48 protein-coding genes, 3 tRNA genes and 1 pseudogene (2 of these 52 running past the window's edge) are annotated in these 57,671 nt (G+C 70.6%); 28 read left to right on the forward strand and 24 right to left on the reverse strand.

Features of this window, described 5'->3' with window-relative positions:
• Window positions 1–317, forward strand: partial view of a divalent-cation tolerance protein CutA gene (gene cutA / locus OG972_RS27755; protein WP_266985924.1) — the 3' portion only. It extends 22 nt beyond the left edge of the window; 317 of the gene's 339 nt are visible here — the last part of the coding sequence; its start codon lies off the left edge, out of view; it ends in the stop codon at window positions 315–317.
• A 2-nt stretch (window positions 318–319) separates the two neighbouring features.
• On the forward strand, window positions 320–787 hold the full coding sequence (locus tag OG972_RS27760) for a gamma-glutamylcyclotransferase family protein (RefSeq protein ID WP_266990745.1): 468 nt from the start codon (window positions 320–322) through the stop codon (window positions 785–787).
• On the opposite strand, the gene OG972_RS27765 is transcribed toward OG972_RS27760, so the two are convergent.
• A complete protein-coding gene (locus OG972_RS27765) occupies window positions 747–2,837 on the reverse strand; it encodes a molybdopterin oxidoreductase family protein (RefSeq protein WP_266985926.1) in 2,091 nt (696 codons plus the stop codon). The genes OG972_RS27760 and OG972_RS27765 overlap by 41 nt on opposite strands.
• Before the next feature lie 107 nt (window positions 2,838–2,944).
• The gene (locus tag OG972_RS27770) at window positions 2,945–3,649 is read right to left on the reverse strand and encodes a vancomycin high temperature exclusion protein (RefSeq protein WP_266985927.1); all 705 of its coding nucleotides are present in this window, start codon (window positions 3,647–3,649) and stop codon (window positions 2,945–2,947) included.
• Window positions 3,650–4,183: 534 nt separating this feature from the next.
• On the opposite strand from OG972_RS27770, the gene OG972_RS27780 reads away from it, so the two are divergent.
• From OG972_RS27780 to OG972_RS27805, 6 genes are all read left to right on the forward strand, one after another.
• Entirely contained in the window at window positions 4,184–4,996 is an 813-nt protein-coding gene (locus tag OG972_RS27780) for an HAD family hydrolase (RefSeq protein WP_266990746.1), read from the forward strand.
• Between the two features lie 66 nt (window positions 4,997–5,062).
• Window positions 5,063–6,004 (forward strand): sirohydrochlorin chelatase, encoded by a 942-nt coding sequence (locus OG972_RS27785; RefSeq protein ID WP_266985930.1) that lies wholly within the window; start codon window positions 5,063–5,065, stop codon window positions 6,002–6,004.
• Window positions 6,005–6,040: 36 nt separating this feature from the next.
• Window positions 6,041–7,366 (forward strand): deoxyguanosinetriphosphate triphosphohydrolase, encoded by a 1,326-nt coding sequence (locus OG972_RS27790; protein WP_266985932.1) that lies wholly within the window; start codon window positions 6,041–6,043, stop codon window positions 7,364–7,366.
• A 799-nt stretch (window positions 7,367–8,165) separates the two neighbouring features.
• Window positions 8,166–9,425 (forward strand): NAD(P)/FAD-dependent oxidoreductase, encoded by a 1,260-nt coding sequence (locus OG972_RS27795; RefSeq protein ID WP_266985934.1) that lies wholly within the window; start codon window positions 8,166–8,168, stop codon window positions 9,423–9,425.
• Between the two features lie 114 nt (window positions 9,426–9,539).
• Entirely contained in the window at window positions 9,540–11,444 is a 1,905-nt protein-coding gene (dnaG, locus tag OG972_RS27800) for a DNA primase (protein ID WP_266985936.1), read from the forward strand.
• A 198-nt stretch (window positions 11,445–11,642) separates the two neighbouring features.
• Window positions 11,643–12,758 carry an RNA polymerase sigma factor gene (locus OG972_RS27805; RefSeq protein WP_266985938.1) on the forward strand — a complete coding sequence of 372 codons (1,116 nt, stop codon included), beginning with the start codon at window positions 11,643–11,645 and terminating at the stop codon, window positions 12,756–12,758.
• 194 nt (window positions 12,759–12,952) lie between these two features.
• On the opposite strand, the gene OG972_RS27810 is transcribed toward OG972_RS27805, so the two are convergent.
• The 4 genes from OG972_RS27810 to OG972_RS27825 all read right to left on the reverse strand — a co-directional run bounded on the left by OG972_RS27810 (window position 12,953) and on the right by OG972_RS27825 (window position 18,591).
• Window positions 12,953–14,878, reverse strand: a complete 1,926-nt coding sequence (locus OG972_RS27810) for an ABC transporter ATP-binding protein (RefSeq protein ID WP_266985940.1) — start codon at window positions 14,876–14,878, stop codon at window positions 12,953–12,955.
• A complete protein-coding gene (locus OG972_RS27815) occupies window positions 14,878–16,611 on the reverse strand; it encodes an ABC transporter ATP-binding protein (protein WP_266985942.1) in 1,734 nt (577 codons plus the stop codon). The genes OG972_RS27810 and OG972_RS27815 overlap by 1 nt, the downstream gene beginning before the upstream one ends.
• A gap of 168 nt (window positions 16,612–16,779) precedes the next feature.
• Window positions 16,780–18,225 (reverse strand): FGGY family carbohydrate kinase, encoded by a 1,446-nt coding sequence (locus OG972_RS27820; protein WP_266985944.1) that lies wholly within the window; start codon window positions 18,223–18,225, stop codon window positions 16,780–16,782.
• Between the two features lie 60 nt (window positions 18,226–18,285).
• Complete coding sequence (locus tag OG972_RS27825) at window positions 18,286–18,591, reverse strand: YtxH domain-containing protein (protein ID WP_266990748.1); 306 nt, start codon at window positions 18,589–18,591, stop codon at window positions 18,286–18,288.
• A 193-nt stretch (window positions 18,592–18,784) separates the two neighbouring features.
• On the opposite strand from OG972_RS27825, the gene OG972_RS27830 reads away from it, so the two are divergent.
• From OG972_RS27830 to OG972_RS27840, 3 genes are all read left to right on the forward strand, one after another.
• Window positions 18,785–18,857 (forward strand) — tRNA-Asn (locus OG972_RS27830).
• Between the two features lie 5 nt (window positions 18,858–18,862).
• A tRNA-Asn gene (locus OG972_RS27835) sits at window positions 18,863–18,935 on the forward strand.
• Window positions 18,936–19,157: 222 nt separating this feature from the next.
• A tRNA-Ile gene (locus tag OG972_RS27840) sits at window positions 19,158–19,231 on the forward strand.
• 188 nt (window positions 19,232–19,419) lie between these two features.
• Here the strand turns inward: OG972_RS27840 and OG972_RS27845 are convergent.
• Window positions 19,420–20,298, reverse strand: coding sequence for a hypothetical protein (locus OG972_RS27845; RefSeq protein WP_266985946.1), 879 nt, complete (start codon window positions 20,296–20,298; stop codon window positions 19,420–19,422).
• Between the two features lie 343 nt (window positions 20,299–20,641).
• Here OG972_RS27845 and OG972_RS27850 point away from each other — a divergent pair, with 343 nt between their 5' ends.
• From OG972_RS27850 to OG972_RS27865, 4 genes are all read left to right on the forward strand, one after another.
• Entirely contained in the window at window positions 20,642–20,995 is a 354-nt protein-coding gene (locus OG972_RS27850; protein WP_266985948.1) for a VOC family protein, read from the forward strand.
• Between the two features lie 718 nt (window positions 20,996–21,713).
• Window positions 21,714–21,914 (forward strand): hypothetical protein, encoded by a 201-nt coding sequence (locus OG972_RS27855; RefSeq protein ID WP_266985950.1) that lies wholly within the window; start codon window positions 21,714–21,716, stop codon window positions 21,912–21,914.
• 128 nt (window positions 21,915–22,042) lie between these two features.
• Window positions 22,043–23,926: an ABC transporter ATP-binding protein gene (locus OG972_RS27860; RefSeq protein WP_266985952.1), complete on the forward strand. Its 1,884-nt coding sequence runs from the start codon at window positions 22,043–22,045 to the stop codon at window positions 23,924–23,926.
• Between the two features lie 107 nt (window positions 23,927–24,033).
• Entirely contained in the window at window positions 24,034–25,311 is a 1,278-nt protein-coding gene (locus OG972_RS27865; protein ID WP_266985954.1) for an MFS transporter, read from the forward strand.
• Between the two features lie 353 nt (window positions 25,312–25,664).
• Here OG972_RS27865 and OG972_RS27870 read toward each other — a convergent pair whose 3' ends face one another.
• The 4 genes from OG972_RS27870 to OG972_RS27885 form a co-directional block, all read right to left on the reverse strand.
• Window positions 25,665–26,465 carry a VOC family protein gene (locus OG972_RS27870; RefSeq protein WP_266985956.1) on the reverse strand — a complete coding sequence of 267 codons (801 nt, stop codon included), beginning with the start codon at window positions 26,463–26,465 and terminating at the stop codon, window positions 25,665–25,667.
• 81 nt (window positions 26,466–26,546) lie between these two features.
• Window positions 26,547–27,905 carry a carboxyl transferase domain-containing protein gene (locus OG972_RS27875; protein WP_266985958.1) on the reverse strand — a complete coding sequence of 453 codons (1,359 nt, stop codon included), beginning with the start codon at window positions 27,903–27,905 and terminating at the stop codon, window positions 26,547–26,549.
• Window positions 27,898–29,379 carry an acyl-CoA synthetase gene (locus OG972_RS27880; RefSeq protein WP_266985960.1) on the reverse strand — a complete coding sequence of 494 codons (1,482 nt, stop codon included), beginning with the start codon at window positions 29,377–29,379 and terminating at the stop codon, window positions 27,898–27,900. Before OG972_RS27880 ends, OG972_RS27875 begins: the two co-directional genes overlap by 8 nt.
• 55 nt (window positions 29,380–29,434) lie before the next feature.
• Window positions 29,435–30,688: a NarK/NasA family nitrate transporter gene (locus OG972_RS27885; RefSeq protein ID WP_266990750.1), complete on the reverse strand. Its 1,254-nt coding sequence runs from the start codon at window positions 30,686–30,688 to the stop codon at window positions 29,435–29,437.
• Window positions 30,689–30,806: 118 nt separating this feature from the next.
• On the opposite strand from OG972_RS27885, the gene OG972_RS27890 reads away from it, so the two are divergent.
• Complete coding sequence (locus tag OG972_RS27890; RefSeq protein ID WP_030925866.1) at window positions 30,807–31,238, forward strand: Lrp/AsnC family transcriptional regulator; 432 nt, start codon at window positions 30,807–30,809, stop codon at window positions 31,236–31,238.
• On the opposite strand, the gene OG972_RS27895 is transcribed toward OG972_RS27890, so the two are convergent.
• From OG972_RS27895 to OG972_RS27905, 3 genes are all read right to left on the reverse strand, one after another.
• On the reverse strand, window positions 31,216–32,811 hold the full coding sequence (locus tag OG972_RS27895; RefSeq protein ID WP_266985965.1) for a GAF domain-containing protein: 1,596 nt from the start codon (window positions 32,809–32,811) through the stop codon (window positions 31,216–31,218). The two genes, OG972_RS27890 and OG972_RS27895, sit on opposite strands and share 23 nt — an antisense overlap.
• 17 nt (window positions 32,812–32,828) lie before the next feature.
• The gene (locus OG972_RS27900; protein ID WP_266985967.1) at window positions 32,829–33,866 is read right to left on the reverse strand and encodes a rod shape-determining protein; all 1,038 of its coding nucleotides are present in this window, start codon (window positions 33,864–33,866) and stop codon (window positions 32,829–32,831) included.
• Window positions 33,867–34,014: 148 nt separating this feature from the next.
• Window positions 34,015–34,578: a hypothetical protein gene (locus OG972_RS27905; protein ID WP_266985969.1), complete on the reverse strand. Its 564-nt coding sequence runs from the start codon at window positions 34,576–34,578 to the stop codon at window positions 34,015–34,017.
• Window positions 34,579–34,656: 78 nt separating this feature from the next.
• Between OG972_RS27905 and OG972_RS27910 the strand changes: the two genes are divergently transcribed.
• Window positions 34,657–35,541 (forward strand): hypothetical protein, encoded by an 885-nt coding sequence (locus tag OG972_RS27910; protein ID WP_266985971.1) that lies wholly within the window; start codon window positions 34,657–34,659, stop codon window positions 35,539–35,541.
• A gap of 31 nt (window positions 35,542–35,572) precedes the next feature.
• Here the strand turns inward: OG972_RS27910 and OG972_RS27915 are convergent, their stop codons facing one another.
• Entirely contained in the window at window positions 35,573–36,010 is a 438-nt protein-coding gene (locus OG972_RS27915; protein ID WP_266985973.1) for a MarR family winged helix-turn-helix transcriptional regulator, read from the reverse strand.
• A 129-nt stretch (window positions 36,011–36,139) separates the two neighbouring features.
• Here OG972_RS27915 and OG972_RS27920 point away from each other — a divergent pair, with 129 nt between their 5' ends.
• The 9 genes and pseudogenes from OG972_RS27920 to OG972_RS27960 all read left to right on the forward strand — a co-directional run bounded on the left by OG972_RS27920 (window position 36,140) and on the right by OG972_RS27960 (window position 44,501).
• Window positions 36,140–37,159, forward strand: coding sequence for an NADP-dependent oxidoreductase (locus OG972_RS27920; RefSeq protein ID WP_266985975.1), 1,020 nt, complete (start codon window positions 36,140–36,142; stop codon window positions 37,157–37,159).
• Between the two features lie 88 nt (window positions 37,160–37,247).
• On the forward strand, window positions 37,248–37,676 hold the full coding sequence (locus OG972_RS27925) for an organic hydroperoxide resistance protein (protein WP_266985976.1): 429 nt from the start codon (window positions 37,248–37,250) through the stop codon (window positions 37,674–37,676).
• 186 nt (window positions 37,677–37,862) lie between these two features.
• Window positions 37,863–39,209, forward strand: coding sequence for an extracellular solute-binding protein (locus OG972_RS27930; RefSeq protein ID WP_266985977.1), 1,347 nt, complete (start codon window positions 37,863–37,865; stop codon window positions 39,207–39,209).
• Entirely contained in the window at window positions 39,206–40,165 is a 960-nt protein-coding gene (locus OG972_RS27935; RefSeq protein ID WP_266985979.1) for a carbohydrate ABC transporter permease, read from the forward strand. Before OG972_RS27930 ends, OG972_RS27935 begins: the two co-directional genes overlap by 4 nt.
• Window positions 40,162–41,043, forward strand: coding sequence for a carbohydrate ABC transporter permease (locus tag OG972_RS27940; RefSeq protein WP_266985981.1), 882 nt, complete (start codon window positions 40,162–40,164; stop codon window positions 41,041–41,043). The genes OG972_RS27935 and OG972_RS27940 overlap by 4 nt, the downstream gene beginning before the upstream one ends.
• Before the next feature lie 24 nt (window positions 41,044–41,067).
• Window positions 41,068–41,385: pseudogene (locus OG972_RS27945) on the forward strand (family 43 glycosylhydrolase); the annotation flags it as partial.
• A gap of 69 nt (window positions 41,386–41,454) precedes the next feature.
• On the forward strand, window positions 41,455–42,972 hold the full coding sequence (locus OG972_RS27950) for an alpha-N-arabinofuranosidase (RefSeq protein ID WP_266985983.1): 1,518 nt from the start codon (window positions 41,455–41,457) through the stop codon (window positions 42,970–42,972).
• Window positions 42,973–43,083: 111 nt separating this feature from the next.
• Complete coding sequence (locus OG972_RS27955; protein ID WP_266985985.1) at window positions 43,084–43,878, forward strand: EI24 domain-containing protein; 795 nt, start codon at window positions 43,084–43,086, stop codon at window positions 43,876–43,878.
• Window positions 43,879–43,892: 14 nt separating this feature from the next.
• Window positions 43,893–44,501: a LysE family translocator gene (locus OG972_RS27960; protein WP_266985987.1), complete on the forward strand. Its 609-nt coding sequence runs from the start codon at window positions 43,893–43,895 to the stop codon at window positions 44,499–44,501.
• Between the two features lie 15 nt (window positions 44,502–44,516).
• Here the strand turns inward: OG972_RS27960 and OG972_RS27965 are convergent, their stop codons facing one another.
• Together OG972_RS27965 and OG972_RS27970 are read right to left on the reverse strand one after the other, a co-directional pair.
• Complete coding sequence (locus OG972_RS27965; protein WP_266985989.1) at window positions 44,517–46,451, reverse strand: NAD(P)/FAD-dependent oxidoreductase; 1,935 nt, start codon at window positions 46,449–46,451, stop codon at window positions 44,517–44,519.
• Window positions 46,452–46,553: 102 nt separating this feature from the next.
• Window positions 46,554–47,177, reverse strand: a complete 624-nt coding sequence (locus OG972_RS27970) for a TetR/AcrR family transcriptional regulator (protein ID WP_266985991.1) — start codon at window positions 47,175–47,177, stop codon at window positions 46,554–46,556.
• A gap of 160 nt (window positions 47,178–47,337) precedes the next feature.
• Between OG972_RS27970 and OG972_RS27975 the strand changes: the two genes are divergently transcribed.
• Window positions 47,338–49,809 (forward strand): beta-glucosidase, encoded by a 2,472-nt coding sequence (locus OG972_RS27975; RefSeq protein ID WP_266985993.1) that lies wholly within the window; start codon window positions 47,338–47,340, stop codon window positions 49,807–49,809.
• Window positions 49,810–49,877: 68 nt separating this feature from the next.
• On the opposite strand, the gene OG972_RS27980 is transcribed toward OG972_RS27975, so the two are convergent.
• Window positions 49,878–50,879 carry an aldose epimerase family protein gene (locus tag OG972_RS27980; RefSeq protein WP_266985995.1) on the reverse strand — a complete coding sequence of 334 codons (1,002 nt, stop codon included), beginning with the start codon at window positions 50,877–50,879 and terminating at the stop codon, window positions 49,878–49,880.
• A gap of 30 nt (window positions 50,880–50,909) precedes the next feature.
• The gene (locus OG972_RS27985; RefSeq protein WP_266985997.1) at window positions 50,910–51,827 is read right to left on the reverse strand and encodes an SGNH/GDSL hydrolase family protein; all 918 of its coding nucleotides are present in this window, start codon (window positions 51,825–51,827) and stop codon (window positions 50,910–50,912) included.
• Window positions 51,828–52,177: 350 nt separating this feature from the next.
• Here OG972_RS27985 and OG972_RS27990 point away from each other — a divergent pair, with 350 nt between their 5' ends.
• Window positions 52,178–52,672, forward strand: a complete 495-nt coding sequence (locus tag OG972_RS27990) for a DUF3145 domain-containing protein (protein WP_266985999.1) — start codon at window positions 52,178–52,180, stop codon at window positions 52,670–52,672.
• 203 nt (window positions 52,673–52,875) lie between these two features.
• Here the strand turns inward: OG972_RS27990 and fabF are convergent, their stop codons facing one another.
• The 5 genes from fabF to OG972_RS28015 all read right to left on the reverse strand — a co-directional run.
• Window positions 52,876–54,138 carry a beta-ketoacyl-ACP synthase II gene (fabF, locus tag OG972_RS27995; protein ID WP_266986001.1) on the reverse strand — a complete coding sequence of 421 codons (1,263 nt, stop codon included), beginning with the start codon at window positions 54,136–54,138 and terminating at the stop codon, window positions 52,876–52,878.
• 77 nt (window positions 54,139–54,215) lie between these two features.
• Complete coding sequence (locus tag OG972_RS28000; protein WP_266986003.1) at window positions 54,216–54,464, reverse strand: acyl carrier protein; 249 nt, start codon at window positions 54,462–54,464, stop codon at window positions 54,216–54,218.
• 63 nt (window positions 54,465–54,527) lie between these two features.
• On the reverse strand, window positions 54,528–55,529 hold the full coding sequence (locus tag OG972_RS28005; RefSeq protein WP_266986005.1) for a ketoacyl-ACP synthase III: 1,002 nt from the start codon (window positions 55,527–55,529) through the stop codon (window positions 54,528–54,530).
• 13 nt (window positions 55,530–55,542) lie between these two features.
• Window positions 55,543–56,457, reverse strand: coding sequence for an ACP S-malonyltransferase (locus OG972_RS28010; protein WP_266986007.1), 915 nt, complete (start codon window positions 56,455–56,457; stop codon window positions 55,543–55,545).
• Between the two features lie 89 nt (window positions 56,458–56,546).
• On the reverse strand, window positions 56,547–57,671 hold the 3' portion of the coding sequence (locus tag OG972_RS28015; protein ID WP_266986009.1) for a CdaR family transcriptional regulator. 75 nt of this gene lie beyond the right edge of the window; only the last 1,125 of its 1,200 coding nucleotides appear in the window; its start codon lies off the right edge, out of view; the stop codon is at window positions 56,547–56,549.

The raw sequence follows: 57,671 nt of genomic DNA on the forward strand, positions 1-57,671 counted from the left end.
CCGTACTGACCACCACGGACAGTGAGGAGAAGGCCCACGCCCTCGCCCAGGGCGCGGTGGAGGCGCGGCTCGCCGCGTGCGCGCAGATCTCCGCGCCTGTCACCTCCGTCTACCGGTGGCAGAACGCCATCGAGACCACCGAGGAGTGGCAGGTGCTGTTCAAGACGACGGCCGAGCGCTACGACGAACTGGAGGAGCACCTCCGCGCGGCCCACGACTACGAGACCCCGGAGATCATCGCCGTGCCGGTGGTACGCGGAAGTGCCGGCTACCTCGCCTGGCTGTCGTCGGAGACAGCTCCGATCACGGCCCTGTGACCATGCCGCAGGCCGCCCCCGAACTATCTTTCTTCGTCTATGGAACGCTGCTCCCCGGCGAACCCAACCACGATCTGTTTTTCCGCGGCCGGGCGATCGCGGAACAGCCCGCGCTGCTGCCGGGCGCCCTTCTCTACGACGGCCCCGGCTACCCGTACGCGATCGAGGGCCACGGCACCGTTCGCGGCACACTGGTGACCGCCGCGCCCGCGAGCTATGCCGAGCTGCTCGTACAGCTCGACCGGCTGGAGGAGTACGTCGGTCCCGGACACCTGGGCAATCTGTACGAGAGGGTCGCCCGAGAAGTCCGCCTCCCGGCCGGGAAGCCGCCCGGCACCGGAACCGCCCGCGCCTGGGTCTACTTCGCCGCCGCTCCCGTCGCCCGCTCCCTCCGCTCCAACGGCACCCTCATCCCCGGAGGCAGCTGGCTCACCCGCCGGCAGCCTCCACCCGCACCGCGCACACCTTGAACTCCGGCATTCGCGACACCGGGTCCAGCGCCGGGTTCGTCAGCGTGTTGGCCCGGCCCTCACCCGCCCAGTGGAACGGCATGAAGACGGTGTCCTGCCGGATGGCCCGGGTGATCCGCGCGGGTGCCACCGCCCGCCCGCGCCGTGAGGTGACCGCCACCGGATCGCCCTCGGCCACCCCGATCCGCTCGGCGAGCCGCGGATGCAGCTCCACGAACGGACCGGGTGCGGCGGCGTTGAGCTCATCGACCCGCCGGGTCTGCGCGCCCGACTGGTACTGGGCCACCACCCGCCCGGTCGTCAGCACCACCGGATACTCCCGGTCCGTCTCCTCGGCGGCCGGACGGTGCGTCACGGGAACGAACCGGGCCCGCCCGTCGTCCGTGGCGAACCGGTCCAGGAAGAGCCGCGGCGTACCGGCGTGCTCCTCGTCCGGGCAGGGCCAGAACACCCCGTCCTCCGCCGCGATCCTGGCGTACGTGATCCCCGCGTAGTCGGCGGGCCCGCCCGCAGAGGCGCGCCGCAGCTCGTCGAAGACCTCCTCGGGATCGGCGGGGAACCCCTTGCCGTGCCCGAGGAGCGCGGCCAGCCCGTTCAGCACCTCCAGATCGGTGCGTACGCCCTCCGGCGCGGTGACCGCCCGCTGCCGCAGCAGCACCCGTCCCTCCAGATTGGTCGTCGTCCCCGTCTCCTCCGCCCACTGCGTCACCGGCAGCACCACATCGGCCATGGCCGCCGTCTCCGACAGCACCACATCCGCGACCGCGAGGAAGTCCAGCGAGCGCAGCCGCCCCTCCACATGCGCGGCGTGCGGCGCGGACACCACCGGGTTGGACCCCATCACCAGCAGCGCCCGCACGTCCGTCCCCAGCGCGTCGAGGAGCTCGTACGCGCTGCGTCCCGGCCCCGGCAGCGAATCGGGATCCACCCCCCACACCTGCGCGACATGGCGGCGCGCCGCCGGGTCGGTGAGCTTGCGGTAGCCGGGCAACTGGTCGGCCTTCTGGCCGTGTTCGCGCCCGCCCTGACCGTTGCCCTGCCCGGTCAGGCAGCCGTATCCGGACAGCGGCCGGCCCGCCCGGCCGGTGGCCAGGCAGAGATTGATCCAGGCGCCGACCGTGTCCGTGCCCTTGGACTGCTGCTCGGGACCGCGCGCGGTCAGCACCATCGCGTTCTCCGCGGCGCAGAACATCTCCACCGCCTCCCGCAGCTGCGGAACCGGCACCCCGGTCAGCCGCTCCACCAGCTCCGGCCAGTGGGCCATCGAACCTGCCCTGGCCTCGTCCCAGCCGCTGGTGCGCTCCCGTACGAACTCCTCGTCCACCCGCCCCTGCGCCACGATCAGATGCAGCATCCCGAGCGCGAGCGCCAGATCCGTGCCGGGCCGGGGCGCCAGGTGCAGGTCCGCCTGCTCGGCGGTCCTGGTCCGGCGCGGATCGATGACGATCAACCGGCCACCGTTCTCCTTCAGTTCGGTCAGATAGCGCAGCGCGGGCGGCATCGTTTCGGCGAGGTTCGAGCCGACGAGGATCACGCATCCCGTGCGCGCGATGTCCTCGAGGGGGAACGGCAGTCCACGGTCGAGGCCGAAGGCCCGCTGGTGCGCGGCGGCCGCCGACGACATGCAGAACCGCCCGTTGTAGTCGATCTGAGAGGTCGACAGGACGACCCGGGCGAACTTCCCGAGCGCGTACGCCTTCTCGTTGGTGAGACCGCCGCCGCCGAAGACCCCCACGGCATCGGGCCCGTGCGCCGTGCGGGCGCGGACGAGCTGGTCGGCGATCCGGGCCAGCGCCTCGTCCCACCCGGCGGGTTCCAGTTCGCCACTGGCCGGATTGCGTACGAGCGGTCCGGTCAGCCGGACCCGTGAGGAGAGCACGGCGGGCGCTGTGCGGCCCTTGCCGCACAGCGCACCGCGGTTGACGGGGAAGTCGGGACGCTCCAGGACCTCGGCCACCGCACCGCCGACGGCCGGCCGCAGATTCATCCCGCACTGCAGCGAGCAGTACGGGCAATGGGTGGCGGTGGGAGCAGTCTCGGTGCGGGCCATGGGCCCAGCGTGCGAGCCGGGTGTTACGGAGGCGCCCGCCACCGGTTACGCCGACGGAACGTGCACCTCAGCCCGCCTCCACCGGGACCGTGAGGTCGGCCGGTGTCTCATCTCTCAGGGGGTGTCCGGGCCGTCAGCGCCTCCCCGACCCCGGGCTCCTCCGGCCCCAGGAAGTGCGGGTCCGGCTTGAACATCGCGTCCAGCGCCGCCTTCCCCGCCGCGAACACCTCCCGCGTCCCGCCGTAGTACCAGGTCACATCGTGCTTGGCGTCGACCCCGACGCCGTACGCATCGATCCCCGCGGCCCGGCACAGCGCGATCGCCCGCCGGATATGGAACCCCTGGCTCACCAGTACGGCCCGGTCGACACCGAAGATCTTCTTGGCCCGCACGCAGGAGTCCCAGGTGTCGAACCCGGCGAAGTCGCTGACGATCCGCTTGTCCGGCACCCCGAGCGCGACGAGAAACGTCCGCATGGCATCCGGCTCGTCGTACTCCTTCCGGCTGTTGTCCCCGGTGACGAGCACGACCTTCACCTTGCCGTCCCGGTACAGCTCGGCGGCGGCCCGCAGCCGGTTCGCGAGATAAGGCGACGGCTTCCCGTCCCACAGTCCCGCCCCGAACACCACGGCAACCTGCCGCGCGGGGGCGTCCGCGGTCGTCCGGACACGGGCGTCGGCCACGGAGTACATCCACGTGACGGGTGCCAGCCCCAGCACACAGGCGATCATGACCCCTTGCAGGGCCCGGCGCTGCCCACGCCGCGTGCGCGGCCACAGCCGCCCCAGCCATTGCGGCCGCTTCCCTCGCATCGGAGCCCCCTGTCGGTGTCGGTGCGTCACCTGGTCGGACGAGTATCAGGGCGCAGGGGTTCTCCACCCTGTGGACTTCTTCGCCGACGAGCCGTCGACGCGCTCCTGGTGAACCACTGACGACCCGTCGACGCGTCGGGCATCATGACAGCCATGAACCTCCCGAGCGTCCGCAGACCCTCCGACGACTGGGTGACCATCGCCGCGTACGAGAACGTGAAGGGCCGCCCGCACCCGGCGGCCGCCGTCCGCGCCTGACTGCGTGACCGGGGCATCGACTGGATGCCGTTCCCGCTCGACGACATGCGGTGGAGCCTGGCCTGCGGCCCCGGACCTGACGGGCACTGGCACGGCTGGATCACTGTCCGCATCCGCGCAACAGCTCTCCTCCCGCTCGGCCTTCATCCGGATCAGCCCTGGTCGCAGCCCAACTCGCCCTCGCCGCCGCGCTGGTGGCATGCGGCGGCGGAGCGTGCCGTACGCCCGCCACGCCCGGATCCAGCCCAGTAGCATCGTCCGATGCTGCTTCCCCGGATGATCGCCTCCGACCTCGACGGCACTCTCCTGCGGGGCGACGGGACCCTCTCACCCCGCACCCTCCGCGCCCTGCGCGCGGCCGAGAGCGCCGGTGCGGAGGTCGTCCTCGTCACCGCCAGACCGCCCAGGTTCGTCGACCGGCTCGCCGCCGCGACCGGGCTGGCGGGGACGGCGGTATGCAGCAACGGCGCGCTCGTCTACGACATCGGGACGCGTACGGTCATCTCCTCCCGCGCCCTGTCCGTCGCCGTCGCCCGGCGCGTGGCGACGGCGGTCGCCGCCGCGGTGCCGGAGGTGGGATTCGCCCTGGAGACCGGCAACCAGGTGCTGTACGAACCGGCGTACCGGCTGCGGCTTTCCGAGGACATCGACGCCGAACTGCCCGTACCGTCCCTCGCCGACCTGTGGCTCACCGACGTGCCCGTCACCAAACTCCTCGCCTGGTCCGCCCGGCTCGACGCGGACACCCTGCTGGCCGCCGCCCGCGAAGGGGCGGGCGCGGCGGGCCGTGAGGTGCAGTTCACCCACTCCGGCGGACGCGGACTCCTGGAGATCAGCGCGTCCGGAGTCACCAAGGCGGGCACCCTCGCCGAGCTCTGCGCCGGGCGGGGGATCGACGCCACGGAGGTCATCGCCTTCGGTGACATGCCCAACGACCTGACCGTCCTCGACTGGGCGGGCATCGGCTACGCCATGGGCAACGCCCACCCGGCCGTGCTCGCCGCCGTACCCGCGCACACGGTGTCCAACGAGGAGGACGGGGTCGCGCACGTCCTGGAGGGCCTCTTCGGGCCGTCGGCCGCTCCGTGAGCCCGCGGCAAAGACCCGTCACCCCTGCGCAACGACCCGGCAACCTCCGTCCTGCACCATCGGTCCATGACGGAGTCGGCATCGGCACAACCCCGTGAGTCCCTGCCTCTCGACAGCACAGCGCAACTGTTGACCCGCATCACCGCCCAGCTCGGCACCCAGCTCAGCCATGTCTCCCTGAACGGAACGCGCAGGCCACCCATGCACCGCACCATCCGGCCCGCACCGGGCACCGCCACCGCCCCCGCCCTTGTCGCCGTCGCCCACGGCAGCCGGGACCCGCAGGCGTTGCGCACGGTCGTGAAGCTGCTGGACCGGGTGCGGGAACTGCGTCCCGGCCTGGACGTCCGGCTCGGGCACATCGAGCTGAACGAACCGCTCCTGCCGTCGACCCTCACCGGCCTGGGGTCCGGCGACGCCGTACTCGTACCGCTGCTGCTCGGCCGCGGCCACCACGTCAAGCACGACATACCGGCAGCGGCCGCCGCCGCACCCGCCCTGCGGACCACGATCGCCGCGCCGCTCGGCCCGCACCCCCTGCTCGTCGAGGCCCTCTACGGAAGGCTCCTGGAAGCGGGCCGGCCGACCGAGGAAACCGCGAGCGGCAGCTCCGCCGTGATCCTCGCCGCCGCCGGTTCGCGCGACCCCGACTCGGCCGCCGACACCCGCCGCACCGCCAGGATGCTCAGCGAGCGGCTCGGCGGCGTGCCCGTCGTCCCCGCGTACGCCTCCGCCGCCGACCCCACGGTCTCCGCCGCGGCGCGCGCCCTCGCCGCCCGTGGCCGGCACCGGATAGCCGTCGCCTCGTACTTCACCGCGCCCGGACGTTTCGCGACAGCGGCCGCCGCTGCTGCCCCCGGGATCGCTGCGGCTCCGCTCGGCGCGCACCCCGCGATGGCGCGGCTGATCCTGCACCGGTACGACCGGGCGCTGGCCGACCAGGCACGTTCCGGCGCACGTGAGGCGCATGAATCCGCGGTGAACGGCGCTCTCCTGGCGTCCGCCTGAGCCGTCTTGCCGGTCCGGCCGATTACTGTCGGAACCATGGACGGTACGCAGGGCACACAGGACCACGGCACCGCGCCCTACGGTGCTGCCGACGCCGAGCGCTGGGACACCGAGCCCGACAAACGGCCCGGTCGCACCGCCTTCCAGCGGGACCGCGCCCGCGTGCTGCACTCCGCCGCGCTGCGCAGACTCGCCGGGAAGACCCAGGTCGTCACGCCCGGCACCCGCAGCCTCGCCTGGGACGCCAGCCCCCGGACCAGACTCACCCACTCCCTGGAGTGTGCCCAGGTCGGCCGGGAGCTCGGAGCCGCACTCGGCTGTGACCCCGACCTGGTCGAGACGGCGTGCCTGGCGCACGACATGGGGCACCCGCCGTTCGGGCACAACGGCGAGCAGGCGCTCAACGACTTCGCCTCGGACTGCGGGGGCTTCGAGGGCAACGCACAGTCGCTGCGGCTGCTGACCCGCCTCGAACCGAAGCGGTTCGTGCGCGATGTACGGACCGGTGGGCTGGTCAGTGTCGGGCTCAACCTGACCCGGGCCGCGCTCGACGCGGCCACCAAGTACCCGTGGCCGCGCGGCGCCCACCCCACCGACCCCGGCTCGCCGAAATTCGGGGTCTACGAGGACGACCTGCCGGTCTTCCGCTGGGCCCGCCAGGGCGCCCCGGGGCACCGCAAGTGCTTCGAGGCCCAGGTGATGGACTGGTCCGACGACGTCGCGTACTCGGTGCACGACTTCGAGGACGGGCTGCACGCCGGTCACATCGACCCCAACTGCCTCTTCGCCGAGCCGGAGCGCCGCGAGATCTGGGACGTCGCGATCGGACGGTACGTCCCGGCCGACACCGACCCGCAGGAGCTGGCCGACGCCCTCGACCGGCTCATGGCCCAGGAGTGGTGGCCGCACAGCTACGACGGATCGGCCGTCGCCCAGGCCCGCCTGAAGGATGCGACGAGTCAGCTGATCGGCAGGTTCTGCCTCGCGGCCGAGACCGCCACCCGGCAGGCGTACGGCCACGGCCGGCTCGGACGGTACGCCGCCGAACTCGTCGTCCCCCGCGAGGCGCGCAGCGAATGCGCGGTCCTGAAGGCGGTGGCCGACCGCTATGTGATGCAGCGCGCCGAACAGGAGGCGATCCGCGCCGACCAGCGGATCATCATCGCCGAACTGGCGGCGGCGCTGACCGCGCTCGCCCCGGAGGGCCTGGAACCGCAGTTCCGCGCGCTGTACGAGCACGCGCCCGACGACCGCGCGCGCAAGCGGGTCCTGGTCGACCAGATCGCCGCCCTCACCGATGCGTCGGCCCGCTCCCTGAATACCTCGCTCACCTCGCGGGGGCGGTGGTCGCGGGAGGGGTGAGAGCCCGCCCTGCCTTCCCTGTGCCGGGAGCACGCCCGCCCCGCTGCCGTGCGTACGCCCCGGGCACCACCCCGTTCATCAGCGCGTCGCCCAGGAGCGTCCGGCGGTGGACGACGGTCGGGCCGCGCCGCTCCGAGGTGATCAGCCCCGCCTCCCGCAGCACCGTCGCGTGGCGGCTCGCCGTCGACAGGGCCGGCCTGGCGCAGCACCGAGCCGGGTCGTGATCAGCGGACGCTCCAGTACCTCCGGCGCGGCCGCCCGGGGGTGGCCGATCAGCCGCGACACCGCGGGCGGGCCCGTTCCGGGCACCTTTGCCTTGCGGCCGAAGGGCCCGCCAGCAGGCCGGCGTCCGCGGGAGTCCGTGGCGGGCGGCGGTCCACGCGTGTCCCACGGGGGCAGGCGGAGCCATCCGCGGGGGGCGTCCCCACCGGCACGCACCCGGGGCGCCGCGCATGCGGCTCCCCCGGGCATGTCCTGCGGGAGTGGGGCGCGGCGATGACGCACAGCAATGCCGCAGGTGATGTGCTGGGAGCACATACCGCACTGCGCAGGGGAGCCGGGCCGCCGTGAAACCAGCTGTCTCACAGCACACCCCACGCCACCGGCCCACTCCGGCGCCGTATCCAGGTGTCGCCGGCTCCGTCCGGGGGGCCCCGCTCTGCGTGGTGCCGGCCCCGGTCGGCAGACTGGCCTGTGGCCACTGGGTGTGACCTGATCGGGGTACACCCTCTTTCGCCATCACGCTGCGTGCGGGACGCTCGCAGTTGGCGCCGCGCAGCAAGCACCGAGGAGGCATCAAGTGGTCGACGCACATCGCACGTTCGTCATCGTCGGCGGAGGACTGGCAGGAGCGAAGGCGGCAGAGACACTCCGGGCGGAGGGGTTCAGCGGCCGGGTGATCCTGGTCGGCGATGAGCGCGACCATCCGTACGAACGGCCTCCCCTCTCCAAGGGCTATCTGGCCGGCAAGGAGGCACGCGAGAGCGTATTCGTCCACGAGACGGCCTGGTACGCGGGCGCCGATGTGGAGCTGCACCTCGGCACGCCCGTCACCGCCCTCGACCGCGACGCCCGCTCCGTGGAGCTGGGAGACGGCACGGTCATCCACTACGACAAGCTGCTGCTCGCCACAGGCGCCGAACCGCGCCGCCTCGACATTCCCGGTACGGACCTGGCGGGCGTCCACCATCTGCGCCGCCTCGCGCACGCCGACCGGCTGAAGAACGTGCTGTCCGCGCTCGGCCGCGACAACGGCCATCTGGTGATCGCCGGAGCAGGCTGGATCGGCCTGGAGGTCGCGGCGGCGGCCCGCGGGTACGGCGCGGAGGTCACCATCGTCGAACCCGAGGCGACCCCGCTGCTCCGGGTCATCGGCCCGGAACTCGGCCAGATCTTCACCGAGCTCCACAGCGACCACGGCGTCCGCTTCCACTTCGGCCGCAAGCTCACCGAGATCATCGGCCAGGACGGGATGGTCCTCGCCGCCCGTACCGACGACGGCGAGGAACACCCCGCCCACGATGTGCTCGCCGCGATCGGCGCCGCCCCGCGCGCCGCCCTCGCCGAGGCCGCCGGTCTCGACATCGCGGACCGCAGCGACGGCGGCGGCATCGCCGTCGACGCCTCGCTGCGCACCTCCGACCCGCACATCTACGCGGCCGGGGACGTCGCCAATGCGCAGCACCCGCTGCTCGGCACCCGGCTGCGCGTGGAGCACTGGGCGAACGCGCTGAACAGCGGCCCGGCCGCGGCCCGCGCCATGCTCGGCCAGGACGTCAGCTACGACCGGGTGCCGTATTTCTTCTCCGACCAGTACGACCTGGGGCTCGAATACTCGGGCTGGGCGCCGCCGGGCTCGTACGACCAGGTCGTGATCCGCGGGGACGCGGGCAAGCGGGAGTTCATCGCGTTCTGGCTGAAGGACCGCAGGGTGCTGGCCGGGATGAACGTCAATGTGTGGGACGTCACCGAGACCGTGCAGGAGTTGATCAAGGCCGGCCGGCCGGTCGACACGGACGCGCTCGCGGACCCGTCGGTACCGCTGGAGTCCCTGGTCTGAGCCCTTTGCGGAAGCTTCTGTTCCGCGCCGGGCGGGTGTGATCACGATCCCGCCCGGCGCCCGCGACACCGACCACGGACCCGTCCTGTCCGAGCTCACCCGTAGACTTCACCCGTGGCAGGCAGGATCAATGACGACGATGTGAAGGCGGTCCGGGACGCGGTCCCGATCGACGCCGTCGTTTCCGAGTACCTGCAGCTGAGGAACGCGGGCGGAGGCAACCTCAAGGGGCTCTGCCCGTTCCACGACGAGAAGTCCCCCTCCTTCCAGGTCAGCCCGAGCAAGGGTCTCTTCCACTGCTTCGGCTGCCAGGAGGGCGGCGACACGATCGCCTTCGTGATGAAGATCGACCATCTCTCCTTCTCCGAGACGGTCGAGCGCCTCGCCGCCAAGGCGGGCATCACCCTGCGGTACGAGGAGGGCGGTTACAACCCCTCCCACCAGCGTGGCGAGCGCATCCGGCTGGTCGAGGCGCACAAGATCGCCGCCCAGTTCTACGTCGAGCAGCTGGACAGTCCCGAGGCGGAGATCGGCCGGAAGTTCCTCGCCGAGCGCGGCTTCGACCAGGCGGCCGCCGCCCACTTCGGCGTCGGCTACAGCCCGGCCGGCTGGGACCACCTCACCCGCTACCTCCGCGGCAAGGGGTTCAGCGACCGGGAGCTGATCACCTCCGGCCTCTCCCAGGACGGCCGCCGCGGTCCCATCGACCGCTTCCGCGGCCGGTTGATGTGGCCGATCAGTGACACGTCGGGCGAGGTCGTCGGCTTCGGCGCCCGCAAGCTCCGCGACGACGACAACGGCCCCAAGTACCTCAACACCCCCGAGACCGCGATCTACAAGAAGTCGCAGGTGCTGTACGGGATCGACCTCGCGAAGAAGGACATCGCGAAGTCCAGCCGGGCCGTCGTCGTCGAGGGCTACACCGACGTCATGGCCTGCCACCTCGCAGGGATCACCACCGCCATCGCCACCTGTGGCACGGCGTTCGGCGGCGACCACATCAAGATCCTCCGCCGGCTCCTGATGGACAACGGCAGCGCCCGCGTGATCTTCACGTTCGACGGTGACGCGGCTGGTCAGAAGGCCGCTCTGCGCGCCTTCGAGGACGACCAGAAGTTCGCCGCGGAGACGTACATCGCGATCGCCCCGGACAACATGGACCCGTGCGATCTGCGCCTCGTCAAGGGCGACGAGGCCGTCCGCGACCTGGTCGAACCCCGCACCCCGCTCTTCGAGTTCGCGCTCCGCCAGATCGTCGGGCGGTACGACCTGGAGACCCCGGCGGGCCGCGGCGCCGCGCTCGACGAGGCCGCGCCCGTCGTCGCCCGGATCAAGAACAGCTCCTCCCAGCATGAGGTCGCCGTCCAGCTGGCCGGGATGCTCGGCATTCTCGACACCCAGTTCGTCGTCAAGCGCGTCGCCCAGCTCGCCCGCTGGGCCCGCGACCGCGGCGACCGGGGTCCCGCACCCGCACCCTCCCGAGGCGGCCCCCCGCACCAGCAGGTCCAGGCCCCCGCCGGCCCCTCGGGCCCCGCGCTCAACCTCCGCAGCCCCGCCCACCGCACCGAGCGGGAGCTCCTCAAGCTCGCCCTGCAGAAGCCCGCCCTGGTCTCCCCGGCCTTCGACGCCTACGGGATCGACGAGTTCACCGCCCCGCCGTACGCCGCGGTGCGCCAGTGCATCGCGGAGGCGGGCGGCGCCGAACAGGGCCTCGACGACAACCGCGAGTATCTGGTCGGCGTCCTCGACTCCGCCCCCAACGACACCGTGCGCAAGCTGGTCACCGAGCTCGCCGTCGAGGTCTTCCACGGCAAGTCCATCGACGAGGCCTACGCGGGCGAGCATCTGGTCAAGGTCCGGCTGCGCGCCGTGGACCGCCGGATCAACGACGTCCAGGGCAGCCTCACCCGCCTGGGCAGCAACGTCGCCCCGGATCACCTGGCGGCCGCGCAGAACGAGGTCTGGGTGCTGCAGCAGTACGCCCAGTCCCTGCGCAATCACGGCGCCGACGCACTCTGACCGACCCCCCGAGGGTTCCCTCCGGTAACCGACCGGTTACGGACCGGACTCAGAAAGTCCGCGCACGCCCCTCGTGGCGGCGATGTGTCTTCCCTCACACTGGATGGCGGTGCCTGAGTCATCGGAGCGCGGTCTGCCCACTGCACGGTGGGCCCCCATCCCCCGCGATCCGGCAGCGATCACCTGGAGGTCGCCCCCGTGCAGACCCGGACCGTGACCACAACCGAGCGTGTCTCGGCCGTCCCCGCGCAGAACCGGGCCATGCATCATCCGGAGGCCGCGGTGGACCCGCCGACGCCCGAACCACCCGAGCCGTCAGACATACCCGAGGCAGCCGACGTCATGGAGGAGCAGGCGGAGCTGCCCGAACCGCCGGAGCCGCGCGGGCGCCCCGACACCGGCGGCCCGTCCTCCGACCTCTTCCGCCAGTATCTGCGGGAGATCGGACGCATCCCGCTGCTCACCGCCGCCGACGAGGTGGAACTCGCCCGCCGCGTCGAAGCCGGTCTGTTCGCCGAGGAGCGGCTGGCGAGCACCCCGGACCCGGACTCCCGACTCGCCGTCGATCTGGACCGGTTGGTGGTCATGGGGCGGATGGCGAAGCGCCGTCTGATCGAGGCGAACCTGCGGCTCGTCGTCTCCGTCGCCAAACGCTACGTCGGCCGCGGGCTGACGATGCTCGATCTGGTCCAGGAGGGGAACCTCGGACTGATCAGGGCGGTCGAGAAGTTCGACTACGCCCGGGGCTACAAGTTCTCGACGTACGCGACCTGGTGGATCCGGCAGGCCATGTCCCGCGCCCTCGCCGACCAGGCGCGGACCATAAGGGTTCCGGTCCATGTCGTGGAGCTGATCAACCGCGTCGTCCGGGTCCAGCGCCGGATGCTCCAGGAGCGCGGCTACGAGCCGACGCCCGAAGAGGTCGCCGCCCAGCTCGACCTGACGCCGGAACGGGTCGGTGAAGTGCTGCGGCTCGCCCAGGAACCCGTCTCGCTGCACGCACCGGTCGGCGAGGAGGACGACGTCGCGCTCGGCGACCTGATCGAGGACGGCGACGCGGCGTCTCCCGTGGAGTCCGCCGCGTTCCTCCTGCTGCGCGAGCACCTCGAAGCGGTGCTCTCCACCCTGAACGAGCGGGAGCGCAAGGTCGTCCAGCTGCGCTACGGGCTGGACGACGGCCGGCCCCGCACGCTTGAGGAGATAGGCCGGATCTTCGGCGTGACGCGCGAGCGCATCCGCCAGATCGAATCAAAGACCCTCAACAAGCTGCGGGACCACGCCTTCGCCGACCAGCTCCGCGGCTACCTCGACTAGGCCCTGTCCAGCCGCTCCGCGGCGGGCCGCTCCCTGATCCGGCCTGATCCACCCGGAGGACCCCAGGTTCTGTCGTCACACCGCCGCACGCCGCACGCCGCACGCCGCACGACGCCCGGCGCGCACGCACCGGACGCCGCGCGGCCGCCCTTCGGGCGACGACGGCAGTGTGACGACAGGACTTCCGCGAGGGATCAGTCGACCTCGGCGACCGCCTGCGCGAACTGCGCCGCGTACAGCCGGGCGTAGGCCCCCTGCGCCTCCAACAGCTCCTCGTGCGTGCCCTGTTCGACGATCGACCCGTTCTCCATCACCAGGATGACGTCCGCGTCCCGGATGGTGGAGAGCCGGTGCGCGATCACAAAGCTCGTACGGCCGTGCGCCAGCCGGGCCATCGCCTTCTGGATCAGCACCTCGGTACGGGTGTCGACGGAGCTCGTCGCCTCGTCGAGCACCAGGATCACCGGGTCGGACAGGAACGCCCGCGCGATGGTGATCAGCTGCTTCTCACCCGCGCTGACCCCGGAGCCCTCGTCGTCGATCACCGTGTCGTAACCGTCCGGCAGGGTACGGATGAAGCGGTCGGCGTGGGCCGCCCTCGCCGCCTCCTCGATCTCCTCCCGGGTGACCTCGCGCGAAGCGCCGTACGCGATGTTGTCCGCGATCGAACCGCCGAACAGCCAGGTGTCCTGCAGGACCATGCCGATCCCCGACCGCAGCTCGTCGCGCGACATCTTCGCCACGTCGACCCCGTCGAGAGCGATCCGGCCGCCCGTCACCTCGTAGAAGCGCATGAGCAGGTTGACCAGCGTCGTCTTGCCGGCGCCGGTCGGGCCGACGATCGCGACGGTGTGGCCCGGCTCGACATTCAGCGACAGGTCCTCGATGAGCGGCTTGTCGGGGTCGTAGCGGAACGACACCTTCTCCAGCGAGACGCTGCCGAGCAGTTCCGCCGGACGCTCACCCGTCCTGGGGTCGGCGTCCTGCTCCTCGGCGTCCAGCAGTTCGAAGATCCGCTCGGCGGACGCGACGCCCGACTGCACCAGGTTCGCCATCGACGCGACCTGCGTCAGCGGCATCGAGAACTGTCGCGAGTACTGGATGAACGCCTGGACGTCACCGATCGACAGCGAACCCGACGCCACCCGCAGACCACCGACGACGGCGATCAGCACGTAGTTCAGGTTCGACACGAACATCATCAGCGGCTGCATGATCCCGCTGTTGAACTGCGCCTTGAAGCTCGCCTCGTACAGCGCGTCGTTCTGCTCGGCGAAGTCCCTCGCGGACTCCTCCTGTCGTCCGAAGACCTTCACCAGGGTGTGCCCGGTGTACATCTCCTCGATATGGGCGTTGAGCTTGCCCGTCACCTTCCACTGCTGCACGAACTGCGGCTGCGACCGCTTGCCGACGCGGGTCGCCACGACCACCGACAGCGGGACCGTCACCAGCGCGACCAGCGCCAGCAGCGGCGAGATCCAGAACATCATGACCAGCACGCCGATGATGGTCAGCAGGGAGTTGATGAGCTGGCCCATCGTCTGCTGCATCGTCTGCGAGATGTTGTCGATGTCGTTGGTCGCCCGGCTGAGCACCTCGCCGCGCTTGGCCCGGTCGAAGTAGGACAGCGGCAGTCGGGACAGCTTCGTCTGGATGTCCTCGCGGATCTGGAACACGACCCGGTTGATCACCCGGATCGACAGCCGCGTCGACACCAGCATCAGCAGACCGGCACCGACGTAGATCGCCAGCGCTGTCAGCAGTACGTTCCCCACCGCACTGAAGTCGATGCCCTGCCCGGGGGTGAAGTCGACCCCGGAGAGCATGTCGGCGAGACCGTTGTTGCTCTTGCGCAGGCCCTCGACGGCCTGCTCCTTGGTCGTTCCCTCGGGCATCCGCCGGCCGATGACGCCGGCGAACACCAGGTCGGTCGCCTTGCCGAGGATCTTCGGCCCGACGACCGAGAGCCCGACGCTCAGCGCACCGGCCGCGAGCATCACGTACAGCGTGGCCTTCTCCGTCGCGAAGCGCTTCAGCAGCCGCTTCGAGGACCCCTTGAAGTCCATGGACCGGTCGGTCGGCGCCCCGCCCGCCATCATGCGTCCGCCAGGACCGGCCATTACGCGGCCTCCGCTTCCGTCAGCTGGGAGAGCACGATCTCCCGGTAGGTCTCATTGCCGTCCATCAGCTCGTGATGGGTACCGGACCCGACGACCCGGCCCTCGTCGAGCACCAGGATTCGGTCCGCGTCACGGATGGTGGACACCCGCTGCGCCACTATCACCACGGTCGCCTCGGCCGTCTCCCGTGACAGCGCCCCGCGCAGCGCGGCATCCGTCGCGTAGTCGAGCGCGGAGAACGAGTCGTCGAAGAGGTAGATCTCCGGCCGCTGCACCAGCGTTCTCGCGATCGCGAGCCGCTGTCGCTGCCCGCCGGAGACATTGGTGCCGCCCTGCGCGATCGGCGCGTGCAGCCCGTGCTCCAGCTTCTCGACGAACTCCTTGGCCTGCGCGACCTCCAGCGCGTGCCACAGCTCCTCGTCGGTCGCGTCCGGGTTTCCGTACCGCAGATTCGTCGCGACCGTCCCGGAGAACAGATACGGCTTCTGCGGAACCAGACTCACCGTCTTCGCCAGCAGTGTCGGCTCCAGCGTCCGTACGTCCGTGCCGTCGACCAGCACCTGGCCGTCCGTCACGTCGAGCAGCCGCGGTACGAGACCGAGCAGCGTCGACTTCCCACTGCCCGTCGACCCGATGATCGCGGTCGTCTCGCCGGGCCGTGCCACCAGATCCACCGACCGCAGCACCGGCTCCTCGGCGCCCGGGTAGCGGAAGTCCACACCCCGCACCTCCAGATGACCGTGGGCGCGCAGCTCCCGCACCGGCTTGACCGGCGGCACGACGCTCGAATCGGTCTCCAGGACCTCCTGGATGCGCTCGGCACACACCTCGGCGCGCGGCACCATCATGAACATGAAGGTGGCCATCATCACCGACATGACGATCTGCATCAGGTAGGAGAGGAACGCGGTCAGCGCGCCGATCTGCATCCCGCCGCTGTCGATCCGGTGCGCACCGAACCAGACCACGGCGATCGACGACACGTTCACGACCGTCATCACGGTCGGGAACATCAGCGCCATCAGACGCCCGGTGGAGAGCGCCACATCGGTCAGCTCGGTGTTGGCGCCCCGGAACCGCTTCTCCTCGTACGGGTCCCGCACGAAGGCGCGGATGACCCGGTTGCCGGTGATCTGCTCGCGCAGCACCCGGTTCACCGTGTCGAGCCGCTCCTGCATCGTGCGGAACAGCGGCCGCATCCGCCGCACGATGAGACCCACCGCGATGCCGAGGACCGGCACCACCGCGAGCAGCACCGCCGACAGCGGAACGTCCTGGCCGAGGGCCAGGATGATGCCGCCGACACACATGATCGGCGCCGAGACCATCATGGTGAACGTCATCAGGACCAGCATCTGGACCTGCTGGACGTCATTGGTCGTACGGGTGATCAGCGAGGGTGCCCCGAAGCGGCCGACCTCACGTGCCGAGAACGACTGAACCCGGTCGAAGACCGACGCCCGGACGTCCCGGCCGAGTGCGGCCGCGGTGCGCGCACCGTAGAAGACCGCCCCCATGTTGCAGACGACCTGGGCGATGGAGACGGCGATCATGATGCCGCCGTACTCCAGGATGTAGCCCGTGTCCCCCTCGACGACACCGTTGTCAATGATGTCGGCGTTGAGTGAGGGGAGATAGAGGGTGGCGCAGGTCTGCAGCAGCTGGAGCGCCACCAGCAGCACGATCGGTTTCTTGTACGGGCCGAGGTAGCCCCGCAGGAGTTTTATGAGCACGCGTGTCTCTCGGAGTCGGCAGAGGTCGGGAGTCGACTCATTTTCCGGCAAGGCCCGGTGCGACCGCGAACGTTTTTCCTCAAGCCCAGGTCAAGAACGAGACCCGGTCCACCCGCCGGAGACCGAACCTCCGACCGGGGACCGGCCTGGTGACCGAGAGCGCCCGGCTCAGAGCGCGGAGTCGAACGCCCCGGGGTGCAGCTGGTCCCGCGTGGCCATGTACTGCTGCCGCACCGCCTGGCCGACCGGCAGTTCCTCGCCCGGCTCCAGCACCTGCGCCGCCGCACCCTGCCAGGCCGGGGGCGTCCGCGGATCGAGCGTCCCCCGAGAGACCCCGAGCGCCCAGGCCGCCTGCCGGGCGGCGCCCAGCGCCGCGTACTCGGCCGGCTGCGGCACGACGACCTGTGTACCGAACAGCGCGGGGGCAAGACCCTGTACGGCCGGCAGTTCGGCCGCCGCCCCCAGCAGGAACACCCGACGCACCTCGACCCCACGGCCGCGCAGCACATCGAGCGCGTCGGCCAGCGAGCACAGCATCCCTTCGAACGCCGCCCGCGCCAGATGCTCCGGCTTCATCGACTCGCGCCGCAGCCCGCTCAGCGTGCCCGCCGTGTGCGGCAGATGCGGGGTGCGCTCGCCCTCCAGATAGGGCAGGAGCACGAGCCCGGAGGCGCCCGGCGTCGACTTCAGCGCCAGCGCGGACAGCTCCTCCAGGCTCTCCAGTCCCAGCATCTCGGCGGAGCCCCGCAGAGCACGCACCGCATTGAGTGTGTGCACGACCGGCAGATGCATCCCGGTGGCATCCGCGAACGACGTGATGATCCCGGTCGGATCGGCCAGCGCCTCGTGGTGCACCGCCATCACCGAGCCGGAGGCTCCGAGCGACACGACCGCGTCGCCGGCCCCCACCCCGAGCCCGAACGCCGCCGCCATCGTCTCGCCGGTCCCGGCCGAGATCAGCAGCCCCTCGGGCGTCGTCCCGGCCGTATCGGAGGGACCGAGCACCTCCGGCAGCGCCGCCTGCTGTCCGAGTGCGAGCTCCACCAGATCGGGCCGGTACGAACCGGTCCCGGCCGACCAGTACCCCGTCCCGGACGCGGCACCGCGGTCGGTGGTCCGCCGGCTCGGCCGGCCCAGCAGCTGCCACACCAGCCAGTCGTGCGGCTGAAGCACCGCGGCGACCCGCTGCGCCGCTTCCGGCTCGCTCCGCGCCAGCCACCGCAGCTTCGACACCGGCTGCGCGGCCTGCGGGACAGCCCCGACCGCCTCGGCCCAGGCCTGCCGCCCGCCGAGCCCGTCGACCAGATCGGCCGCGGCGACCTGCGCCCGCTTGTCATTGCCGAGCAGCGCCGGACGGACGAGATTGCCCTGCTGGTCCAGCGGCACCAGACCGTGCTGCTGCGCGGAGACCCCGATGGCCTGCACACCTTCGAGCAGCCCGCCGGTGGCGGCCTCACCGAGTGAGAGCAGCCACGCCTGCGGGTCCACCTCGGTGGCCTTCGCCTCGACGGGATGTGCGGCGTACCCCTGCCGGAGTACGGCACCCGTGTCCGCGTCGCAGACGACGATGTGTGTGAAGGCCGAAGAACTGTCCAAGCCGGCGACTATGCCCATGGGGAGATTCTGCCGCACCGCCGGACCGTTCCCGTACGGGAGGAGGGCCTCCCGGCCCGGTTACGTGTTGCTGGTGCCCCAGTCGTCCTCGATGCCCTGCCCCTGGCCCCGCTCCCGCAGTGACCGCACCCGCTCGGCCACCGAGGCGGGCACCTTCTCCCCTACTTTGTCGCTCACCGCGTGGTACGCCTTGCCGGCGAACTCGCGGCCGCTCTGCGCCGCGGACTCGGCACTGTTGCGCACGGCCGGATTCTGGGCGAACTGGCGTGCGGACTTCTTCAGCTGCTCGTAGCGCTCGCGTCCGGCCCGTGTGCCGAGTACGTAACCGAGGGCCAGTCCGGCGATGAACGTGAGCCGGTACCGCATGGTTGCCACCCTTCTCCTGCTCCGTGCCTGCTCCGTGCGACGTGTGCTGCCCGCCTACCCGTCGGCACCCGAGATCACCCCGGGCGATACCGATTGGCGGAGCACCCCCCTGCTTGCGCTAATGTATGTGTCGCAGCGAACGCGCGCCGCCCGGCAGCAGCCAGGCAGGTAAGGTTCGGTGCAAACGCAGCAATCCCCTGTAGCTCAATTGGCAGAGCAGCCGGCTGTTAACCGGCAGGTTACTGGTTCGAGTCCAGTCGGGGGAGCGCGATCCCCTGTAGCTCAATTGGCAGAGCATTCGGCTGTTAACCGGAGGGTTACTGGTTCGAGTCCAGTCGGGGGAGCGGAACGGAAGAGGGCCCTTCGGGGTCCTTTTTCGCGTGCCGGATCGGAGCCGGCACCGGCCCGGCACGGACTCTTTCGCGTCTGATTTCCGCTGTTCGGAACCGGGCAGCGGCCGACTCTGTCTTCATGGTCATGCGAAGCCGACCATCCGGAGCGAGAGATCGTATGACCGGCTATGCTGCGGCAGACGGCGCGCACACATGTACGCGCCACGCCGAAAAGGGGCGGTAGCTCAGCCGGTTAGAGCAGCGGACTCATAATCCGTCGGCCGTGGGTTCGAGTCCCACCCGCCCCACGCCCACTGTTCCTGGCGCAAACGTTTGACCTGGAACAACGCACAGGCCCCCGTGTCAGCGGGGGCCTTTTCGTGTCCCTCGTGATCGCTCGCTCGCCCCATGCTTGCCCGAAGTGGTGACGGAGTGAGTGAGGCGCGCCGGTGGTTTCCCTCGAACAGCGGGTCGCACTGCGCGCTTTGCCTCTGCTCTACGGAAGGCAGACGTCCGGAAGCAGTGGGAGGTGGAGGTCGATGAGACCGTCACACTCGTCCGGCTTCTGAGGCGCTGTCGGCTCCGTCGTCGGATTCGGTGTGGGAGGTGGCGGCGTCGTGGTGGGGGACGTGCTCGGGTCGGGCGCGGTGGTCCCGGCCGGGCCGGGTGCAGCCGTGTTGCTCGGGGCAGGGGTGCCTTCGGTGGGCTCGGCCTGGTCCTCGTCGCCGGAGGTGGGTGTACCGCTGGTCCCAGGGGAGGGCTCCCCCTCGGTGGAGACCACCGACTGACCCTCGGTGGAGACCACCGACTGACCCTCGCCGGAGGCCGCCGACCGGGGGCCGGAGAAGGGGCGCGCGTCGCTGTCGTCATGGGTGACGGCTGTGCCGTTCCCCTCTTCGGCGGGGCTGCGCTCCGCGTCTTGGCTGTCCCCCTTCTCGTCCTGGCCGGCGCCCGGGACGGGACCCGGGGCAGTGGCGGGCGGTGCGGCGTTGGCCGTTTGGGGTGTGCCCCCGCCCGACGTCAGGACGAGCGCGCCGGCGACGGCGACAGAGGCGGCGGTCACCGTCATGGTGGCCGCGGGATGTCCCCTCCAGACAGACCGGGCCCGGTCACCGAAGGAGGCGGGAAAGGCGGGCGCGCCGCCGCTGATGCGGAGCGCAAGGCGCCGCTTGCGGCGGGCCGGCTCCGGCTGCTCCGCGGCGTCATCGGCAGGCAGGACGGCCGTTCGGCCAAGCGTGATTGCTGCAATCCTCTGCGCGGCCACCTCTGCGCGCAGCAGGGTGACGATCTCTCGATTTCTCCGGTGCGCCGCGTGGAGGAGGAATGCCGCCAGGACGACGGCCCCCAGGATCCCGGCCAGCAAAACCTCTGCCACAACTGCCCTCTCAAGACACTGGATTGTGACCTTGGGCGCATACTCGTGTGCCCACGGTAACTCTTTCCGGGGATATTTGAATCCGTGACCTTTCCGTGACCGGGGTCGCCCGGTCCCGGTTCCGTCCTTCCGGACGGGGCCGGGCCGTGTGCTGCGGAACTGTCGGCGCGCGGTGGCGCCGTCCGGGCCGCCGGTCGTTGGTCCAGCCCGGCCTGCGCCCGGCGGGGCCGGTTCTGCCGGGCGATCCCAGTCCCCGCTCATGCGATGGGGCGCGTCAGCCCCAGGGGGCGGAGCCGCCGGCTCCGATAATGCTGCGAGCGACGATCGACCCACGGAGAGCGACATGATCAATGGTGCGCACGTCATCATCTACAGCCAGGATGCGGAGGCCGATCGAGCCTTCATCCGTGACACGCTCGGTTTCCCGAGTGTGGACGCGGGTGGCGGTTGGCTGATCTTCGAACTGCCTCCCGCTGAGGTCGCCGTCCATCCGGCCGGTGGTGAGCCGAAGCACGAGCTCTACCTGATGTGTGACGACATCGAGTCCCAGCTCGGTGAGCTCGCTGCCAAGGGCGTGGAGGTCACGCGGCCGCCAAGCGATCAGAGATGGGGGATCCTCGCCGGAATCCGGCTGCCCGGCGGAGCGGAACTCATGCTCTACGAGCCCCGTCATCCGGTTGCCCACGGCCTCCATTGACGCCGGGCACGCGACGTCACGCGTCCAATCTCGGTAACCCTGAACGAGCGACTGCCCCGGCGGCCAGGTGGCTGGTTGCCGGGGCAGTGTCGTCCGTGCGCTCGGTTCGCGGCCGGTGCTGCGCGCTGGGCGGTGGAGGACCTTGAAGTCGTCCCGACTCCTCTATGCGGGTTTCCGGCGCTCGATGCGCTCCCGCGCCGGCTGCGCTGTGGTGAAGTCCGGTCGAATGGTGACGCATTGCCCGCGCGAACCGGATCGTGATGCCGATGCGGCGATACGGTCCGGGAGCCCAGGATCTGCGCCGACGGGGATGCGGTCGGAGTCCCGTTGCTTTTTGGCTCGTCAGGAATCCTGTGTGCAGGCCCGGTTGGCGTGGATCGCGGTGTGTGCCCCAAGGGGTCTAGTGAATATGCCAAATGAATATGCAATTGGCATATTCATCCTTCAGTCAAGTGTGCAGATGCTCCGTCGGGTGTCGGTCGCCGCGGCGAGGCCGCGTCAGGGCGGTTGGGCGTGGGCCCTGTACTGCTCACCGGTGGGTCGTACAGGAGGGGCGCCGGAGTGCCGCGCCCCGCAATCCCTTGGGAATTCTGGGCATTCCGTAAGTTTCGCCCATGTCCGCCCTTGCCCGACTTGTTAGCAGTTGGGGGTCGTCGTAATGTCGGAAGTGCCGCAGCTAGAGCAAGGGGCGGCACATCAACCTCGTAAGGAGCCGGAGATGAACGCACGTAGCATCTTCCGTGGCGGATGCGGTGGCTGGGGATACGGCGGATACGGCCGTGGCGGATACGGGCGCGGCGGTTTCGGCCGTGGCGGATACGGCCGTGGCGGATACGGCGGATTCGGAGGCGGCGGATACGGCCGCGGCGGATTCGGCCGTGGCGGATTCGGCGGCGGATTCGGACGCGGCGGGTACTGACCGTACATTCCCCCCAGCCCAACTGCTTCGAGGCTGGCCCGCGCTCCCGCGCGGGTCCGCCTCGAAGTGTTGGGGCCTGCGTCTATGGCGACGGACCATAGCCCGAGCACCCCTGTGACGTGACGCCCATGAGCCTCCGCAGCTCACCCCGGCATGCAGCCCGCCCTGACGAGCCGACCCAGTACTCGGCGACTGATGTGCCGATCCGCACCGATCCCATCAGTATCGCCGTCTCGTTCCGGCGCTTCTGGCCACTGACGCGAGGCGACCGGCGCTGGATCGTCCTGATCTGTCTGTTCGCCGTCATGGCCGCGATCGCCGAGACCGTGACGATCCTGCTCTTTGCCCAACTCACCGACAAGGCCCTGCAGACAGGCTCCGTCAGCGCCTTCTGGAAGCCTGCCGGTCAATGGTTCGCCGTCGCCGCCCTCGGTGCGGTGGTGGGGTATCTGGGCAGTTCGCTCGCGGCCTGGACCGCCGAACGCTTTGTACTGCGGCTACGGGCGCGGGTCTTCTCGCATCTCCAGACGCTGCCCCCGCACTTCTTCCAGCGCAACCGCCGCGGTGACCTGGTGGAACGACTGACCGGCGACGTGGAAGCCATCGAGCAGCTCGTGGTCTCCGGCATCGTCGGGGTGGCCTCGGCCCTCTTCAGCACGATCTTCTTCTCCGCCGCCGCCCTGTGGCTGCGGTGGGATCTGGCCCTCGCCACCTTTGTCCTGGTCCCGCTCTTCTTCGTCATGACCCGCATGTTCACGGGGCGTCTGCGTGAGGTGTCCCGTCGAGGACGCGCAGCGGACGGTGCCATCACGGCAGTGGTCGAGGAGACGCTGGTCAACGTCGTTCTGACCCAGGCGTACAACAGGCAGCGGGACGAGGAGGAACGGCTCCAGGACAAGGCGCGAAAGCGGCTGAAGGCGGCGGTGTCCGGCGTCCGCCTCACCGCGCTCTACGCCGAGACCGTGGAGGTCCTCGAAACACTCTGCATCCTGACGATCATCGGTCTGGGGGCGTGGGAGATCGCCGCGGGACGGATGACCCTCGGGCAGCTCCTGGCCTTCGCCGCCTTCATCGGCTACCTCTACCCGCCGGTGCGCTCGCTGGGCCAGCTCGGCCTGACGGCCACCGCTGCGACTGCCGCTGCCGAGCGGCTGCTGGAGATCCTCGACGCCCGGCCCGCCGTCACCGACCCGGCCGATTCGGTGCCCGTGCCCGTCCGCAGCCGCGCATTCGGCAAGGTGGAAGCACGCCAGGTCTCCTTCCGCTACCCCGGCAACAGCGAGCCGGTTCTCCGTGACCTCTCCTTCACCGCGAGCCCCGGGGAACTCCTGGTCATCACCGGCCCCAGCGGCGCGGGCAAGTCGACCCTGGCGGCCCTGCTGCTGAGGTTCTACGACCCCGACTCCGGCAGCATCCGACTGGACGGCGTGTCCGTGGACCAGTTGCCGCTCACCCACCTCCGCCGGAACATCACGCTCCTGCCCCAGGACACGCTCGTCCTGCACGACACCATCGAGGAGAACATCGGCTGCGGACGTGACGACACAACCCACCGTGACGTCGTGGATGCCGCACGGGCAGCCGACGCCGACGAGTTCATCCGGGCCCTTCCGGACGGCTACAGCACCGTCATTTCCCCCGGAACCGCCCGCCTCTCGGGAGGCCAGTTGCAGCGCGTCGCCATTGCCCGCGCCATGCTGCGTGACGCGCCCGTTCTGCTTCTCGACGAGCCCACCACGGGGCTCGACGCCGTGGCCGCTCAGCGCATCCTCGGACCGCTGCGGCGCCTCGCCGAAGGACGGACCACCATCGTGATCACGCACGACCTGGCCCTGGCCGCGGACGCCGACCGCATTCTGGTGCTGGACGAGGGCCGGCTGGTGGAGTCGGGTACGCATACACAGCTCCTCGATCGGAGCGGTCTGTACGCCACACTGTTCTCCGCCCATCCCCCGGCGCGGAACGGCGTCGCCCGCCCTCCTGCCGGCCCGTCGAAAGTTCCCTGGCAATGAGCGAGTGAGCCCCGGCGCGCCGGTCCGCGCCGGACGGCAGGCCCTGGCTTCCGCGGCAAGGGCGTCTCCGGGCGCGGGCGGGCGCCGGCCGGTCGTTACCATCCGCTGTGACCGAAACGACCGAAGAACCCGCCCAGCGCCTCCGCATACTCGCCGACCTGACCCCGCTTCGGACCTCGCTCGACTACCGCAGGCTCTGGTTTGGGAACACGGTTTCCTGGATCGGGCAGGGGATGACGGCGCTCGCCGTGTCCCTCCAGGTGTACGACATCACCGGGTCCGCCTTCTCGGTCGGGCTGATCGGAATCTGTTCGTTCCTGCCGCTGGTCGTCTTCGGTCTGTACGGCGGTGCGATCGCGGACACCGTCGACCGTCGCAAGCTGGGGCTGGCCAGCTCGTCCGGTTCGTTCGTGCTCTCCGTCGCTCTGGTCGCCGCCACCGTCGCGGGGGTGGAGCAGGTGGGGCTGCTGTACGCGGTCGTCGCCCTTCAGGCGGTCTGTTTCGCGCTCAACTCACCGGCCCGCAGCTCGATGATCGCCCGGTTGCTGCCGGCCGAGCAGCTGCCCGCCGCCAACGCGCTCAATTCCATGACCAGCACCACCGGTGCACTGGTCGGGCCGATGCTCGGCGGGCTCATCGTCGGCTGGTGGGGGTATCGGGCCGCATACACCGTCGACGCCGTCACCTTCACCGCCTCGCTGTACGCGATGTGGCAGCTGCCCCCGATGCTCCCCGAACGGGGGGACGGTACAGGGAAGGGGGGCGGGGAGAAGCGGGCGTCCGTCGCCGACGGGCTGCGCTTCCTGGGAGCGCGACCCAATCTGCGGATGACCTTCTTCAGCGACCTGTGCGCCATGGTCCTCGCCCACCCGCGGGCCCTCTTCCCGGTCGTCGCCGTGGTCTGGTACGGCGGTGACGCGAAGACCACCGGGCTGCTGGTCGCGGCTCCGGCACTGGGGGCGCTGCTGGGCGGGGTGTTCTCCGGCTGGCTGGGCCGGATCAGGCGGCACGGGCTCGCGGTGATCGTCGCCGTGACGTGCTGGGGAAGCGCCATCGCCGTTTTCGGGCTGACCCGTCAGCTCTGGCTCGGATTGATCCTGCTGGCACTCGCCGGGTGCTCGGACACCATCTCGATGGTCTTCCGCAACACCATGCTCCAGGCGGCGGTGCCGGACGAGATGCGGGGGCGGCTGCAGGGCGTGTTCATCGTGGTGGTGGCCGGTGGGCCGCGGCTCGGCGACTTCCTGGCGGGCTCGGTCGCCGACCTGACGTCCCCGGCGGTGGCGGTCACCGGGGGCGGGATCGCATGCGTGGTCGCGGTGTCACTGCTCGCGCTGAGGTGGCGCGGGTTCACCCGGTACGACGCGCGCGATCCGCAGCCGTGACCGGCCCGGACGGTGGCGGCAGGGGGTAAGGACCGGGGCAGGGCCCGTCGGTGTTCGGCAGCGGTCTGCACGGCTGCCGGCCACTGCCCGTGCCGGGTGCGCAGCCGCCGTTCACCGAGGAGACAGCAGCCGGACGCCGACGGGCGGCGACCGGCTGCCCGTGAGCCGGACGGCCGGACTCTGCCGCCATTCGGAGTGCCCGGCAGTAGGCTTCGCGGCGTCGCGGGGCCGGTGCACGCACCTCGCGGCGTTGTCGTCAATCACCAATGCTCCGCGTTGGCTCAATCCTCCGCCTTGCGATGCACGCACCCCAGCCCCGCTCCTTCACCTGCGCTGCCTACTGCCGGGCACTCTCAGGTGGTCGTGTCGGAGAACTCCGGCATGTCGCCCCCGGTCGTCTTGACATCGATCACAGAGAACGCCGCCCCCTGCGGGTCGCTCAGCGCGGCGAACCGGCCGAAGGGGCTGGTCATCGGCCCGAACCGGAGGATCGCCCCGCGCTCCGTCGCCTTCGCCACCGCCGCGTCGCAGTCCTCGACGGTGAAGTACACGTTGATGTATGGCGGGACCTCGGGTGGGAAGTCGTCCGTCATCTTCATCCGCCCCATGACCGGGTCGGCGCCCAGGTCGTAGAGGGAGAAGTCGATCGCGTCGTCCTTCATCCGCTTCACGCGGTACGGGAAGACGGCGGGGAAGAAGGAGTCCGCCTTCGCGGGCTCCCGGGTGAACACCTCCGACCAGCAGTAGGCACCGGGCGTGCCCTTGGCCTCGAACCCCTCGTGCTGCCCCGCCTGCCACACGCCGAACGTCACTCCGGCCGGATCGCGGGCCAGCAGCATCGAACCGAAGTCGCCGACCTGCATCGGGTCCATCAGCACCTCGCCGCCGTTGTCACGGATCTTCGTGGCGGTGGCGGCGGCGTCGGGCGAAGCGAGGTACAGACACCATGCCGACTGGCCCTCCTGGCCGGGCATGGGCGGTACGACGGCGGCCACCGCCTTGCCCTCCGCGTACGCCTGCGTGTAGTTGCCGAACTCCGACGACGCCTCGCTGAAGGTCCAGCCCAGTACGTCACCGTAGAAGCTCTTCGCCCCCTCGAGATCGGTGAACATGGCGTCCGCCCAGCACGGCGTGCCCTCCGGTTCTGCGGCCATCACTCTGCGCTCCTGACTCGATAGTTGGTCCGGTTTGTCACGCTAACCAGCCATCCGTCACGCCGCGCGGTGGACTCGCCGTCAGAGGGGCGGTGCGCCAGGGGCCGCGATCCCGCGGGCGATGCCCAGCTCCACCAGGTCCTGGGGTCGAAGGCGTAGCTGGTCGGCCGTGGCGCGTACGGCGTCGGGGGAGCGCTTCAGGATGGCCGCCGCGAGCTCCGGGGCGATGACGGAAAAGTAGCTGTCCCGGGTGACGTACGTGTTGTCCGGCGCCGCCAAAGCCAGTGCGCCGCCCGAGCCGCCCTCGCCGATCACCAGGGTCGTCACCGGGACCCGGGCCTCGGCGATCGCCGCGAACGCGTCGGCGATGGCGGCTCCCGCGCCCGCCCGTTCCGCCTCGGCGTCGTTCGCCGCGCCCGGGGTGTCGACCAGGGTCAGGACGGGTACGCCGAGCCGGTCCGCCAGCCGGATCACCCGGGCCGCGGTGCGATAGCCCGCCGGGCGGGTCGCGGTGCCGCACTGGGCGACATACGCGATCGGCCGGTCGCCGCGCAGCCCGAACCCGCAGAGCAGCCCCGGATCCGTACCGCCGCACCGGTCACCGCTGAGCGGCAGCAGGTGGTCGAAGTACGCGTCGAGATACGCCTCGGCACGCGGCCGGGCCGAGGAACGGGCCTGCCGCACGGCGTCCCAGCCGGTCGCGGGCAACCCGGCGTCCGAGAGGGCGTCCGGGACCGGTGCGGGCAGGAGGGGCGCGCCGCCGCCTGCCGCTCCCAGCGCGCCCAGCCACCGCCCCAGCGTCCCCGGCAGCTCGGCCGCGCCGACGACCGCATCGACGTGGCCCGTGACCAGCTGGCCCTCCGCCGTGTAGGCCGACGGGTCCGCGTCCGCCGGCCGCACCCGCGATCCGGCGAACCCGATCTGCGCCCCCGGCAGCGCCAGGATCACATCGGCACCGGCCCCCAGCGTGGCCCAGCCGCCGCCCGTCGTCGGGTCGCGCAGGACCGCGAGCTGGGGCAGACCGGCCGCCCGCAGCCGGGAGGAGGCGCGCGCCACCCGTTGGAGCTGGGTGAGCGCCACCATGCCCTCCTGCATCCGGCTGCCGCCCGTCGCGATCAGCGAGACGAGCGGCAGCCGACGGCCGCGGGCGGTCTCGTACGCGGCTTCCAGCCGGTCCCCGGTGCGCTGCCCCAGCGAGCCGCCGAGGAAGCCGAACTCGAACGAGATCAGGACGCACGGGTGGCCGCCGACGGTGGCGAGACCGTGGACGACGGACTCCTCCTCACCGGTGCGGTCCGTCGCACGGGCCCGGGAGTCCGCGTAATCGGACCAGGAGAGCGGACCGTCCGCCGGTATCTCCGCGCCGGGCGGGGCGACGGCCTCGACGAAGTCCTCGCAGACCGCCGCGATCGCCTGCCGCGCCGTCAGCCGCCTACGCACCGAGGGACCGCTTCATGATCTTGCCCATGTCGTTGCGGGGCAGCGCCTCCAGATAGCGGACCGTGCGCGGCCGCTTGTGCGGGGCGAGCTGAGCCGCCACGTGGTCCGTCAGCTCGGCCTCCGGGGGCGGCGCGCCCGGATCGGACGGCACCACCCAGGCGACGATCCGCTCGCCCAGATCCGGGTCCGGCTCCCCGGTGACGGCGGCCTCGCGCACGCCCGGGTGGTCCAGCAGCGCGTTCTCGATCTCGCCCGCGCCGATCTTGTAGCCCCCGCTCTTGATCAGGTCGGTCGCCTTGCGGCCGACGATCCGTACACAGCCGTCCGTGTCGAGGGTCGCCATGTCGCCCGTACGGAACCAGCCGTCCTCGGTGAACGCGGCCGCTGTCGCGTCGGGGCGGTTCAGATAGCCGCTGAAGACGTTCGGGCCGCGCACCTGGATCTCGCCCACCGCGCCCTCGGCCGTCGGGTCGGCGAGCGGGGTGCCGTCCTCCTCGACCAGCCGGAGTTCGACGCCGGGCAGGGGTGCGCCGACCGTCCCGGGCCGCGGTTCGCCGTCCGCGCGGACACCGGTGTTCATCAGGGTCTCCGTCATGCCGTACCGCTCGACGACGCCGCGTCCGGTCGCCGCCGCGATCCGCTCGTGGTCATGGACGGGCAGCGCAGCCGACCCCGAGACCAGCAGCCGCGCCCCTGCGAGCGCCTTCGCCAACCCGGTGGCGTCCGTCGCCGAACCGTCGCCGAGGGTCTCGGCCAGCCGGTGGTACATCGTCGGTACGCCGAACAGCATCGTGCCGCCGGACCCCAGCTCCCGGGCCACACCCTCGGCGGAGAACCGCCCCAGATGACGCACCGAACCGCCCCGGCGCAGCGGACCCAGGACGCCGAGGATCAGACCGTGCACATGGAACAGCGGCAGGGCATGGACGAGGACGTCGTTGCCGGTCCACTGCCAGGCGTCCTCAAGCGCGTCCAGGGAGGCGGCGATCGCCCGGCGCGGCAGGATCGCGCCCTTTGGGGGGCCCGTGGTGCCGGAGGTGTAGACGATCAGAGCGGGGGACTCGGGGGAGGGCTCGGGGAAGCCGACGCCGTTCACCGCCGTTGCCGATGCCGACGTGTCGACGTCCGTACGGTCCAGCTCGTCCAGCGCGGGCGGGAGCACATCGCCCGCCCCGGCCAGCACCGCCGACGGGGCGCTGTCGGCGACGATATGGGCCAGTTCCCGCTCGCCCGTCCTCGGGTTGAGGGGCACGGCGGGCACCCCGGCCCGCAGCGCCGCCACCACCGCGACCACGGTCTCCGGGGTCGATGTGGCCCAGACGGCGACCCGCCCGGCGCCCGCGAGCCGCGCGGCGAGGGCGTCCGAGGCGGCGGCCAACTGTGCGTACGTCAGGGTGTGTTCGCCGAACCGGACGGCTTCCCGGGAGGCGGCCGGGCCGGAACCGTCCTGCAGCGCAGGCAGAAGAGGAGTCACCCTCCCGACCCTAACGACCTGGTGCACGATGGCGAGCGGGATGACGGGGCAGCCCTCAGCCGGTCCCACTCCGTCCCGGCCCTGATCCGCCGGACGGCCGCTCGTCCCGCCTGATGTTCCGCATCCGCCCGTATGCGTACACACACCCGGCCAGTGCCAGGTCGGACAGCAGCATGAAGCCGATCGAGTACGAGCCCTTCGCGCTGTAGATCGCGCCCATCACCAGCGGAGGGACGAAGCCGCCGAGTCCGCCCATCGCGCCGACGATCCCGGTGACGCTGCCCACCTTCGGCTGCGGTGTCACCTGCGAGACGAGGGCGAAGATGCTGCCGCTCGACGTGCCGAGACCGGCCGCCATGCAGAGCAGCGCGATCGTGCCGCCGGGTGCCAGCTTCGGGTCGAAGGCCTGGACGATCGCCATCAGCGCGGCCAGCCCCAGCGCCGCCGAGGTGACCAGCGCCGGGTGGATGCGGTCCGACAGCCAGCCGCCGATCGGCCGGAAGATGACGGTGACCAGCGCGAACCCGGCGGCCTTTGTGCCGGCGTCGGTCGGCGAGAGGTCGTACCAGGTCTTCAGATACGTGGGCAGATAGACGCCGAACGCCACGATGCCGCCGAAGCCGATCGCGTACAGCGCGGAGAGTTCCCAGGTGACCCGCAGCCGCCCGGCCTCGCCCAGCCGGTGGGCGAGCGAGTCGGTCGGTACCTTTCGGTCCGGGTGGTCGCTGACCAGCACCGCGGCCAGGGCCGCGTACACCACCAGCGCCCCGGCGACCACGAGGAAAGGGAGGTTGTCGCCGTGCTCGGCGATCCGCGGGGTGAAGTACCCGGACAGGGCCACTCCGCCCATGCCCATGCCGAACACACCGAGCGCGGCCCCGCGCTGTGCCGGCGGGAACCACGAGTTGACCAGCGGGATGCCGATCGCGAACGTCGTGCCGCCCAGCCCCAGCAGAAAGCCCACGGCGAGCATCGCGCCGTACGAGTCCTTCGCCGGGATCAGCAGCAGTACGGGAATGATGGTCAGGGCCGAGACCAGCGGAAACATCAGTCGGGCGCCGTATTTGTCGGTGAGCGCTCCTGCCGGGATCCGTCCCAGCGAACCGACCAGCACCGGCACGGCGACCAGCAGCGACTGCTCGAACGAGCTCAGCCCGAGCCGTTCCTTGAAGGCCCCTGACAACGGCGAGATCAGGTTCCAGGCCCAGAAGGTGAGCCCGAAGCCGATCGTGGCCATCGCGAGATTGCGGTAGGCCGCGGCGGACGGCTTGGCGGCCGGAGCGGGGGACTGTTTGCCGGCTGTTTCCACTTTGTCAGTCAAGGCCGTGCTGCAGCGGTGGGCCTGCCGACGTACTCCATGTGGGGCACGGGCACCCGATCCCAGGTCTCCGCAGTCGAAATCCGGCACAAGCTGCGACAATCGCGGTATGGACCGTCTGGACAGGGAAATCCTCAGCGTCCTCCAGGAGGACGCGCGGATCTCGTATCGCGATCTAGGGGTACGGGTCGGCCTCAGCGCCAACGCCGCGGCCGACCGGGTGCGCCGGCTGCGCCGCGACGGCGTCATCCGCGGCTTCACCGTGATCATCGACCCGGCCGCCGACACCCGGACGGGCCTGGTCGTCTTCATCGACGTGACACTGCGTATCGACACGACCAACGAAGTGTTCGAACGCGCGGTGCTCGCGCTGCCCGGCATCACCGAAGTGGTGCATGTGACGGGCGGCCACGACTATCTCGTACGCGCCACCGTCGCCGACACCGCCGCCCTGGACGGACTGCTGCGCAGGCTCAAGCGTGAGGCGGGTGTCGCCCACTCCAGCACCCGGGTCGCGCTCAGAGCGGCGCCTGCCAGGTGACGGTCGTCGAGCGCGAGCCGTCCTCGGCGTGCCCGTCGTCGGCAACCACCAGCTGGACCGCGGACCGTCCGTCCGGAAGCCGCGCCGTCGCATCCACCTCCACCTCTATGGCCGACACCCCGGCTCGCCGGTGCGCCGCCGCCAGGGCTCCTCGCAGCGCCGCGAGGAGCTGCTGGTCCACCGGCTGCCGCACCAGGGCGTCCACCGCTCCGGAGAACTGCACCGACGGCTGGAATCCGAGCACGGAGGCCGCGCCCCGGGTCTCCCGCAGCACCCGGCCGCGGAACGTGGAGGGTGCCTCGGTGGGCGGCTGCTGGAGGGCGAAGATCGCGGTCCGCACTTCCTGAATGGTGGAGTCCAGCTCGTCGACGGCCCGGCTGAGCAGCTCGTCCGTCTCCGGTGCGGCGGCCCGGCGGCGAGTCGATTCGAGCATCATTTCCGTCGCGAAGAGCCGCTGGACGACGAGATCGTGCAGATCGCGGGCGATCCGGTCACGGTCCTCGTACACCGCGAGCTGTTCCCTGTTGTGCTGGGCGTCCGCCAGCACCAGGGCGAGCGCCGCCTGCGAGGCGAACTGGGAGGCCAGCAGCCGGTCCACCGCCGTGTACGGCGCGCCACCGCGCCGCCGGGGCAGAGCGAGGGTGCCGATGAGCCGCCCGCCGCTCTGCAGCGGCAGCATCATGCTGGGACCGAACCGGGACCGTACATGCGTCGTCATCCGCGGATCGGTCGCCGAGTCGTCGATGAAGACCGGCTCACCGCCCAGCAGCTGCTTCAGTACGGGGGAGCCGGGCTCGATGGTGGTGCCGACAATGCCGGCCGGGTCGTCGAGCGTGGAGGCGGTGACGATCTCCATGCCGCCGTCCGCGGTCGGATGGAGGATCACCCCGGCCGAGGCGTCGGCGAGGATCCTGGCCCGCTCGGCGACGGTCATCAACGCGTCGTCCGCGTTCGTGCCGCTCAGCAGGGCCGTGGTGACGGCTGCCGCGCCCTCGATCCAGCGCTCCCGCTGCCGGGCCGTCTCGTACAGCCGGGCGTTGGCGATCGCGATCCCGGCCTGCGAGGCGAGGATCTGGAGCAGCGCCACGTCCGTATCGGTGAAATGCCCGGTGATCTTCTCCGTGAGATAGAGATTGCCGAACACCTCGTTGTGCACCCGGATCGGGGCCCCGAGGAAGGAACGCATCGGCGGATGGCCGGGCGGCACACCGCAGGAGCGCGCATCGGCGGTCAGGTCGTCGGAGCGCAACGGCTGCGGATCGTCGATGAGCACGCCGAGCAGCCCCGAGTGCCCGTCCGGGAAGCTGCCGATGCGCTCCCGCTCGGCGTCGGTCAGACCGGAGGTGAACAGCTCGGTGATGGCGCCGGCCTCGGGATCGAGGACGCCGAGCGCCCCGTACCGCGCCCCGGTGAGCGTGGTGGCGGTGTCCACGATCTGCCGGAGCGTGGCCCGCAGTTCGAGATCGGTGCCGAGGCTGAGCACCGCCTCCAGCAGCATCGGCAGCCCGGGAGGCCTGCCGTCGGAGCGGTCCGCCGCCGGCCCGTCCGCAGCGCCCCGGTCCTCGTGCGTCATACGCCGCCCCGTGGTCGTCAGGCGGCCAGCGGGTTGAGGACCAACGGCTCGATCTTGCCGTCCAGCATGGCGCCGAGCCCCAGGACGGAGCAGACGTCGGGGCGCTCGGCGATCTGCACCGGCATGCCCGTCGCATCACGCAGCATCTGGTCGAGTCCCGGCAGCAGCGCGCTGCCGCCGACCATCATGATTCCGCGGTCCGCGAGATCGGCCACCAGGTCGGGCGGGCAGTCGCGCAGCACCTTGCCGAGGCCGTCGTGGACCGCGGTCAGCGGGGTCTGGATGGCCTGCCGTACGGCGGCTGTGTCGACGTGCACCGAACGGGCCAGACCTGTCGACACGTCACGGCCGTGGATCTCGGTCGTCGCGGGGCCGTACGGGGTCAGACCGTTGCCGCTGAGCGCCAGCTGCAATGGACGTACCGACTGACTCGGCAGCATCAACTCGTGGTGCTGGCGCAGATGCTGGATCACCGCGTGATCGATGGCGTCGCCGCCGATCGGGATCCGGGCGGCCGTGACGATCGAACCGAGCGAGAGCACCGCGATCTGCGTGGTCGCCGCCCCGCACACCATGATCATGCTCCCGACCGGCTGCTCGACCGGGAGCCCGCAGCCGACGGCCGCCGCGATCAGTGTGTCGACCAGCTCGACCCGCCGGGCGCCGAGCCCGACCAGGGTCTCGACGGCGGCCCGCTGGGCGAGGGGATCGCTGTCGTGCGGGATGCAGGCGGCCGCCCGCAGCCGCGGCTTGCGGCGCAGTTGGCGGCGGAGCTTCTCGCCGAGCAGATGGCGGAGCATGCGCTGGGCCATCTCGATGTCGATGACGGTTCCGCCGGAGACCGGGCGCGCCACCCGGATGTAGTCGGGGGTGCGGCCCGTCATCTGCTCGGCGAGCGCACCGACGGCGATGAGCGAGCCGGTACGGGTGTTCACTGCCGCGGCACTCGGCTCGTCGACGACGAGCCCGAGCCCCTTGACGTACACGCGGGTACGGGCGGCCCCGAGGTCGACGGCGACATGGCAACGGCGCAACTGCTCAAGACTGACGGTCACGGCAGGTTCTCCCGAGAGCGCTGATGGGGATGCCGGCGGCAGCCGGCCCTCTGTGCATCGTGCGCCGTCCGGACGAATCGCGCGCGTTGGGATGAGCCGGAGGGAGTATGGAGCTGACGGGTCGACAGATGTGGGCGGCGCGCCGGAGTCAGCCGGGCAGCAGTCGCTGGAACAGCCCCCAGGTGAATTCGGCCACGTACGGCGCACCCGTCACGGGGTCGGTGATCGCCAGCGCCCAGCGGGTCGGTGCGCTGCCCTCCATCGGGCGGGCCGGCGCGAAGGCACGCGCCACCTCGTCGACGGTGCACGACCAGGGGCGCAGATCCTCGACGGTGCGCAGCTCAGGGCCGGCCGCCGCCGGGGCTCTGACCAGCCATTCGTTCCATACGGCCGCGCCGGGCGCGACCATCACCTCGAACCGTAGATCCGGCCAGAGCGGCACTGGCCAGAGCAGGGCATCGCACTCCAGGTCGCCGATCCGGCGGCGTACGGAGGACTCGGGTTCGCCCAGCACCGAGCGGTAGCGGCGCAGCGAACCGCGGCCGCGGGGCGCGCGCACCATCGCCTGCCAGCGGCGGTTCGCCTCCCGCATCTCGGAGAGCGAGGCGCTCAGTTCGTGCCGGGCATCCTCGACGAGGCCCGGTTGGTGGTCGGCCATCCGGCGGAGCAGGACGAGCTGGAATTCGAGCGGACCGAAGGGAGCGGTGGTCATGGAATCAACGCTTCCACACAGGATCCTCACCTGAGCGGCTTTCTCTGTTGTCCTATCGGCACATAATCTGCGGGCGCCATGGATTACTGCCACCCGTGTCAGCGGCATCTCAACGGAGCCCTCGCCTGTGCCGGGTGCGGAACCCCCGTCGAGGCGCTGAGCCACTACGCCACGCCCGTCCTCTCCGGTCACGAATCGGACGCGGAGCGCGAGAAGACCGCACCGCCCCTGCCGGCCGGACGCCGCCGGTCCCGAGGCGCCGCCGAACCTGCGCGCGGCGGGCACGCGCGCGGATCCCGGGGCGCTCGCGCCCCGGGCGGCTCGCGCAGCGGTGGCCGGGTGGAGAGCGGCGGCAGCGACGGACCGGGCGGCCAGGAAGAGCGGGGTGGCCGGGGCAATCGACGCGGCCGGGAAGGGCGAGGCGTCAAGGAGGGCCGTGGCCGCCGTTCGCGCCGCCGCCGCGGCCGTACGGCTCTGCTCGCCGTCCTCGGAGTCGTGCTCGCCGCCGGTGTCCTGAGCTTCGCCCGGCTGGCCATCGAGCCGAACGGCGACGACCACGCCTCCGACTACGTACGCGAGGCCACCGACGTCACGACCGAACCGGCACCGGACCCCTCGTCGAGCCACGACATCGACGGTCCCGGACCGGTGGACGGTCCCTCCGTGGTCCCGGCCACCGATGCGCACACCTCCGGCACCGGCCGTCCGGCCGCCTCGACCGGCACCGGGGCTCCAGGAGGCAAGGGCTCCGCCCCGCCCGAGGCCACCATCACGCCCTCCGACGGCGCCGGCTCCGCCACGGAGCCGCCGTCCGGACCGAGTTCTTCGGGGACGCCTCGCGACCCGGCGGAGTCGGGGCAGCCCACCGGCACCGCGTCGCCGCCCCAGAATCCGGCGCCACCCACACCCACGCCCAGCCCGACCAGGACGGAGACGTGCTGGTTCCTGTTCTTCTGCTCCTAGAAGGGCGTCCGCGGCCCGAGTCCAGGGGCTCCTAGGACTCCGCGTCCACGCCCAGCATCCGCCGCAGCAGATCCCGCAGCACCGCGCGGTCCGTGTCCGACAGTTTCGCCAGGGGCTCCCGGGCGAAACTGAGCGACTCGCGCAGCTGCCGCGCGGTGTCGATGCCCTTCTCCGTCGGGGCGGCCAGTTTCACCCGGCGGTCGGCGGGGTCGGGCCGGCGCTCGACCAGGCCGCGGGTCTCCAGCCGGTCGACGATCCCCGTCACGTTCGACGGCTCGCACTTCAGCTTCTGGGCGATCCTGCGCATCGGCATCGGCTCCAGGGAGAGCAGTCCCAGGACTCTGGCCTGCGCGCCGGTCAGTGAGTGCGCGGCCGCGGCCTGGTCGTACTCCTCGTAGTAGCGCGCCACGACAGTGCCGATGAGCTCGACGACTTCGAGGGTCAGTGGGTCTGTTCGCGTGGTGGCCATGACACTCAGGATACCCGGTTACTTGACAACATGAAATATTCAGGAGCATGGTTGTTTCACGTCATGAAGCTTTTCTCCGCCGCGGGAACGCTTCCTCCACCCGTAAGACATTGAGGAGACCCCGAGCCCATGTCTGCAGCACTTCCCACGTCCAGCCGTGAATGGCACCTCGTCGCCCGCCCCCACGGCTGGCCGAAGGCCGAGGATTTCGCGCTGCGTGAGGCCCCGGTCACCGCTCCCGGCGAGGGTCGCATCCTCGTCCGCAACCTGTACTTCTCCGTCGACCCGTACATGCGGGGCCGGATGAACGACGTGAAGTCGTACGTCCCGCCCTTCAAGCTGGACCACCCCATGGAGGGTGGCGCGGTCGGCGAGGTCATCGCCTCCAACGCCGAGGGGATCGCGGTCGGCGACCACGTCCTGCACGGTCTGGGCTGGCGCGAGTACGCCGACGTCCCCGCCAAGCACGCCGTGAAGGTCGACCCGGAGTTGGCCCCGCTCTCCGCCTACCTCGGCGTGCTCGGCATGACCGGGCTCACCGCCTACGCCGGCCTCTTCGAGGTCGCCTCCTTCAAGGAGGGCGACGCCGTCTTCGTCTCCGGCGCCGCCGGTGCGGTCGGCAGTCAAGTCGGCCAGATGGCCAAGCTCAAGGGCGCCTCGCGGGTCATCGGCTCGGCCGGATCCGACGAGAAGGTCAAGCTCCTCGTCGAGGAGTACGGCTTCGACGCGGCGTTCAACTACAAGAACGGCCCGGTCGCCGAGCAGCTGCGCGAGGCCGCCCCCGACGGCATCGACGTCTACTTCGACAACGTCGGCGGCGAGCACCTCGAAGCGGCGCTCTCCTCGCTCAACGTGCACGGCCGCGCCACCATCTGCGGAATGATCGCCCAGTACAACGACACCGAGCCGGTCCCGGGCCCGCGCAACCTCGCCCTGGTCATCGGCAAGCGGCTGCGCCTGCAGGGCGTGCTCGTCGGCGATCACGCCGCGCTCCAGCCGCAGTTCGTCCAGGAGGTCGCCGGCTGGCTGGCCTCGGGCGAGCTGAAGTACAGCGAGACCTTCGTCGAGGGCATCGAGAACGGCTTCGACGCGTTCCTCGGTCTGATGCGCGGTGAGAACACCGGAAAGATGATCGTCTCCCTCGCCTGAAAGCCACTCCCAGGCACCCGTTAGTCTCATCGCAGGCCGTCGCGATCGTGGGCGCGAGTCGCGGCGCTACAGCAGAGGAACCCTCAGCATGACCATTCAGGACATAACCGTCGCGTACACCGCTGTCGCCACCGCGGAGAACGGCCGTGACGGCCGCGTCTCCTCCGACGACGGGCGGCTCGACGTCGTCGTCAACCCGCCGAAGGCGCTGGGTGGCAGCGGTGCGGGCACCAACCCGGAGCAGCTCTTCGCGGCCGGCTACAGCGCCTGCTTCCAGGGCGCTCTCGGCGTCGTGGCGCGCCAGGAGAAGGCCGACATCTCCGGCTCCACCGTGACCGCCGCCGTCTCCATCGGCAAGACCGCCGAGGGCGGCTTCGGCCTGGAGGTCGCGATCTCCGCGACCATCCCGAACGTCGACACCGCCACCGCGCAGTCGCTCATCGAGAAGGCCCACCAGGTGTGCCCGTACTCGAACGCCACGCGCGGCAACATCAAGGTCGAGCTGTCGGTCGTCTGATCGTCCGTATGGCTCGTACGTGACCGAGGGTCGCACCCCCGCCAGGGTGCGGCCCTCGTTTTTGTTCGATATCCCGGACATTGTTCGGAATTCTTGCGCGACCCATTGACGCGCAAGCGCTTCGATTTTACGGTCCGTTCGAAGTTACGGGCAGCATTCGGGATTTCGAATAAGTGAGGGCAGGGAATGGGACGACCTGGCCTGAATCGCAGGCAACTGATCACGGGGCTGGGCGGGTTGGCCGTCGCCGGCAGCTTCGGCTTCGCGGCGTTGGGAAGCGGTGCGGACGCCCTCGCGTCGAGCGCGGCCTCCCGGGTCCGCTACTGGAATCTCTTCAGCGGCGGCGACGGCTCCAACATGATCGCGATGCTGGACGCCTTCCGTAAGGCCAACTCCGGTATCGCGGTGAAGGACGCGACCCTCCAGTGGGGAAATCCGTACTACACCAAGCTCGCCATGGCGGCCGCCGGCAGCCGCGCTCCGGACCTCGCCGTGAGCCACCTGGGACGTGTCGCGGGCTTCGCGCCAGGACGGCTCCTGGACCCCTGGGACACGGACCTGCTCGCCAAGTTCGGCGTACGCGAGCAGGACTTCAACCCGGCGCTGTGGAAGCGCGCCGTCATCGACGGCAAGTTGTACGCGCTGCCGCTCGACATCCACGTCCAGCTGAACTTCTATCGCAAGGACGTCCTCACGAAGGCAGGCCTGCTCGGCGACGACGGCCTCATCGTGCCGATCGCCTCCACCAAGGAGTGGTTCGACGCACTCAAGGCCGCCAAGAAGGCCACCAAGAACGGGTTGCAGACCGTCGGTATCCACGCCAACGACCAGAACTTCGCCTGGTGGTTCTTCGTCGCCTTCTACACCCAGCTCGGCGGAACCTACTTCAACGACGCGATGACCGAGGTCACCTTCGACGAGGACAAGGCCACCCAGGTCCTGGAGTTCCTTCGGCAGCACGTCACCGACGGGTACGCCACCGCGGGCGCGGCCGACGCCGAGCAGTTCATGAACGGCTCGCCGTTCACCTGGGAGGGCAACTGGTCGGTCCCCGTCTACTCCGGCGCGAAGATCGAGTACGGCGCCGCCCCGCTGCCCCCGGTCTTCGGCAAGCAGGCGACCCACGCCGAGTCGCACTCCTTCGTCCTGCCGCACCAGTCGGACCGAGGCGGCTCCTCCAACGAGGGCGCGCACCGACTGGCCGCGTACATCGTCAAGAACGCCCTGGCCTGGGCGGCGGGCGGGCACATCCCCGCGTACACGCCGACCCTCGGATCCGCCGCGTACAAGAAGCTCACGCCACAGAACGAGTACGTCTCCGCCATGGATCACCAGGCGACGGAGCCGAAGGCCTGGTTCTCGGGCTCCACCGGGACGCTCGCCGCCCGTATCGGGCCGGTCGTGGCCTCCTCCACCCTCGGCTCGGCCAAGCCCGCCGCGGCCGCCCGCCGCATGAAGAACGTCCTGGAAACGCTCCTGGCCATGAAGAACCCGATGGATGGCAGGACCGCCGCGCAGGGAGGTGCCGCATGACGACGACAAACGCCGAGGCCGCTCTCGCGCCCGCTTCGAAGTCGATACGTTCCATCAGCTCGGGGGATACGGAGAGCGCGCGGGCCCGTGTGGGGCGGGCGCTCCAGCACGGCGGCTGGTTCGTCGCGCCGTTCCTCGTGCTGTTCGCGCTGTTCGTGATCTGGCCGGTCCTGCGCGGCGTGTATCTGAGCTTCACCGACGCCAACGTCTCCGGCGTCGGTGCGAACTTCGTCGGCTGGGACAACTACCGCGAGGCGTTCGACGACCCGCTGGTGTGGGACTCCCTCGGCCACAGCGCCTACTTCACGCTCCTGGTCGTACCCTGCATCACGGTCCTCGCCTTCCTGATGGCGATGCTCGCCCACCACATCGAGCGCGCCAAATGGCTGTGGCGGCTGTGCTTCTTCGCCCCGTTCCTGCTGCCGTCGACGGTCGCGAGCAACCTGTGGCAGTGGCTGTTCAACCCCGGCACCGGGATGGTCAACCACGTCCTCGGCATCGACACGCCCTGGCTCACCGACAAGTCCACGGCCATGCTCGCCGTCGTCATCACCACCCTGTGGTGGACGGTCGGCTTCAGCTTCCTGCTCTACCTGGCCGCGCTCCAGACCATCCCGGACCACCTCTACGAGGCGGCCAAGCTGGACGGCGCCAACGCCTGGCACCGCATGGTGCACATCACCGTGCCGATGCTGCGCAACATCACCGGGCTCGTCATCGCCCTGCAGATCCTCGCCTCGCTCCAGGTGTTCGACCAGGCGGTCGTGATCTATGACTTCGGCCCGGGCCCCGAGGAATCGACCCGCACCTTCGTCCAGTACACCCTCGAAGAGGGCTTCACCAGCTACCGCGTGGGCTACGCCTCCGCGATCTCCATCATCTTCTTCGTGATCATCGCGGCCGTCGCCCTCGGGCGCATGTGGCTGCTGCGCAAGCGTGAGGAGGGCGTGCGATGACCGCCACGCAGATACGTGTCAAGACCGGCCCGGTCGGGGCGGGCAAGGTCCGCAAGCCCTGGACCGCCGGCCAGATCGTCCTCACCGTGGTCGGCGTCGCCGTCTCCGCGGTGTGGGTGGCCCCGCTGGCCTGGGCGCTGTTCACCTCCCTGAAGTCGGAGACCGAAGCCGTCGAGGTGCCGCCGCACTGGCTGCCGAAGGTGTGGACCGCCCAGGCGTGGAAGGCCATCTTCGAGACCGGCAACATCACCAACTGGTTCGTGAACTCGCTCGTCGTCTCGGTCTGTGTCACGGTCGTCGTGCTGCTGGTCAGCGCGCTCGCCGGATACGGCTTCGCACGCACCGAGTTCCGCGGCAAGGGCGCCCTGATGGGCCTCGTCATGGCCGGACTGATGGTCTCGCCCGCGGTGCTCGGCGTACCGCTGTTCAGCACCGTCCAGTCGATGGGCATGGTCGACACCTACTGGGGCATGATCCTGCCGCAGTGCGCGCCCGCCGCGATGGTCTACATCCTCTACAAATTCTTCCAGGGGATTCCGAGGGAGCTGGAGGAGGCCGCCTTCATCGACGGCGCCGGTCGCTGGCGGGTGTTCTTCACCATCATCGTGCCGCTGTCCCGGCCCTCCCTCTCCGCGGTCGGCATCTTCACCTTCATCGCGTCCTGGAACAACTTCCTGTGGCCGTACATGGTGACCAACAACCCCGACCTGATGACCATGCCGAACGGCATCGCGACCGTGATGAATTCCTACGGCATCCAGTGGGCCCAGCTCATGGCCGGCGGCCTGATGGCCGGGCTGCCGCTGATCATCGTCTTCGTCTTCTTCCAGCGTCAGATCGTCAGCGGCGTCGCCCACACCGGCCTGGCCGGGCAGTGACCCGTACCGAGACCCCGGAGGCGCCGCTACTACTACCTGCTCGCCTCGTGCGACGCCTGTTGCTCCGGGCTGAGCGCCACGTACAGGATCAAGGCGGGCCGTTCGGCCTCCGTCACCGGTCCGTACGTGGACAGCAAAGGGGTACCGATGCTGGAGGGCGGCGGTGATCTGCTGCTGGCCGCGCACGGTTCGTACATCGGCCCCGGCGGGCAGTCCGGCATGAAGGACCACGGCCGGGACGTGCTCGTCCACCACTACTACGACGGCGAGGACAACGGCGTCCCCAAGCTCGGCCTGAACGAACTGCGCTGGAGCCGCGACGGCCGGCCCGTCGTGGGATGACCCAGCACACGCACAGTCCTGCTCATTTTCTCGACCGATGACCGAGATACCGAACACACCGAGGAAGCCATGACCCGCACCGCGCGCTTCACCCTCGACCCGGCGTTCACCGTCGGCGACGTCGACCCCCGCCTCTTCGGCTCCTTCGTCGAGCACCTCGGCCGCTGCGTCTACGACGGCATCGTCGAGCCCGGCCACCCGGCCGCCGACGAGGCCGGCCTGCGTACGGACGTCCTCGAACTGATCCGTGAGCTGGGCGTCACCGCCATCCGCTACCCCGGCGGCAACTTCGTCTCCGGCTACCGCTGGGAGGACGGCGTCGGCCCCGTCGACGAGCGCCCGCGCCGCCTCGACCTGGCCTGGCGCTCCACGGAGACGAACCGCTTCGGGCTCTCCGAGTACATCGCCTTCCTGAAGAAGATCGGCCCCCAGGCCGAGCCCATGATGGCCGTCAACCTCGGCACCCGGGGCGTTCAGGAAGCCATCGAACTCCAGGAGTACGCCAACCACCCGGCCGGCACCGAACTCTCCGACCGCCGCATCGCACACGGCGACAAGGACCCCTTCGGCATCAGACTCTGGTGCCTGGGCAACGAGATGGACGGTCCCTGGCAGACCGGCCACAAGACCGCCGAGGAGTACGGGCGGCTCGCCGCCGAGACGGCGCGGGCGATGCGCCAGATCGACCCGTCCGTCGAACTCGTCGCCTGCGGCTCGTCCGGCCGGTCCATGCCGACCTTCGCCGAGTGGGAGGCGACGGTCCTCGCCGAGACGTACGACCTTGTCGACTACGTCTCGCTCCACGCCTACTACGAGGAACTCGACGGCGACCGCGACTCGTTCCTCGCATCCGCCGTGGACATGGAGTCCTTCATCGAGAGCGTTGTCGCCACCTGCGACCACGTCGGGGCCCGCCTCAAGTCGTCGAAGAAGATCAACCTCTCCTTCGACGAGTGGAACGTCTGGTACATGAGCCGCACCCAGAAGGAGGCCGAGGAGAACCCGCTCGACTGGCCCGAGGCGCCGCGCCTGCTGGAGGACAACTACACGGTCACGGACGCCGTCGTCTTCGGCACGCTGCTCATCGCGCTGCTGCGCCACGCGGACCGGGTGACCGTCGCCTGCCTCGCCCAACTGGTCAATGTGATCGCCCCGATCATGACGGAGCCCGGCGGACCCGCCTGGAAGCAGACCACGTTCTTCCCGTTCGCCCAGGCCGCGGCCCACGGGCGGGGCCAGGTCCTCGACGTGCGGGTCGACTCGCCCACGTACGAGACGGCGAAATACGGTGAGACGGACCTGCTGCACGCCACCGCGGTCCGTGACCCGCAGACCGGCGCGGTCACGGTCTTCGCGGTCAACCGGAGCCAGGACGCGGAGCTTCCGCTCGAAGTCGCCCTGCACGGCCTCGACCTGACGGCCATTGCCGAACACCAGGTCCTCGCCGACCGGGACCCCGACGCCCGCAACACCCTCACCGACCCGCAACGCGTCACCCCGCACCCGGCGGACGGCACCACGCTCGACGGCGGCGTGCTGCGGGCGACGCTGGAACCGATGTCCTGGAACGTGATCCGTCTGACCTGAGCGCGGCAGAGGCCGCGCCCGTCCGGCGTTCGAGGACAAATCGTCCCGTCGGACGGGCCCGGCCCCGACTCCCCGGTCACCGGCGTCCGCCGCCGCCAGTACGCTGACGCCATGCGTGATCTAGGGGCGGGTTTCAGCTATTTGATCAAGGGGCAGCGCTGGGTGGCCCGGCACGGACGATGGTTCGGCTTCGGTCTGATCCCCGGCCTCATCACACTCGTCGTGTACGCGGGAGCGCTCATCGGTCTCGGCTACGGCGCCGACGACCTCGTCGCCTGGGCGACCCCGTTCGCCGACGACTGGTCCAGCCCCTGGCTCGGTCTTCTCCGCACCACGCTCACCGTGCTGGTCTTCGCGCTCGGCCTCTTCCTCGCCGTGATCACGTTCACCGCCGTGACCCTGCTGGTCGGCCAGCCGTTCTACGAGTCGCTCTCCGAGGAGGTCGACCGCACGGAGGGCGGCGAGGTCCCCGAGTCCGGGCTGCCGCTCTGGCGCGAACTGTGGATCTCCGCCCGTGACAGCATCCGCATCCTGGTGCGTGTCACGCTCTACGCCGTCCTGCTCTTCGCCCTCGGATTCATCCCGGTCGTCGGCCAGACCGTGGTCCCCGTCATCGGCTTCTGCGTCACCGGCTACTTCCTCGCCGAGGAACTCACCGCCGTCGCGCTCCAGCGCCGTGGCATGGTCCTGGCCGACCGGCTCGTCCTTCTGCGCGGCCGCCGCATGCTGATCCTCGGCTTCGGCGTACCGCTGGGGCTCGCCTTCCTGGTCCCGTTCGTCGCCGTGTTCCTGATGCCGGGCGCCGTCGCCGGGGCCACCCTGCTTGCCCGGGACCTGGTGGCGCCGCCCGCCGACGACGAGGACGCGTCCCCGTCCCCGTCCCCATACAGCGTCAACACGGACTGAGGAGACCTGAGCCCATGACCGAGATCATCGCCGTCGCCGTCATCACCGTCCTCGCCGTCATCAGCCCGGGCGCCGACTTCGCGATGGTCGTGCGCAACAGCTATCTCTACGGCCGGACGACCGGGCTCCTCGCCGCCGCCGGTGTTGCCGCGGGTGTCCTGGTCCATGTCACGTACACCATGCTCGGCGTCGGGCTGCTGATCGCGTCCTCGACCGTCCTGTTCACCGCGATCAAGCTGGCGGGTGCGGCGTATCTCGTCTACATCGGGGTACGGACCTTCTTCGCCCGCAACGACCTCGCCGTCGACCTGGAGTCGAAGCCGGGACTGAGCCGGCTCGGGGCCCTGCGCACCGGCTTCCTCACCAACGCGCTGAACCCCAAGACCACGCTCTTCGTCGTGTCGACGTTCACCCAGGTCGTCGGACCCGACACCGGCCTGTGGCGGCAGGCCGGCTACGGGCTCTTCATGTCCCTCGCCCATCTCGGCTGGTTCGGACTGGTCGCGCTGTTCTTCTCGCACGCCCACCTGCGCACCGCGATGCTGCGGTGGCAGAAGGTCCTCAACCGGGGCATCGGATCGGTGCTCGTCGGACTGGGCGTCACGCTGGGCCTCGCCCGCTGAGGTCCGCGACGGACGTCAGCTCGTGTGCACTTCCAGCGCCGTGCGGACCGCCGACTCCAACGCCCCTTCGATCCAGGCGGGCTTGACCGAGGTGTGGCAGCCCGCGAAGTGCAGCGGCCCCTCGACCGAGCGCACATCGGCGAACAGCTCGGTGTGCTGGCCGGGCAGCAGCACCGACGCCTCGCCGTACGCGTACGGGTCGCGCATCCACGACTGGGTGGCACCGACCCCCGTGTAGAAGACTTCGATGCGCTGCCCGTACACGTCCTGCACGCCGCCCAGGGCGTGCGGGTAGCGCTCGTCGTCGTCCAGGGAGTCCCATTTCAGTGCGTCGTCGGCCCAGCTGTACGAGGCGAGGAGGACACCGCCCTTGCTGCCGTCGACCGGGTGGGAGGGCTGGAACATGAAGCGGTTGGCGTTGTCCGTGACGGATCCGCCGCCGATGACATGCGCCGCCTCGGGCTGGTCGCGGGCGGTCGCGCGGTACGCCGCATAGTGCACGCGCTGGTTGGGCGGCAGATGTCCGGGCGGTACTGAGGGGTGCGCGCCGAGCAGTGAACCGTCGGCCGGCGCCTTGCCGAGCCGGTACGCGTCGTACAGACCGGGCCGGATCCTCTCCAGCTCGGCCTTCCAGTCCTTTTCTTCGAACTCCCACCAGCGGAGGCTGAATTCGAGGAGCACCTTGGTGGCCGCGTCGTAGTGGATCTCGGTGATCGCGCGCCGCTTGCCGTACGAGAGCGCGGGCGTGACCGGGATGTGGCGCAGCCCGGAGAACGGCACGGTGACGATCGCCCGGTCGCCGGTGAACGTCTCCCGCACAACCCTGCCGTTACGGCCCTCGGACACCGTCTCGACCCGGACGCTGTCGGCTTCGTAGCTGATCCTGGCGGCCCGGCGGTCCAGCCGCACCAGGTCCTTCACCCGTGCGTACATGGCGTCGGCCAGGGTCGCCGTGCCGTCGGGCAGCTCGTAGAACGCGGTGTCCGGGCTGATCAGGGAGGCTCCGATGAAGCTGTGCACAAAGGCGAGATGGAGCCGCGAGGTGAGGTTCTCGACCGTACCGATGAGGTCGATGGTGCGCTCGTCGAGCTTGGCCGCCTCGGTCAGGAAGCGGAGCATCGACCAGTGCCCGTACCGCTGGATGACCCGGGCCCAGCCCTCGACGAGCTCCCGGCCCTCCTTGCCCTCGAACTCCTTGCGTACGGGCGCGAAGGCCTCCCGCACGATGGTCGAGGCGGTCTTGTTCTCGAACTCCGTGGGGACCCCGAAGGAGCGGTTGAGCACCTGCGGCTTCTTCGCGTAGTCCGCCTTGCGGACCCGGATGCCGTTGACGTGGATCCAGGTGTGGTTGACGGGCTCTCCCGCACCGTCGACATCGACGAGGTAGAAGCGGCGGCGCTTCAGATCGAAGCTGTCCATGAGCCCGGTGACGAGCGGGTGGCTGTCGGGGATCCGCATCGCCCCGGCCTCGGCGTACTGCTTCGAGTCGGCGAACGGCGCCTTCGCGTTCTCGTGGCCGCCCTTGCGGAAGGTCTTGATACGGCCGCCGACCCGGTTGCCGTTGGCCTCGATCACGGTGACGGTGTGCCCGGCGCTGCTGAGCAGATGGGCGGCGGTCAGCCCGGCCGGACCGGCACCGATGATCAGCACCTTCTTGGGGGGCTTGAGGCTGCGTGGCAGGCCCTTGGAGAGCAGGACGTCGCGGTAGTGCGGCACCAGCGGCTCGTCCTGCTCGTCGCGTACGAGGACGGCGCGGGCGATGGTCAGGCAGGCGTTCCAGTCGGAGCCGGGGGCCGCCTCGGGGGCCGCAGGGGCGGCAGGCGCGGCGAGGGAGTCGGGTGTGGCCGCGTTCGCCGAGGTCACGGTGGTCGTGGCGAGGGCGGCGGCACCCGCGATCATGCTGCGCCGCGAGGGCAGGGCAGAGGTCGCTTCGGCTGGCTTATTGGTCATGCGGACACCCTGGGGGGCGCGGAACGGAGTGCGTTGCCCGGACGCGCGTAGACCACTCGGAATCACTCGCAGGTGCCGCTTATCGATCTTGTCGTATCGGTGTTATCGCAGGTCATCTGACTCGCGGGTGGAGTCGTCGCGCTCGTCGGCGGCGTCCGGGGACCCCGGCTGCAACAGCCGTAGGAAGTCCCGGAACGCGGCCGGCATGTCCACCGATCCGGGGTCGAGCAACCACTGGTACTGGAGCCCGTCCAGCACTGCCACGAGCAGCGGCGCGGCCCGCTCCGGGGTGAGACCGCCCGGCAGTGTCCCGCCGTACTCCGCGCGCAGCATGGCCGCCATGCTCGCGCGCACCTGTGTGTAGCGGCGGGTGAAGAACTCCCCGGCCGGATGGCCCTCCGTCACGCTTTCGCCGAGCAGTGCCGAGAACGTCTGGACGACGCCGGGGCGCATCGCGTTGTACTCGACGAGCGAGTCCAGCAGATCCACCCGCCAGGTGCCGTCACTGCGGGCCCCGCCGCCCGTATCCCACTGGTCGCGCTCCTCCAGTACGGCGACGAGCAGCGCATCCTTGGTCGGGAAGTAGTGCAGCAGGCCCTGCTGGCTCAGCCCGACCCGCTCGGCGACCGCGCTCAGCGTGGCGCCGCGGTAACCGCGTTCGGCGATCACTTCCAGCGTGGCGCGGAGGATCTCCGCCCGCCGCTCCGCGGTTCTGGCCCGCACCATCGCGCCCGGCCCCTTTCGGTGCTGTCGGTCCCTCAAGCAGGACCGTACGCCATCCCCGACACGGCGCATAACGAACAGATAACAAAGCTTACTGCTCTACTGGTAACCGAGTCACCATGGAGACAATTCCGCAGAGGATTTACCACGAGGAGGTACGGCCGTGGCAGGCGCGTCCACACCCATCCAGCCCGACGAGGCCCGCGAGGCCGCGGTCGAAGCGGCGCTGGCCGCACTCGGACTCGACGACAAGGCCCGGCTGCTGGCCGGCCAGGACATGTGGTCGCTGCCTGCGCTCCCCGCCGTCGGCCTGGGTTCGCTCGTCATGTCCGACGGCCCGATCGGTGTCCGCGGTGTCCGCTGGACCGCCGAGGACCCCTCCGTCGCCCTGCCCTCGCCCACCGCGCTCGCCGCGACCTGGGACCCGGCGCTCGCCCGCCGCGCGGGCCGGCTGCTGGCCCAGGAAGCCCGCCGCAAGGGCGTGCACGTCCTCCTCGCCCCGACCGTCAATCTCCATCGGTCGCCGCTCGGCGGGCGCCACTTCGAGACGTACAGCGAGGACCCGTACCTCACCGGCGAGATCGGCGCCGGCTATGTGCTCGGCGTCCAGGACGGCGGCGTCGGCACGACCGTGAAGCACTTCGTCGCCAACGACGCCGAGACCGAACGCTTCACCGTCGACAACATCGTCGCCCCGCGCACGCTCCGTGAGATCTACCTGGCTCCGTTCGAACGGATCGTCAAGAACGCTCACCCATGGGGCATCATGGCCGCCTACAACCAGGTCAACGGCTCCACCATGACCGAGCACCGCTACCTGCAGAACGCGGTGCTGCGCGGCGAGTGGGGCTTCGACGGCTCCATCGTCTCCGACTGGCTGGCCGCCCGCTCCACCGGCGCCGCGATCAACGGTGGCCTCGACATCGCCATGCCGGGGCCGAAGACGGTGTACGGAAAGGCGCTGGCCGCGGCCGTCCGGGCCGGTGAGATCGAGGAGTCCGTCGTCGACGGGGCCGTGCGCAACGTGCTGCGCCTCGCCGCCCGCGTCGGCATCCTGCACGGCGCCCCGCCCGTCGTCGACCCGGCGGACCACCCCACCGGCATCGACGGCGACGCGCTCGCCCGCGAGATCGCCCGCCGCTCCTTCGTCCTCGTACGCAACGAACGCGCCGCGCTCCCCATCGACCCGGCCGCCGTGCGCAAGGTTGCCCTCAGCGGCGCGCTCGCCCGCGACGCCCGCGTCCTCGGCGGCGGCTCCGCACAGGTCTTCCCGCACCACATCGTCTCGCCGCTCGACGGCCTGATCGCCGCCCTGCCCGAGGACGTCCTCGACTACCGCGTCGGCGCCGACCCGAACAACGAACTCGCCCCCGCCGAGAAGGGCTTCGAGCTCCGGGCCGTCTGCTACGACGCGTCCGGCGCGGTTCTCGGCTCGGCGCCGCTGCACAGCGGCACCGTCCAGTGGATCGGCGACGACCTGCCCGACGGCGTGACCCACGAGACGCTCCACAGCGTCGAGATCACCGGCACGTTCGTCCCGCGCGACACCGGCGAGCACCTCTTCGGCACCCGCGGCACCGGAGTGCTCACACTCACTGTCGCCGGCGAGACCCTCTACGACGACATCCACCGGGTCACCGGCTCCTCCGACCCCGGCGAGGCGTTCTTCGGCAACCCACTGGAGCGGGGCCGGACGACCCTCACGGCGGGCACCCCCGTCGAGGTGTCGCTGCGGCAGGTCCCCGAGACGCTCGGCGCCGACTCGCCCATCCTCGGCGTCTCGTTCTCCCTCTGCCACCTCGGCCCGCGCCGTGACCCCGACGAGCTGATCGCCGAGGCCGTCGAGGCGGCCCGTGCCGCCGACACCGCGATCGTCGTCGTCGGCACCACCGAACGCGTCGAGTCCGAGGGCTTCGACCGCACCGACCTGTTGCTCCCCGGCCGCCAGGACGATCTCGTCCGGGCCGTCGCCGCCGCCAACCCGAACACCGTGGTGGTCGTCAACTCCGGTTCCCCGGTGGAACTTCCGTGGCGCGACGAGGTCGCCGCAGTGCTGCTCAGCTGGTTCCCCGGTCAGGAGGGCGGCGCGGCGCTGGCCGACGTCCTGCTCGGCGCCGCCGAACCGGGCGGCCGCCTGCCCACCACCTGGCCGGTCGCACTCGCCGACGTCCCGGTCTCCGTCACGACCCCCACCGACGGTGAACTCCACTACGAGGAAGGTGTCTTCGTCGGCTACCGGGCCTGGGAGAAGGCGGGCACCCGACCCGCGTACCCCTTCGGCCACGGACTGGGCTACACCACCTGGGAGTACGAGTCCCTGACGGCCGCCCCCGACTCCGCCACCGTCCGCCTCCGCAACACGGGCACCCGCCCCGGAGCCGAGACGGTCCAGATCTACCTGGCGCCGACGGACGACACCGCCCAGCGCCCGGCCCGACGGCTGGCCGGCTTCGCCCGCGTCGAAGCGGCCCCGGGCGAGAGCGCCGAGGCCGTGATCGAACTGGACCGGCGCGCGTACGAGATCTGGGACGAGACGGCGTACGACTGGACCCTCGTGCCCGGCACGTACGAGGTACAGGCGGCGCGCTCGCTCGGCGACGTACGCCTGACGGCGGCCACGGAGGTCAAGGAGTAGCGGCAGCCCCTCGGACCGGAGAGCCCCGGAGCGGCACCTGACCCCGCTCCGGGGCTCTCCTCATCCGGTCAGCGCACCGAGAACCCGTACACGGTCGTCGACGCGTACTCCTCGCCCGGCCGCAGCACCGTGCTCGGGAACTCCGGCCGGTTCGGCGAGTCCGGGAAGTGCTGCGTCTCCAGCGCGATCCCGTCGCAGGGCCGGTACGGCCGCCCGTCGAGGTGGTCGGCGGTGTACAGCTGCATCCCGGGCTCGGTCGTGGAGACGGTCAGGACGCGCCCCGAGCCGGGGTCGCACAGCTCGGCCACCGGACCGTCCACCGCCTCGTCCAGCACGAAGTTGTGGTCGTACCCCGTGCCGACCGTCCGCGCCTCACGGAAGTCGAACCGGGTGCCGTCCACCGGCAGCAGCTCGCCCGTGGGAATCGATTCGCCGTCCACCGGCGTGATCCGCCCGGCCGCGATCCGCAGGGTGTGCCCGGCCGCACTGCCGCTGTCGGCGCCGGCCAGGTTCCAGTACGTGTGATTGGTCAGGTTCACCACGGTCGGTGCGTCCGTCGTCGCCCGGTACGCGATGCGCAGCGCCCCGTCCTCGTCCAGGGTGTACGCCGCCGAGACCGCCAGCCGCCCCGGGAAGCCCTCCTCGCCGTCCTCCGCGACCAGCGACAGCTCCACACCGCCCGGGACCTCCCGCGTCTCCCACACGCGCTTGTCGAAGCCGCGGGCCCCGCCGTGCACATGGTTGCGCCCCTCGTTCCGGGTCACGTGGTGGGTCTGCCCGTCGAGTACGAAGGAAGCGCCCGCGATCCGGTTCGCGTACCGTCCGACCAGCACCCCGAAGTACGGGCCCGAGCATGTCTCGTACGCCGCGAGATCCGGCAGCCCGAGCGCCACCCCGGCCCGCATGCCGTCCCGTCCGGGCACCTCCACCGACTGCACGGCGCCGCCGTACGTCAGGACGCGCACCCGCGTACCGGCCCGTTCCAGCGTCCAGCGGTGGACGGCGGTGCCGTCCGCGAGGGTGCCGAAGAGTTCCGTACGTATCGCCGTGCTGCTCAAACCCGTGTCCATGATCACGGACCTTAGACCACGTGCCGGTGGCTACGCCGGGGGCTTCCGAGCCGTGATATTGCGGTACGCGATCTCGGCGAGCCGGGCCTGGCCGCTCAGCCCCGGATGGAACCAGTCCCACTGGCTGAGCTGCCGGCCGGTGAACCGGTAGTCGAAGACCGCACCGCCGTCGTACCGGCAGCGCGGATCCTTCGCGCACACGTTCCGGAGCACTTCGTTGTACGCCACGACCCGCTCCTGCACCGAGGCGCGGCGCGCCTCGGCCCCGGTGCTCATGTCATCCGCATGGCCCAGCATCGACTTGCAGATGCCCAGCTTCCAGATCTGCTTGCCCAGGGGGTTGTCGCGCCCCGTCGACCAGAGGCGTTTGAGATCCGGCACGCTCGACACGTACACCTGTGCCTTCGGCGCCTTGCTGCGGAGCTGACGCATCGACGCCTCGAACGAGGCCCGGAAGTCCGCCACCGGCGTCATCAGTCTCGCCGAGTCGCGGCAGGCGTCGTTGGCGCCGATCATCACGGTCACCAGGTCCGGCTTCCGCTCCGCCGCGAGAGCCATCTGCTCCGGCAATTGGGCGATCCGGGCCCCGGTCTCGGCGTGGTTCCAGCTGTGCGAGGCCGCGCCCGATGAGCCGAGCAGCCGCACCGCCAGGCTCCGGACCTCGCTGTCGGTGCCGGTCGCCCAGGAGGCCTCAGGACAGTCGGCCAGCACGGAGCAGGCGTCGAAACCACGGGTGATGGAGTCCCCGACTGCGGCGACCGACCCGGGACTGCGGTTCCAGGCGGGGGAGGGCGCGGCAGACGGGTGGTGCTGCCCGGCGGCGGAACTCCTGGTCGTCCCGTCCGACCCCGTGTCACAGCCGGCCAGCGCGGCCACGGCGATCACCGGAAGCGCCGTCAGAACGGCGGCACTGGTGCGCGAGCGATGGCTCGCGGAACGATTCTGCATCCCTCATGCCCTCCCGTTTATGCCCCCGGCAACCGCCCTGGCCCCAGGCGACACGCCCGCGCGCCCTGCCGGGTGAAAGCTGTGCGAATGATGGGCCCAGGACCGACGGTACGTCACACCTCGGGCGCCGCCGCACGGTAGCTTTTCCCCGTCGAACCAGTGCTGCGTTCCGCCACCCGACTCCACTTGGGTGGCTTCGTATCATCACATCACGTCGCATATTGTCCTTTTTCTGGAGATTCGCTCCCGATGCTGTTTACTGACGACAACCTCGGGGACCGGCCGAGAAGAGGCGGTATGGGCGCGAGGCCGCTGGGGAAGGCGAACCTCGTCCCACACTGGAGGTCCCGGTGACGACACGTGGAGTCCTGTACGTTCACTCCGCACCGCGTGCGCTCTGCCCACATGTCGAATGGGCGGTGGCAGGTGTCCTCGGCGTGCGGGTTCAGCTCGACTGGGTCAGACAGCCGGCCTCGCCCGGCACCTGGCGTTCCGAGTTCTCCTGGAAGGGCGCCGCGGGGACCGCGTCGAAGCTTGCCTCCGCACTGCGGGGGTGGGATCTGCTGCGCTTCGAGGTGACGGCGGAGCCGTGTGCGACGGCGGAGGGCGAGCGGTACAGCTCCACGCCGGAACTGGGCATCTTCCACGCGGTCACCGGCATGCACGGCGACATCCTGGTGCCGGAGGACCGGCTGCGGGCCGCACTGGCGCGGTCGGTGCGGGGGGAGACGGAGCTGGAGGCGGAGATCGCCAAACTTCTCGGCAAGCCGTGGGACGACGAGTTGGAGTCGTTCCGGCATGCGGGGGAGGGGGCGCCGGTGCGGTGGCTCCACCAGGTGGTCTGACCCATCCGCGGGTGCGGGTCGCGCCTTCGCGGGCCCGCTCCCCTGCCCGTCCCTTCCCGACACCGGAGGCCCCGCCCCGGACCCCGCTGCCCGATCGCCGGAGGAGCATGATCTTCCGCCCGGGCGATGGAGGACATCGTTCAGCCCGGACAGCGGTGAAGCCCGCCTCCCCGAGGGGACGGCGGGCTTCGGCGCGCTGGGGGTCAGACGCTGCGGAACGCCAGCACCACGTTGTGCCCCCCGAACCCGAACGAGTTGTTGATCGCGGCGATCGACCCCTCGGGCAACGGACGGGGCTCATCGCGCACGATGTCCGCCTCCACGGCCTCGTCGAGGTTCTCCACGTTGATCGTCGGCGGAGCCATCCGGTGGTGCAGCGCCAGGACCGTGGCAACGGTCTCGATGCCGCCCGCGCCACCGAGCAGGTGACCGGTCATCGACTTCGTCGCGGAGATCGCGACATGGTCGAGGTCGTCGCCCAGGACCTTGCGCAGAGCCTTCAGCTCCGCGACGTCGCCCTGCGGCGTCGACGTGGCGTGCGCGTTGAGGTGCACGACCTCCGACGGCTTGAGGTCCGTCTGGTCCAGCAGGTTCTGCATGGCGGCAGCGATCCCGCGCCCGGTCGGCTCGGGCTGGGCGATGTGGTGGGCGTCCGCGGACAGCCCCTGTCCCAGCACCTCGCAGTAGACCTTGGCGCCCCGCGCGGCAGCGTGCTCCGCGGACTCCAGGACCACGACGCCCGCGCCCTCGCCGAGCACGAAGCCGTCACGGCCCGTGTCGTACGGACGAGACGCCTTCTCGGGCTCGTCGTTGTTCTTGGACATGGCCATCATGTTGGCGAACGCCGCGATCGGCAGCGGGTGGATGGCCGCCTCGGTGCCACCGGCGAGCACGACATCGGCGCGGCCGGTGCGGATCATCTCGACGGCGTAACCGATGGCCTCGGCACCCGACGCACAGGCGGAGACCGGGGTGTGGACACCGGCCTGTGCGTTGACCTCGAGGCCGACGTTGGCCGCCGGGCCGTTCGGCATGAGCATGGGCACGGTGTGCGGGGAGACGCGGCGTACGCCCTTCTCCTTCAGCACGTCGTACTGGTCGAGGAGCGTGATCACGCCACCGATACCGGAGGCGATGACCGAGCCGAGCCGGTCGGGCTGGATCTTCTCGTCCTCACCGGCCTTGCCGGTGAAGCCGGCGTCCGCCCACGCCTCGCGGGCCGCGATCAGCGCGAACTGCGCCGAGCGGTCCAGCTTGCGGGCGAGCGGGCGGGGCAGTACGTCGCCCGGGTCGACGGCCGCGAGGGCGGCGATCCGGACGGGCAGTTCGGCGAAACGCTCGCCCTCGAGAGGCTTGACGCCGGAACGACCGGCCATCAGACCTTCCCAGGTCGACGCGGAGTCGCCACCCAGCGGAGTGGTTGCGCCGATACCGGTGACGACCACGGTGCGATTGGTCGAGTTCACTGGAAAATCTTCTCCACGTGTAGAGGGTCGTGAATCAGCGGCGCCACCGCCGGGTGGCGACACACGAGCCGGCTGGATCAGGCCTGGTGCTTCAGGATGTAGTCGGCAGCGTCGCCGACCGTCTTGAGGTTCTTGACGTCCTCGTCCGGGATCTTGACGTCGAAGCGCTCTTCGGCGGCGACGACGACCTCGACCATGGACAGCGAGTCGACGTCCAGGTCGTCGGTGAAGGACTTGTCCAGCTGGACGTCCTCGACCGGGATACCGGCGATCTCGTTGACGATCTCGGCGAGACCGCTGACGATCTCTTCCTGGGTGGCGGCCATGTTGGCGCTCCTTCGATGTATTTCTGCAGGGTTCGGACGTCCGGACCGGAAGGTCCGGTGTGCCTAGGGGAGAGTAACGACCGTCGCGGCGTAGACGAGACCCGCCCCGAAGCCGATGACGAGCGCGGTGTCGCCGCTCTTCGCCTGACCGGTCGCCAGGAGCCGCTCCATAGCGAGCGGAATCGAGGCGGCGGAGGTGTTGCCGGTGGTCTCCACATCACGGGCGACCGTGACGTGCTCCGGCAGCTTCAGGGTCTTCACCATCGAGTCGATGATCCGCATGTTGGCCTGGTGCGGGATGAAGACGTCCAGGTCTTCCGGGGCGATCCCGGCCGCGTCCAGCGCCTGCTGGGCGACCTTCGCCATCTCGAAGACGGCCCAGCGGAAGACCGCCTGACCCTCCTGCGTGATGGCCGGGAACTTCTCCGGACGGTCGGCGTGGAACTCGTCCCACGCCACGGTCTGCTTGATCGTCTCGGACTTGTCGCCCTCGGAGCCCCAGACCGTCGGGCCTATGGCGGGCGCCGTGGAGGGGCCGACGACGACCGCGCCGGCACCGTCGCCGAACAGGAACGCCGTCGCGCGGTCGTGCAGGTCGGTGAGGTCGCTGAGCCGTTCCACGCCGATGACAAGTACGTACTCTGCCGAACCCTCGACGATCAAGCCCTTGGCGAGGGTCAGGCCGTAGCCGAACCCGGCGCAGCCGGCGGAGATGTCGAAGGCGGCGGGCTTGCCCGCACCGATCTTGTGGGCGATCTCGGTCGCGATGGCCGGCGTCTGCTTGAAGTGCGAGACGGTGGAGACGATGACGGCGCCGATCTGCTCCGGCGTGATCCCGGCATCGGCGATGGCCTTGCCGGACGCCTCGATGGACATCGCTGCCACGGTCTCCTCCTCGGAGGCCCAGTGGCGGGTCGCGATGCCGGAGCGGGAGCGGATCCACTCGTCCGACGAGTCGATCGTTTCGAGGATCACCTCGTTGGGCACCACACGGGTCGGGCGGTAGCCGCCGACACCCATGATCCGTGCGTACGCGGCGCCCTGGCTGGGCTTGATCTTCGACATGCTCTCGGGCTCCTTAGGCGTCTGCGTGCTCAGCGAGGAGCGCGCGGGCCGCGTCGAGGTCGTCGGGGGTCTTGAGCGCGAGGGTCTGCACCCCGGGCAGTGCCCGCTTGGCGAGACCGGTCAGGGTCCCACCCGGGCAGGCCTCGATGAGCGTCGTGACGCCCAGCTCCTTGAACGTCTCCATGCACAGGTCCCAGCGGACCGGGTTGGCGACCTGGCCGACCAGCCGCGAGATGACCTCGGCGCCGGTGGCGACCGGCTTTCCGTCGGCGTTCGAGACATACGTCACAGTCGGCTCGGAGACCGTCAGCGCCGCGGCGGCCTCGCGGAGCCGGTCGACGGCGGGAGCCATGTGGTGCGTGTGGAAGGCGCCGGCGACCGTGAGGGGCACCACCCGGCGCACGCCCTCGGGTTTGTCCCTGGTCAGCGCGGCGATCTGAGCGGCGGTGCCGGCGGCGACGATCTGGCCGCCCCCGTTGACGTTCGCCGGGGTCAGCCCGAGCTTCTCCAGGTGCGGGACCGTCACCTCCGGGTCACCGCCGAGCAGCGCCGCCATGCCGGTCTCGGTGACCGCTGCGGCGTCCGCCATGGCGAGCCCGCGGGTGCGTACGAGACGGAGCGCGGTCTCCTCGTCGAGGACACCGGCGAGGGCCGCCGCGGTGATCTCACCAACGCTGTGACCTGCGACGACATCGGGCGACGCGGCCAGTGCCGAGGCGGACAGCAGGCCGGCGGCGACCAGCAGCGGCTGAGCCACCGCGGTGTCGCGGATCTCGTCCGCGTCGGCCTTCGTGCCGTAGTGGACGAGGTCGAGCCCGATGGCGTCGGACCAGGCCGCGACGCGGTCGGTGGCACCGGGGAGGTCGAGCCAGGGAGTCAGGAAGCCGGGCGTCTGAGCGCCTTGGCCGGGAGCGACGAGTACGAGCACCCTCACACTCTCTCTTGTGAACGGTCCTGAACGCCCGTGGGGACAGGGACGAAGAACCGTAGGGGGAATTGTTGATGTCCGACAAAAGTCTAGGACTGGGTATCCCTGTCGGCCAGACGCCCCAGAATCAGGGCGATTCGCAACGTGAACGCCGAGCGGACATCGGATGGCGACCACCCGGTGACGTCTGTCACACGTCGAAGCCGGTAGCGCACGGTGTTGGGGTGCACGAACAGCATCCGGGCCGCGCCCTCCAGACTGCTCGCCTGCTCCAGGTACACACTCAGAGTCTCCAGCAGCGCCGAGCCCGCTTCCTCCAGCGGTCTGTAGATCTCCTCCACCAACTGGTCCCGCGCGGCGGGGTCCCCCGCAATGGCGCGCTCCGGCAGCAGGTCGTCGGCCAGAACCGGCCGCGGCGCGTCCTGCCAGGCACCGCACGCCTTGAGCCCGGCGGCGGCGGCCTGGGCGGACCGGGTGGCCGCCAGCAGGTCGGGCACGACGGGTCCGGCGACGACCGGGCCGGCCGCGTACGGGCCGATCAGCGCCTTTGCGACGTGCAGCGGGTTGTCGCTGCCGCCCGCGATGACCACCAGACGGCTGCCGAGCACTCCGGTGAGGACCTGGAGCTTGGCGTGGCGGGCGGCGCGCCGGATCGCCTCGACGGTCAGCTCGCTGTCGCCGTCGGGGGCCGTACCGAGGATCACGCACACATGCTCGGGGGAGTTCCAGCCGAGCGCGGCGGCCCGGGAGACGGCGCCCTCGTCGGCCTCCCCGGACAGCACAGCGTTCACCACGAGCGATTCCAGCCGGGCGTCCCAGGCGCCGCGCGCCTCGGCCGCCTGCGCGTACACCTGGGCGGTCGCGAAGGCGATCTCCCGTGCGTAGACGAGCAGCGCCTCGCGCAACAGCGACTCGTCGCCGGGCGCGGCGACCTCCTCGATCGCGGCCTCCATGACCTCGATCGTCGTGCGCACCATCTCGACGGTCTGGCGCAGTGTGATCGCCCGGGTCAGCTCGCGCGGAGCCGTACCGAATACATCGGTGGAGATGGCCTGCGGCGTCTCCGGGTGCCGGAACCACTCGGTGAAGGCGGCGATTCCGGCCTGGGCCACCAGGCCGATCCATGACCGGTTCTCCGGTGGCATCGCCCGGTACCAGGGCAGCGACTCGTCCATGCGGGCGATCGCGTTCGCGGCCAGCCGGCCGGAGGACTG

Origin of the sequence: Streptomyces sp. NBC_01669 (assembly GCF_026339735.1) — a bacterium.
Classification (GTDB): Bacteria; Actinomycetota; Actinomycetes; order Streptomycetales; family Streptomycetaceae; genus Streptomyces; species Streptomyces yanii.

Excerpts from the sequence above, each read along its gene's own strand:
- OG972_RS27760 (WP_266990745.1), top strand. The coding sequence starts at position 320 with ATGCCGCAGGCCGCCCCCGAACTATCTTTCTTCGTCTATGGAACGCTG.
- OG972_RS27765 (WP_266985926.1), bottom strand. The coding sequence starts at position 2,837 with ATGGCCCGCACCGAGACTGCTCCCACCGCCACCCATTGCCCGTACTGC.
- OG972_RS27770 (WP_266985927.1), bottom strand. The coding sequence starts at position 3,649 with ATGCGAGGGAAGCGGCCGCAATGGCTGGGGCGGCTGTGGCCGCGCACG.
- OG972_RS27780 (WP_266990746.1), top strand. The coding sequence starts at position 4,184 with ATGATCGCCTCCGACCTCGACGGCACTCTCCTGCGGGGCGACGGGACC.
- OG972_RS27785 (WP_266985930.1), top strand. The coding sequence starts at position 5,063 with ATGACGGAGTCGGCATCGGCACAACCCCGTGAGTCCCTGCCTCTCGAC.
- OG972_RS27790 (WP_266985932.1), top strand. The coding sequence starts at position 6,041 with ATGGACGGTACGCAGGGCACACAGGACCACGGCACCGCGCCCTACGGT.
- OG972_RS27810 (WP_266985940.1), bottom strand. The coding sequence starts at position 14,878 with ATGGCCGGTCCTGGCGGACGCATGATGGCGGGCGGGGCGCCGACCGAC.
- OG972_RS27820 (WP_266985944.1), bottom strand. The coding sequence starts at position 18,225 with ATGGGCATAGTCGCCGGCTTGGACAGTTCTTCGGCCTTCACACACATC.
- OG972_RS27825 (WP_266990748.1), bottom strand. The coding sequence starts at position 18,591 with ATGCGGTACCGGCTCACGTTCATCGCCGGACTGGCCCTCGGTTACGTA.
- OG972_RS27850 (WP_266985948.1), top strand. The coding sequence starts at position 20,642 with ATGATCAATGGTGCGCACGTCATCATCTACAGCCAGGATGCGGAGGCC.
- OG972_RS27855 (WP_266985950.1), top strand. The coding sequence starts at position 21,714 with ATGAACGCACGTAGCATCTTCCGTGGCGGATGCGGTGGCTGGGGATAC.
- OG972_RS27860 (WP_266985952.1), top strand. The coding sequence starts at position 22,043 with ATGAGCCTCCGCAGCTCACCCCGGCATGCAGCCCGCCCTGACGAGCCG.
- OG972_RS27870 (WP_266985956.1), bottom strand. The coding sequence starts at position 26,465 with ATGGCCGCAGAACCGGAGGGCACGCCGTGCTGGGCGGACGCCATGTTC.
- OG972_RS27890 (WP_030925866.1), top strand. The coding sequence starts at position 30,807 with ATGGACCGTCTGGACAGGGAAATCCTCAGCGTCCTCCAGGAGGACGCG.
- OG972_RS27895 (WP_266985965.1), bottom strand. The coding sequence starts at position 32,811 with ATGACGCACGAGGACCGGGGCGCTGCGGACGGGCCGGCGGCGGACCGC.
- OG972_RS27905 (WP_266985969.1), bottom strand. The coding sequence starts at position 34,578 with ATGACCACCGCTCCCTTCGGTCCGCTCGAATTCCAGCTCGTCCTGCTC.
- OG972_RS27910 (WP_266985971.1), top strand. The coding sequence starts at position 34,657 with ATGGATTACTGCCACCCGTGTCAGCGGCATCTCAACGGAGCCCTCGCC.
- OG972_RS27915 (WP_266985973.1), bottom strand. The coding sequence starts at position 36,010 with ATGGCCACCACGCGAACAGACCCACTGACCCTCGAAGTCGTCGAGCTC.
- OG972_RS27920 (WP_266985975.1), top strand. The coding sequence starts at position 36,140 with ATGTCTGCAGCACTTCCCACGTCCAGCCGTGAATGGCACCTCGTCGCC.
- OG972_RS27925 (WP_266985976.1), top strand. The coding sequence starts at position 37,248 with ATGACCATTCAGGACATAACCGTCGCGTACACCGCTGTCGCCACCGCG.
- OG972_RS27930 (WP_266985977.1), top strand. The coding sequence starts at position 37,863 with ATGGGACGACCTGGCCTGAATCGCAGGCAACTGATCACGGGGCTGGGC.
- OG972_RS27935 (WP_266985979.1), top strand. The coding sequence starts at position 39,206 with ATGACGACGACAAACGCCGAGGCCGCTCTCGCGCCCGCTTCGAAGTCG.
- OG972_RS27940 (WP_266985981.1), top strand. The coding sequence starts at position 40,162 with ATGACCGCCACGCAGATACGTGTCAAGACCGGCCCGGTCGGGGCGGGC.
- OG972_RS27950 (WP_266985983.1), top strand. The coding sequence starts at position 41,455 with ATGACCCGCACCGCGCGCTTCACCCTCGACCCGGCGTTCACCGTCGGC.
- OG972_RS27955 (WP_266985985.1), top strand. The coding sequence starts at position 43,084 with ATGCGTGATCTAGGGGCGGGTTTCAGCTATTTGATCAAGGGGCAGCGC.
- OG972_RS27960 (WP_266985987.1), top strand. The coding sequence starts at position 43,893 with ATGACCGAGATCATCGCCGTCGCCGTCATCACCGTCCTCGCCGTCATC.
- OG972_RS27965 (WP_266985989.1), bottom strand. The coding sequence starts at position 46,451 with ATGACCAATAAGCCAGCCGAAGCGACCTCTGCCCTGCCCTCGCGGCGC.
- OG972_RS27970 (WP_266985991.1), bottom strand. The coding sequence starts at position 47,177 with ATGGTGCGGGCCAGAACCGCGGAGCGGCGGGCGGAGATCCTCCGCGCC.
- OG972_RS27980 (WP_266985995.1), bottom strand. The coding sequence starts at position 50,879 with ATGGACACGGGTTTGAGCAGCACGGCGATACGTACGGAACTCTTCGGC.
- OG972_RS27985 (WP_266985997.1), bottom strand. The coding sequence starts at position 51,827 with ATGCAGAATCGTTCCGCGAGCCATCGCTCGCGCACCAGTGCCGCCGTT.
- OG972_RS28000 (WP_266986003.1), bottom strand. The coding sequence starts at position 54,464 with ATGGCCGCCACCCAGGAAGAGATCGTCAGCGGTCTCGCCGAGATCGTC.
- OG972_RS28005 (WP_266986005.1), bottom strand. The coding sequence starts at position 55,529 with ATGTCGAAGATCAAGCCCAGCCAGGGCGCCGCGTACGCACGGATCATG.